Origin of the sequence: Bacteroides helcogenes P 36-108 (assembly GCF_000186225.1) — a bacterium.
Classification (GTDB): domain Bacteria; phylum Bacteroidota; class Bacteroidia; order Bacteroidales; family Bacteroidaceae; genus Bacteroides; species Bacteroides helcogenes.
In genome coordinates this window covers 1-57,671 of sequence record NC_014933.1, presented here as the reverse complement: position 1 = coordinate 57,671, position 57,671 = coordinate 1, and the positions used below count along the sequence as shown (strand labels likewise).

Below are 57,671 nucleotides of genomic sequence, written 5' to 3'. Positions count from 1 at the left end.
TCATACTCCAATCGTCTAATTGTAAATCGTCAAATCGTAATAACCATATGTTGACTAAAGTAATAGAGCAATCTAAGATAGAACACTTTGCGAAGTGGCTCGAACGTGCGGAGAAAATAGTAATTGTGTCTCATGTCGGTCCGGATGGCGATGCTATCGGTTCCTCTTTGGGGCTGTGGCATTTTCTCAATTCTCAGGATAAGACGGCAAATGTAATCGTGCCGAATGCTTTCCCTGATTTCCTGAAATGGATGCCGGGTAGTAAGGACGTACTTTTATATGACCGCTATAAGGAGTTTGCCGATCAACTGATTGCAGAAGCGGATGTTATCTGCTGCCTGGATTTCAACGCCATTCACCGCATCGATGCGATGGGAGATGCCGTGCTTGCTTCTCCGGCAAGAAAGATTCTGATAGACCATCACTTGCATCCTGAAGAATTTTGTAAGATTATCATCTCTCATCCCGAAATATCATCTACTTCGGAGTTGGTATTTCGGCTGATCTGCCGCATGGGCTATTTCGGCGACATCAGTAAGGAAGGCGCTGAATGCATCTATACCGGTATGATGACCGATACGGGTGGCTTTACCTATAATTCGAATAATCGTGAAATTTATTTTATCATCAGCGAGTTGCTTTCAAAAGGGATTGACAAAGATGATATTTACCGTAAAGTCTATAATACTTATTCCGAAAGCCGTCTTCGTTTGATGGGACATGTGCTGTCACAGATGAAAGTTTATCCCGACCACCATGCTGCCCTTATCTCCCTGACCAAGAAAGAGCAGGGACAGTTCGACTATATCCGTGGAGACAGCGAGGGCTTTGTGAATATACCTTTGAGCATAAAAGGGGTGATCTTCTCTTGTTTCTTGCGTGAGGATACGGAGAAACCTATGATTAAGATTTCTTTACGCTCCGTGGGTACATTCCCTTGCAACCGCTTGGCTGCCGAATTCTTTAATGGCGGCGGGCATCTGAATGCTTCCGGCGGAGAGTTCTATGGAACGATGGAAGAAGCCCGGAAGGTTTTTGAGCAGGCATTGGAAAAGTACAGACCATTGCTTAATGCCAAAGGATAACAAAAGTTCAGTGGCAAAGGTTAAAAGTTACGAACTTTCTATCTCCGGCTTTCAACTTTCAAGGAAATCAGATACTTTTGTACGAAATTACTAAATAACAGAGATGAAGAAACTTACTTTATTCTTTTTGACTTTAGTTGCATTGTGCTTGGGCTTTCAAGCTTGCAACAATACCAGGACGTATGCCGAAATGCTTGAGGATGAAAAAGACGGTATCAATGACTTTATTAATAAGAATCGCATAAAGGTTATTTCGCAGTCGGAATTTTATGAGCAGGACTCTACGACCGATGTCTCTAAAAATGAATATGTACAGCTTGCCAGCGGCGTTTATATGCAGATTGTAGATAAAGGTTCTGCGAACAAGGCTGACACGGTGAAGAATAATGACTTGATTTTGGTTCGTTTCCTGGAATACAGCATTCTCGATAAAGATACTACTTTGTCAAATCTGAATGCTTATGAAACTGTAGATGAGTTTAAATATACAGTAAGCAGTTCCTCCATTGCCGGTATTTTTACCCAAGGGTATATGCTTAGCAGTTACAGCTCTTCGGCAGTACCTGCCGGATGGCTGATTCCGCTGACGTATGTTCGTGACAGAGCGCATGTTAAGCTGATTGTTCCTTCTAAAATGGGACATCAGACCGCCATGCAGTCTGTTTATCCTTATTTTTATGATATTCAGAAATATCAGATCTATTAATGTATAATAGACAACTAACCAATATTTAAATTATCAACCTATGACTCTAATCAAATCTATCTCTGGCATTCGCGGTACTATTGGCGGAGGTGCAGGCGAGGGCTTGAATCCGCTTGACATCGTGAAGTTCACATCTGCTTATGCTACATTAATCCGCAAGACGTGTACTGTAAAAAATAATAAAATTGTAGTAGGCCGTGATGCCCGTATCTCCGGCGAAATGGTCAAGAATGTAGTGGTAGGAACCCTTATGGGAATGGGCTGGGATGTAGTTGATATTGATCTGGCTTCTACGCCTACCACCGAACTGGCAGTGACAATGGAAGGCGCCAGTGGAGGTATCATTCTGACGGCTTCACACAACCCCAAACAATGGAATGCTCTGAAGCTTCTGAACGAGAAAGGCGAATTCCTTAATGCCGCCGAGGGGCAGGAAGTGCTTCGGATTGCTGCCGCCGAGGAGTTTGACTTTGCCGATGTTGATCATCTCGGTTCTTATCGCAAGGATTTGACTTACAACCAGAAACATATAGAAAGTGTATTGGCGCTCGACCTTGTAGATGTGGAAGCCATCAGGAAAGCGAACTTCCGTGTTGCCATAGATTGTGTGAATTCTGTGGGTGGTATCATTCTGCCCGAATTGTTCAGACAATTAGGTGTCCAGCACGTAGAGAAGCTTTATTGTGAGCCCACAGGTGATTTCCAACATAATCCTGAACCTTTGGAAAAGAATCTGGGGGACATCATGAACTTGATGAAAGGTGGCAAGGCAGATGTGGCATTTGTGGTTGACCCCGATGTGGACCGCTTGGCCATGATCTGTGAAGACGGCAAGATGTATGGCGAGGAATATACTTTGGTGACTGTTGCCGACTATGTTTTGAAGCATACTCCGGGTAATACGGTTTCTAATCTGAGCTCTACCCGTGCGCTGCGTGATGTGACGCGCAAATACGGTCAGGAATATTCTGCTTCTGCCGTAGGCGAAGTGAATGTGACTACGAAGATGAAAGAAGTGGGTGCTGTGATTGGCGGTGAAGGAAACGGTGGAGTAATCTATCCTGCCAGCCATTACGGACGTGATGCTCTTGTAGGCATTGCTTTGTTCCTGAGCCATTTGGCACACGAGGGCAAGAAGGTGAGTGAACTGCGTGCCTCTTATCCTGCATACTTCATGGCTAAGAACCGTGTAGATCTGACTCCTGAAACGGATGTGGATGCTATCCTTGCCAAAGTGAAAGACCTTTATAAGAATGAAGAAATCAATGACATCGACGGTGTGAAAATAGACTTCCCGGACAAATGGGTACACCTGCGTAAGAGCAATACTGAACCGATTATACGTGTTTATAGTGAGGCTGCCACACCGGAAGCGGCAGAAGAAATCGGACAGCAGATTATGAGAGTGATTGAAGATCTGGCAAAATAAGTCCGGTTAAAATGATTGTTAATATATCCCGCTTTTCCGTGAAAGGAAAGCGGGATATATTATTTTTATGCTATTTGATTACTTTCTCTATCTCCCCTTCAAAGTTCGGAGTAAACACTCCTTTGCCGATGTTCTCTTTAATCTCTTCTATGCCCCAAAAGCGGCCGCCATCCAGTTCGTCACTGGGATGTATTTCGCCGTCATAGATTGTCTTGTGCACAAAGACAAGTTCCCGTTCGCGGGCAGACTCAAAGATGTAGTGTGTCATAGATTCCGGTGTAAAGCCGGTAATACCGAGTTCTTCGCGCGCTTCACGTTTCAGCGCCATTTCCACGCTTTCACCCAAATCCACATGTCCGCCTACGGAAGTATCCCATTTTCCCGGCTGTATGTCTTTCCAAAGCGGACGTTTCTGAAGATAGAGCTCGCCGTTGGAATTGAACACGTGGAGGTGGATTACCGGATGCAGCAGTTTGCTGCCATTGTGGCATTCGCCGCGTGTGGCGGCTCCTGTGATGTTGCCTTGTTCACCTACAAGGGGAAACATTTCCTGATTGTTATCACTATTCATCGTTTTTCTTTGTTTCTCAATCCTACTGTTGCGTTTCTGTTTCATAGTGCACTCTGATACAGCCTTATGTGTCAGGGTATCAGCAATGATGAATCTCCATAACTCAAAAATCTAAAGTTGTGCTCAAGTGCGTAATTGTAAACCTTTCTCCAGTCTCCGTGTACGAAAGCCGAGACAAGCAGCAGCAGTGTGCTTTGCGGTTGGTGGAAGTTGGTGACCATTGCTTTTACTATCCGGTATTCATATCCCGGAGCAATGATAATCTGTGTGCTGGTGTGCAGAGTTTCCATGTCATGCCGGTCAAGGTAGCGGATGATGGCCTGCAAGGCATCCGTGGCAAGGATGGGAGTGGCTTCGGCTGGTATTTCATAGGGCTGCCATTGCTTTACGTGCAGGTCTGTTTCCTTGGCGTCGGGATTGTTCAGCAGGGTAACCCCGATGTGATAAAGGCTTTCCAACGTACGTACTGAGGTTGTTCCTACGGCAATCGCTTTACCTTCGTGGGCTATCAGTCTCTTCAATGTGTTGCGTGAAACGGATATATATTCCGTATGCATTTCGTGCCCTTCAATTTCTTCACTTTTCACTGGTTTGAATGTACCTGCTCCCACATGGAGGGTCAGTTCTTCCGTCTCTATGCCTTTGTCGCGCAGTGCATCCAGCACTTGTGGCGTGAAGTGCAGTCCGGCCGTAGGGGCGGCCACCGAGCCTTTTATTTTGGAATATACGGTTTGGTAAGTTTCCTTATCGCTTTCCTGGGTTTCGCGGTTCAGATAGGGTGGTATGGGAAGTTCGCCGAATACTTCGAGGATATCGGCGAAAGTCACTTCTGGATTATCCCAGCGGAAATCCACCCAATGGCTGGTTCCATGACATTCGCCGCGCTCGGCCGTTAAGGTTATCATCTTCCCTTTTACTTCCATTTCACGTTTCAGCACCCCTTCTTTCCACTTCTTCAGGTTGCCTATCATGCAAAGCCAGGCGGCATGCTCTGTCTGCTGGAAGTTGAGGGCGTAGTCGTTGGGCTCTATCGGTTCAAGGCAGAATACCTCGATCAGTGCGCCCGTATCCTTGCGGAAGTGCAGGCGTGCCTGTATAACTTTGGTATTGTTGAATATCATCAGGCTGCCTGCGGTAAGATATTCCGGAAGTGAGGTAAATGTGTCTTCGGAAACGTTGCCATGACGATAAATCAATAGTTTGGACTGATCTCGCACGGATAGCGGGAATTTGGCGATGCGTTCGTCCGGTAGCGGATAGTTGAATTCGCTGATATGGATATGTTTCGGATTCTGTTCCATGACTTTACTTTTTTTATCGAAGGGCAAAGGTACGTATATTTATCGTCTTTTTTCTATCTTTTTTTGCTGAGTTACCGTATCTTTGCAGATTGTGAGGAGGAATGGCCGACAACTTATCTGCGGCCGATTGTTTAACAAGAAAAGAATGACGAGATGAAAATAGGAGATAAAGTTCGCTTCCTTAGTGAGGTAGGAGGCGGTGTAGTGACCGGCTTTCAAGGCAAAAACATCGTATTGGTGGAAGATGCCGATGGTTTTGATATTCCTATGCCCATGCACGAATGTGTGGTGATAGAGACGGATGATTATAACATACCCACTCCGGCATCCAAAGCCGCCGCCCAAAAGAAGAAAGAGGAAGAACAGTCTGTCCGTCCGGTTTCATCCGCAGCGAAGCGGAATGTGCCCGGCGGTATAAACTCCTTCTGCGATGAGCCGCAGCTCCGTGTGGAGAAACCGCAGGTATCGGCCTATCGCCAGCCGGAAGTCAGGGGCGGCGATACGTTGAACGTTTTCCTCGCTTTCGTGCCCGAAGATATCAAAGCGGTGAGCACCACTCCTTTCGAAACGTATCTGGTGAACGACAGTAACTATTATATGTATTATACATATCTCTGTGCCGAAGGCAAGGCTTGGACAGCCCTTTCGCACGGTTTGATAGAGCCGAACACGAAATTGATGCTGGAAGAATTTGAGAAGTCCGGGCTGAATGACCGTGAGCATGTGGCTCTGCAAATGGTAGCCTTCAAGGACAACCGTTCGTTCGTGATGAAACCCTCTGTCAGTGTAGAGCTCCGCATCGATACGGTGAAATTCTATAAGCTGCATACTTTCCGGAATACAGATTTCTTTGAGACTCCGGCATTGATTTATGACGTTGTGAGGGATGACCGCCCTGCCAAGCAGGTTTTTGTATCTGCCGAAGATATCCAGGAGGCTTTGCTACAGAAGCAGATGGCGGATGTTCCTGCCAAACCGCAGACGCTCATTAAGCGTGGCGGAAAGAATGAAATCGTAGAGATAGACTTGCATATCGGTGAGCTGCTGGATGATACTCGGGGCATGAGCAACAGTGAAATATTGAACTATCAGTTGGATAAGTTCCGCGAAGTGATGGAGCAGTACAAGAACAAGCGCGAACAGCGCATTGTCTTTATTCACGGAAAAGGCGACGGAGTGCTCCGCAAAGCTGTTCTTGATGAATTGAAACGAAGGTATTCGGCTTGCAAGACTCAGGACGCCTCATTTCAGGAATATGGTTTCGGGGCAACGATGGTGACGATAAAATAAGAATAGCCTTTTCTTTATTAATTCAAAGTTTTAATCATTATGAAGAGAAACATCGCGCTAATGATCCCCTTATTGGCCGCATCAGTACAAGCCGGAAACATCCGGAAGCCCAATATCATTTTCGTATTGGTGGACGATATGGGATATGGAGACGTATCCGCCCTCAATGAGCAATGTCCTTTCGGCACTCCACATTTAGACGGAATGGTGCGAAACGGAATCAGTTTCACCGATGCGCACTCCTGCTCCGCCGTAAGCACACCTTCACGCTACGGCATACTTACAGGCAGATATAACTGGCGTTCCAATTTGAAATCACAAGTATATTGGGGTGACGAAACCTGCCTGATTCCCGAAGGACGATCCACGATGGCCTCCATGCTTAAAGAAAAAGGTTACTCCACTGCTTGCATCGGCAAATGGCATCTGGGATGGGACTGGCCGGGCATAGAGAAAGGCAAAGACAGCATCGACTTCGAGAAGCCTATCGGAAGAGGACCTACTGCTGTGGGATTTGACTATTTTTATGGCATCTGCGGTTCCTTGGATATGGCTCCTTATGTCTATGTAGAAAACGAGCGCCCCACGGCTATTCCCGATCACTATACAGAAGGCACGGGACTGGGATTCTGGCGTAAAGGCCTGACGGCTCCCGACTTTGTTCACGAACAAGTTCTGCCCAATTTTACCCAACGCGCCGTAAACTACATACACCAACACGCGGCAGACCGGAATCCGTTCTTTCTCTATCTGCCCCTTCCTTCGCCCCATACCCCAATTCTCCCTACTAAAGATTGGGAAGGACGTTCGGGCGTAGGTGCTTACGGAGATTTTGTCATGATGACAGATGCCATGATGGGGCAGGTGTTACAGGCGTTGGCCGACTGCGGCATCGAAGAAAATACGCTGGTGGTGTTTACTTCGGACAATGGATGTTCGCCTGCGGCAGATTTCAAGACCCTAAAGGAAAAAGGACACAACCCCAGCTATATCTTCCGTGGCATGAAGTCCGACTTGTACGAGGGAGGACATCGCATTCCCTGCCTGTTGCAGTGGAAAGGACATACCAAGCCCGGAAAGGTGGAGCAGACTATCTGCCTTACCGACTTCTTTGCTACTTTTGCCGATTTGAACGGTATCAAGCTGAAAGACAACGAAGGAGAAGATAGTTATAGTCTGAAAACGCTGCTACGCCGCCCTGATTCAAAGAAGATAGTCCGCGAAGCCACTGTACATCATTCCTATGACGGTGATTTCTCCATCCGGCAAGGCAATTGGAAGCTCGTTGTCACCCCTACATCCGGTGGATGGAGCTATCCGATGGCAGAAGATGTGAAAAAAGGCGGTTTCCCCCTATTGCAACTGTATGATATCAAAAACGACATCGGAGAAAAGCAAAATGTCGTAGCCAAGCACAAAAGCGTCGCTTTGCAGTTGCTGAAACTGCTGCAAGTATATGTCACAGCAGGAAGAAGCACTCCGGGAACCAAGCAAGCCAATGACGGAGAAGGGAGATGGAAGGAATTAGAGAAGGTATTCAAGGATTATCCTGAATTGGCTGACGAGTAAGGTTTTGACAAGCATTTCGGCATTTCTCATTGACAGCTAACTATTATGCTGATTGATTGATGCTTATTTTGCCGGTCATTTTGCACGCATTGGCAAGATTCTGCCAACAGGAGGGCATAAGTTGCATCAATTGGCACTTTGTCCGGCAAGTTGTACACGGTGAAACAGTGAAAGTAATGAAACCAAAACCGAAAAGAAACGCCGCTAAAGATTGAGAGTCTTTAGCGGCGTTTCTTTTCCACCCAACCGGTGATTGCAAGTCATTATTCCTGCGATTTCTGTTTCTTTGAGAAAATCCGTTTGTACCACGGCTTCGATACATTGTATATTTTCATCTTCGGGGCAGAGCCTACCACTTCATGTTCATTATTTCTATTCTATTGCTTGGATTGAAGTGAAATATTCACCCCATTTACTTGTTCTATAGGTTTCTACAGATTCAGAAGGAACATATAGAATACAATTTTCGTTTATTTCCATAAATACATTGTATATTGAACCAAATGTGGGCGGGGTGATGGCATGACAGTATATTTCTGCTAAATTAGTGCAATAATGGAAACACTCAGGTCTCAAATTGGTTATGGTCTTGGGTAATGTCAATGATTTCATACCAACATAGCCACAGAAGCCGCCATCTTTTATTTCTGTAATGCCTTCTGGTATTTTAATGTGACTTTCTACTTTGCCGTTGATGTAAATATTGGTGCTATAGTACATGGGATTTCCTATCAGTTGATTAAATCCCCGTGGACACTGTACATTGCACCATTTCTCCATATCGCTTATATATAATGATGTAAGGACGCATCCATAAAATGCTCCTGAACCTATGTAAGTTAATGTGTTCGGCATTTCTATGCTATTCACTCTTTTGCAGTCTCTGAATGCTTCAGAACCAATTTCTGATAATTTACCGGGCAAACTTATTTTATTAAGATTTTCACAGCTACTAAATGCTCCGTCTCCAATTGTAGTCAAATTACTTGAGAGGGTAATCTCGGTAATACTTGAGCAGCCAGAAAATGCATCCTTTCCAATGCTTGTAACATCATTGGGCAATTTAATAGATGGCAAACTTATGCAATTGAGGAAGGCATAATCTTCAATAGTGGTTAGGCCACCATCACTCGGAGAGGTAACTTTTGTTGCCGGTCTATTAATGTATGGTAGTGTTACATCTTTTAACTTAGAGCAATAGGCAAATGTTCCATTTTGTATTTCGGTGATGAAATCGGGTATCGTTATAGATTCAATATTGGTGTTACTCAAGGCATAATCTCCAAGATAATGCAGATACATTGGCATATTGATGTAATTCAGACTTTTGCAACCACAAAAAGCATAATCTCCGATATAGGATATACTTAAAGGAATGGTAACAGAAGTAATGTTGCTCATGCCGTAGAAAACGTAATCATTGACTTTTGTTATCGATGACGGTATTTCTATTTCTGTAACAAGTTTTCCATTTAAATACAAATATCCTCCTGGAGTTCCTCCAGAATAGTTACCGGTACTGCAAAATGGGGTACTACAGTTTCCATATTTAGTTGTCTCTAAATATATCTCACACCAACTGGATAGATCACTGATATATAAATCTTTGAGAGAAAAACAGCCATTGAAAGCGCCATCTCTGATTACTTTCAGGGATTTAGGAAGTGTGATGGATGTCATATTCGGACATGAACTAAAAGCCCAAGCTTTTATTTCATCTACTCCTTCGGGAATAGTTAAGCTCGTTATAGGAAGACTGGCGAAGGAATAAGCGCCTATTCTTATTAAATTCTGAGGTAAAATAATGGATTTCAGTTTTGTACCATGAAACATGTAGTCTCCAATTATATTATCACTTGTCTTTTGATTGCTATAATAAGCTCCTCCACCACTGATAATTGATGCTCCTTTTAAATCCAAGTCAACCAATAGGGGCATTTCTCGGATAAACTTTATGTCATCTCCGTTGAGTTTTCCTGTTAAGATTAGTGAAGTTATATTTTCTTTTTCGTCACTGCTTAATAAAGTAGATAATGAACCAGCATTTTCGATGTTTATTGATTTCTCCACAGAATATGGTGCTTGTATGATGGTCAATGTATCGGAGATGGCGGTTGACATTGAGCCATAGGAATCTGTTCTTTTTCTGCAATATATTATTTGGGCAGTACGGCCTGAAATATCTGTGTTTTTATCTATGGTGAGGTAACGGGTGTGAGACTGTAGGGCACGGGTCATTGGAACTTCGTGAATCCATTCTACAGTGGGAGTTTGTAATTCAAAATCCGTATTGGCTTGTATATTTACGTCAATGACGCCTCCTTCATAGCCTACTTTAATAGTCTTTTGCGAGAGAATAATCTGAAGGATGAAATCCTCGCTGTTAGGATTGAGAGTGTAAATGCATCCGGCTTTGAATCCACCTTGTGGAGCTTTACGTGCAGTGATTAGTTTCCTCTGTTGATTACTATCCGTGGTGTACAATTCTATTTCTCCATCTCTTTCTGGTATAACAGGGATGTATTGGCTTGTCCATTCCTGTTCCAGTAAATCAATATTTTCAATAGTCTCGCTTATTGAGGTTTTGCTTCTTAATTTGAAAGTATTGCTTGTAAGATTGTAAATACCTGATGCAAATAATGAATCCCTTTCTGATTTTAGGTTGATACCCGTTGGGGTGAAGGACTTTAAAATCGGGAAAATTTCTTTGTTTAGTGTAATTCTTAAATAAGCCAATATAGGTTTGAAGGTGAGATTTAGTGCGTTGTTCTCGACAACTCCTTTGGCGAACATGGGGAAATGGCCGAGGGATGTGTCAAATTCTATACTATTGTCAGTGGATAAGGCTTTGGGATATGTGGCATATACAGTATTGCCTTCTTTATTTTCTAATTGGTTGCCTGAACTGTTTGCGGTGAAAGTGGCATTGGAACCATTAACGCTTTCTACTTGGTAGTACAAGTTTGATTGTGTGGGAGTCGTTAAGTAAATGCCGTCTGTTGATTCCCAATAGGCATGTGTCGCATTTTCTCCATCTGTAAAAGCAACACGTGTGGCTGGCATTTCTGCTGTGATTATAATATCTTCTTTATTTCTGTTTTGATAAACAGATTCATCGGCACAACTGATTATTAATGCTGCCGTCGAAACTACTGTTATTATTCTATTTATTTTCATGGCGTTTGTCTTTTACCAGTTTATATGGGGAAGATCATTGATGGATCCATTGTTGATGGTTGCACCGTTTTGAGTAACAAGGATTGTGGCTTTTGTGCTTTTTCCTTGTAAGGTGATAGTTCCTATGCGTTTCTTATCTGAATCATTTTTTGCGATATTGAATTTTAAATCCATATCCGATAACCAAACTAACCGTGTGTTTGCTTGTGTGATCCAATCATCAGAAATTAATATAGAATAATCTACATTGGCTTTTGCGTTAATCACTATGCTGGTAGCTCCACTTTCTATAATATAAGATGACTTTTCTAATATAATCCCATCATTCTGCTCTTGTGTGATGAGGGCTGAAGTTGAAATATTGTATGTTGTATTCCTGAAGAATATTTGGGCAGAACGCTTTTCATATGTGTCGTTGGCACTAATCGTGTATTCGTAACTTGAGTGCGCGGTGCTTTGTGCAACTGATTTAATCCAGCTAACATCGGGAAGGATTATGTCATAGTTTACATTACTTTGCACCTCTACATTTATAGTGGCTTCTTCGGCCGATACCATATATTCATTCTGTGTCAGCACGATGTTGGGTGTCATACCCTCCTGATAGATTGTCACTTCTTCGGACAGCTCTCCGTAGCTGATGGTGATGTGTCCTTCGCGTTTGTCCGTGCCGGTGTTCTCGTCGGTGGTGAAGAGTAGGGTGGAGGTAGTCAGCCCGCGTGTGTTGGTGTTTGGTTTGGATTTAATCCATTCTTTGTCTTTTTCTGCTATTTCGTAGTTGTACTGGACATTCGATTTCAGTTCTATGCTTATCTCACCGCCTTCGGCTTTCATTTCCACTTTAGAGGAAGTCAGCAATATGGCATCCTTTTGCTTTTGTGTTATGGTAATCTCTTTCTTTATAGTTCCGCAGGTGATGATAACTTTTGTGTTGCGTTCATCGTAATCCGTGTTGGCGCTGGCCGAGATTTGCAATGTGTAGCTGCCGGCTTCTCCCTGCGAGGGTGACACGCTGCACCAACTTTGGTCGGCTTGGGCAGTCCATGTTCCGTTCGCAGTGAAGCTGAGGGAAGCTGCGCCTCCGTTGTCGGATAGTACTTGTGGCAATTCGGGGGAGGTGATGTCAATTTGTGGTGTGACAGGAGTGTCTTCGCTGGAACTGCAAGCCCAAAGCAGGGCGGCGGATAGAAAGAGGCAGAGGTGTTTCATAATCAGTCTATGTTTGAATCAGTTGATATTTGCATGAAACAAATGTAGAGATAACTGCGAATATGGACAAATGAGGAAATCCCTCCAATTGCATAAGAAGATGCTTTACTTGAATATCATGGCGAAATAATTGATTATGACATCTGATTTTGTCCGGAGGAAAAACATAGTTGTAAATATTGTGCGAAATACTTTCATTATTTTATTATATTTCACAATAAAATCTTTATGTTTGCAGAAATCTTTAAAATCTGGTTAAATTTAGGAGATATGCTGAAGAAGGTAAGGCGGATTGCATGGCTTTATAGTGTGTGTATGGGAATAGGCGCGATGGCTTTGCATTCGTGTACTGCCGCAGACAGAAAGACGGAAGATTCTGAGTTAAAGGCATTCCATGCTTTCTATGCGGAGAAGGTGGATTCGATTTCCGTCAATCCGCGGAAAGTAAGAACGGAGGTGTTGCAGCGGATGTGTAATGTCAGAGACAGTTTGGTGCATTATAATTATCTGGCTCTGGTGCTGAAGACCTGTCTCGCCACTTCGGATATTGATTCTGCCGGAATGCTGATACGCCGGATAGGGGATTTTACGAAAAGACAACCTTTCTCGCCTCAGTTGGCTGACTTGCAGTCCGAAAATCTTAACATGGAGGGAAATATTTACGCACGGACCGGATATATGGATTCTGCCATCGTTTGTTTCCAAAAAGCTTACGAACTGCGGATGCATGGAGAAAAGAAGGATATGGTGGCTGACATTCTGATAAATTTGGCTGACGCCTGCAACCGTTCGGGAAAGTTGGATGTAGGGGCGTCCTGGTATAGAAGGGCACTGTTGCTGTGTGACTCGTTGGGAATATCTTCTGCAAAAAAAACTCCTGTCTATTACGGGCTGGCTCAGATATACGTGGCTCTGAGGGATTTTGAGCAATGTGATCATTATTATGATTTGGCGTCCCGGAGCTATTCGGATATGCTGCCTTTCGAAAAGCATTTTTATTTGAATAACAGAGGAACTTCTTATTATTATAGAGGTGATTATAATACTGCTGTCGGCTATTTCAGACAGGTCATCCGGCTGACCCAGGAATATCCTGACATGGTGTTTGAGGCGAATCTTGGCCGTTTGAATTTAGGAGATTGCTTTCTGCAATTGGATGAAGCGGATTCTGCCGCTTTCTATATCAATAAGTGCCGTCCTTTTTTCCAGAAGATAGGCATGACTACTGCCCTTTACTATATTGATACCCAGGACATAAAACTGGCTTTGCTGCGAAAGGACTTGCTACAGGCCCAGCATGTGCTTGCCGAAGGAATCACTCCGGCGGACATTGATCCGGATATGGTTCATATCCGTAATAAGTATTTGCAGCAGTTCAGTGAGGAAGCCGGAAACTATAAGCGTGCTTACTACTATCTGAAAGAGAACAATCATCTGGATGATTCCATCCGGAATGAACGGGTGAAAATGCGCACGGCGGATTTGGCTCTGCGTTATCAGCAGGACTCTACTGTGATGGCACAAAAAGTTTTTATTCAGGAAAAAGAGAATGAGGTGCTGGTGCTGAAACAGACACGGATTTTCTGGATAGCCGTATGCGCTATCACCCTGCTGGTGATAGGTTTTGTTTACATGTACAGCAAAAAGAAACGTGCCTTGCTGCTTGCACAGAATTATCGCACTGTGTCTATGCTCCGTCTGGAGAATATCCGTAACCGCCTGTCACCCCATTTTATATTTAATGTTCTGAATCAGGAGATGGCCGAACGGAAAGCGGAGGAGCAGCAAGGGCTGGCTTCTTTGGTGAAGCTGATGCGCCGCAATTTGGAACTGGCGGAGCAACTTTGCGTTACGCTGGCCGAAGAACTGGATTTTGTTAAAACATATATTGATTTGGAACGGCGTTCTTTGGGCACTGATTTTCATCCGGTAGTGGAGATTGGGGTGGATGTATATCCCGAAAAAGTATTGCTGCCTTCTATGCTGATACAGATTCCGGTGGAGAATGCCATAAAGCATGCTTTAAGGGGAAAAGAAGGAGAACGTAATCTGTGGATCTCTGCCTGTCGCCAAAAAGATGGTATCCGTATCAGAATAACAGACAATGGAGGCGGTTATCGCCTGAACAGCCGGAATCGGGGAACCGGAACAGGAATGAAGGTGGTGATGCAGACTATACAGATATTGAACCGGAAAAACAAGGAGGGAATAGATGTGGCTATACACAATGTGACGCTGCCAACCGGAGAAACCGGGTGTGAAGTTACCTTTTTGTTGCCCGAGAAGTATAATTATAATATCGAAAAATGACAGGATAGTCTCGTTTTTAGTACAGATAGGACTGATAACGGCTGATTAGTCTTTGCCGGAGGATTTCCTGTTTTGCGAGAGAATAAGATAAAATCTATCTTTGTAACAGAAAACATGAACAAAACATGGAGAAGTATAAAGTCATAATAGTGGACGACGACGAGATCTCTCTTGAAAATTTGGGTCTTGAACTAAGACGTGATGTCCGTTTCTCTCTGGAAGGTTGTGCGAGAAATGGCAGGCAAGGTAAGAAGTTGATAGCCAAAACACAGCCGGATTTGTTGTTTTTGGATGTGGAAATGCCTGACATGACAGGTATGGATTTGTTGCGGGAAATGCGCGAAAGCATTACATGGAACATGCGCATTGTATTCTATACGGCTTATGACAAATATATGATACAGGCTATCCGCGAAGCTGCCTTTGATTATCTGTTGAAGCCTTTTGAGAAGCAAGACCTGAAAGATATTCTCATGCGTTTTGTAAAACAGGCAGGAAGCGGACAGAGAACAGTTTTTCCGGCGGGAACAGCTTTGAATATAGGGCAGACTTTCATTGTATTTACTCCGACCAATGACATGCGTGCATTGCGTCCCGCAGAGATAGGTTTCTTCAGGTATTGCTCTGACCGGAAGCAGTGGGAAGTGATACTCAGTAACCAGCCTCCATTGGTATTGCGGCGTGGCATGACGGCCGAACAGATAACATCGTATTCATCTTGCTTCGTGCAGATACACCAATCGTACATCATTAATATTGATTACTTAATGCTTATCAAGGATAATAAGTGTGTCTTATATCCTCCTTTCGATAAAGTGACAGAATTAATTGTTTCAAAAAAATATAAGAAAGAATTGCAAGACCGCTTCTGCTTGTGAAAGTAGGGTGATTATATAACTGGTTAGGAAGTTGACAGAATAAGACACTGTTGACATAAAAAAGAAAGGCATCAGGAACTTGTCCGATGCCTTTCTTAATTTATTAATCAAATACGTCTTTCGTATTTTGCGGATGTGAATTTTACTTCACTTCAATGCCTTTGTTCTGCAATGTAACATTCAATACTCTGGTGTAGTCAGCATATTGTTTCTCGTTCAAGGTCTTCTTCATCAACTTCAGATTACCATAAACTGCATTGCGAAGTAACTTCTCTTGATTCTTTTTTGAAGTTGTTGCACGTTCCATCTGTTCGCTGAAGTATTCGCAGATGTTGGCTACTTCTTCGTGTTGGTTGGCAGACAAATTCAAATATCTGCCTAATTTGGTTACGTTGATGTTACCTTCCCATTTTGCAGTTGTAGGTTGATTTCCTGCTGCAAATACTGTAGCGGTCAGGCAGACTGCTACTGCTAATGTTAATCCTAAACGTTTCATAATACCTACTTTTTAATTGTTATTCCTAAAAACTAATCTATTCTAAACTAATACCTATTGAAAAACTTTCAAGCTTTAGCTTTTCTTTTTACCTATGCAAATATAGGAATATGTTTTATAACACAAAAAGGAAAGAGGAGAAAAGTGAGGTATATACCTTCATTTCTTGATTTAGATCAATTGTTTGATGTAAAAAAGATCGTCTTATGCTGATTATGTAATGCGAATGCAACAATATATGGGATGTTTATTGCTCATAATGATACTTTAAGTGCCTTATTAGGAGCAAAGAGATTTTGGGAGATTTTGGCGTGGAGTCTTTCTTATAGTTTCTTTTCCGGGAATTTTATGATTATTTTTGTTTCTGCACTGATTCCTACAAAGCCCAAACCGTTTTGAATATTTGATGGCAGTCTGACAGGCTCCATTAAAACGCTGTAGCCAAGGTCCTCCAAAGTATTCAGGGCTTTCAGATAGCGGTATTCCTCTTCAGTCAAGCTAAGCAGGCGGATAGTGATGGTTTGCGTACGATATAATTGTTTATAAGATATTCCTGTCGGATAAAGGTCGTCATAGTGTGGTGTATATACATTTAATGTAGCGGAAGAATTCCTGAAACGACTGTCGGTAAAGATATTGTATTTGTTATTAATGGTGGAAAGCATTCCGTTGTCTTCATCGTCATAGTTGGATGGATGCCCGTCTGTCAATATTACATCTTCGCAGTTGATGAGTTTATCCATCTGCTGAAAGATGATTCTTTCTTTATTGGCCTCGTTTAGATAACGGAATTTAAAGTCATTCAATATTTCGAGCCGGTAATGGTTTCTCTCGTCGGGACGATCTTGCAAGGTAATTTTGTATTGACGGCAGAGTTCTTGCTGGTTGTGTATTCGCAAATAGGCAAGGCAGGTATCTACTTTTATACTTTCCAATGCTTGTGGAACGGTTACTTCGGAACTGACCCGGTAAGTTTCATTTTCGGCTGTAGCTTCCAATCGTATATTGTCACCGGGATGCAGGACAGTGGTAAGGCGAAACTTTTTGAATAGAATGGGTGGATAATTGGATTTTTCGGGAAATTTACCATATATATCTTCCGGAGTCATGGCTTGCGGAGTTTCAACAACCCGGCCGTTGACAAAAAGAGTAAGAGTGGCTTCATTCAAGCGGCCGATATTGTTTCCTTCACTCAGATTCAGAATGACATAATTCTCTGTACTCCCGGCATTGAGCAGCGCATTCATGATTAGCATTGTTTTCTGTTTTCCCGGATTATAGGGAATTTCATTTTCGCAGGCTGCCAGCAGAGCAGTGATGGCTATGTATATGATGGCAATTGCTATATTTACGATGAGATGTAATTTTATTTGGGTTTTCATGGCAAATCTCTTTTATTCAGAATTTATAAGTGTAGGTGATAGAGGGGATACAAGGCAATATCGTGAGTTTCTTGATGATGGTTTTTCCATCCTGCCCGCACTTTATGAACCTTCCGTTTCCGTCTGGTTGGTAGTAGTGTTCTCCTAACTCATATTGGCTGTAAACGATATTCGGATTCATGGCGTTGTAGGCGTTATAGACGCTGATATTCCATGTACGCATACCGCGTTTGGTCTTTTTGCTGAAATTGATGCCTATGTTCAGGCGGTGGCTGACGGGTAAGCGATAGTTGTTGCGTTGCGAAATATATCCGGTATGTTCGGTAGTGCCGTCGGGCTTGATAATGACAGTTGCCCGTTCGGGGACAGTGATGCATCTTCCTGTATTAAATATCCATGAAGCTCCTAAATCTATGCGGTCACTGAATTTATGATTGACGCAGATGCCTATAGTGTGGCGGTGATCGTACTTGTAAGGAAACCATTCTCCTTGATTGATCGTGCCATTCTTAAAGCGGTAATCGGCCTTGGACAAGGTGTATGCCAGCCATCCGGTGGTTTTTCCCAAGTTCTTTTGGACCAGAATTTCCAGACCGAAAGAGCGTCCTTCACCCATTTCCACTTTTTCTTCCCAATTGGTGGAACTACCGAAAAAGGACACACCATCCTGGTACTCCAGTATATTGCGCATTTGTTTGTAATAGCTCTCTATGGAAAATTCCCAACCTGTCAGTCCGGAGTAGTAGCCACCGAGGGAGTATTGGTTGGCGTACATGGGGCGGATGTTTTTTGTAATGGGAACCCAAAGATCTGTCGGCATAGAGAAAGGGGTGGACGTAAGCATATGTACATATTGAGCCATACATGAATAGGAGACCTTGGCAGAAAAGCCCTGTCCGAAGATGTATCGGGCAGAGAGCCGGGGCTGTGCCGATACATAACTTTTTCCCTGGGTACTGAATAAAGACAGGCGCAATCCGGTATTCAGACTGAAGTGGCTGCTCAGTTCAAAGTTGTCTTCTCCGTATAGTGATATATCTTGCCCATGCAGAACTTCATTGCAGTTGGTACGATAGACAGTATCTTGCTTGCCTGTGGTTTCTGCTTTGGCTTGTATGCGTGAAGTGATGGTTTCAGGACGGAAAGTGTGATGAATATATTCTGCTCCGAATTTTATGTGATGCTTCGGCATGGGGATATAATCGAAATCCATGCGCGCGCTCCAGTCACAGATACCCGAACGGAATTCGGAGAGATAGGAGTATTGGTTTTCTGCGCGCCCATAAGTTTTCGTTTCCGTCATTTCCTGGTTCAATTTCATCTGATATCGGTTGAATGATACTGTGGCATTACTGAATAATTTGCTATTGAAAACATAGTTCCAACGAGTGTATGCGATTGTGTTTCCCCAATTCTGTCGAATCTCATCCTTGTAGGAATTGTTCTTTAAAGGGGAGTCCCGTTTTTCGTTTTCGTTATAGATATTGAAGTGGTAATGGTCTTTCCCATTATAAAATCCGAGAAAAAGACGGCTGCGATCATTGAATTTATGGTTTATTTTTGCATTAATGTCGTAAAAATAGTAATTGTATTTATCGGTCTGATAATCGTCTTTTTCTATAATAAGATTCTTGAGTAAGGCGGTATGCGTGATGCGCGTGCTGAGACTGAATGAAGTGCGGTCTCTCCAGATCGGGCCTTCCAGATGCAGTTTATCGGTAAGTGTGCCTATGCTGAGTGCACCATGATTTCGTTTCATATCTCCATTGTTGGTTCTTACATCTACTATGGATGAAAGACGCCCGCCGTAGCGGGCAGGAAAACTGCTTTTGAACAATGTCACATTTTTTACGGCTTCGGGTGTGAAGATGGAAAACACGCCCCAAAAATGATCGGCATTATATATAGGAATTCCGTCCAATAATACCAGATTCTGGTCGGAGCCTCCTCCGCGTACATACATACCGGAAAATCCTTCCATTCCGGATTGTACACCGGGCATCAATTGGATGGTTTTCAGTAAGTCACCTTCTCCAAGTATGGAGGGCGTATGCTGAATTTGCGCCTTTGGAATTTCATAGGCTCCCATCATGGTACTTTCTATACCGGCTTCCCTCTTGCTGGAAAGCACTACGACTTCGGCCAATTCGTTGTTGCTGTTCAGACATATGTTCAGTACGGTGTCTCTGTTTAAGTAGAAATTGCAATGAATTGTTTCGTAGCCCAAGTAAGAGAAGTTCAGGATGGTTTCTCCTTCGGGCAGAGTAAGAGTGTAGAAACCGAAAGGATTGGTGGCAGTACCTGTGGAACGACGACTCTCAAGGATATTGGCACCAATCAGCGTCTCGGAAGACGCCCCGTCCGTCACGTATCCGCTGATCGTGAATTTACGGCTTACGGTTTTCCGCGGTATAGGCCGCTTATGGAGTAAGATATGCTTTCCGGAGATTTCGAATTTTATCGTCTCATTCTGAAAAGCACGTTGCAGTATTTCTCTGATAGTTTGCTTTTTAGCTTCCAAAGTGATGCGACGGGTTAGTTTTACTTCTTCTCCATAAATAAAGGAGAATCCCGAAGCACTTTCCAATTGCTTCACAAAACTTTCCAAAGTGGCGTTGTGAATGTTCAAATTCAGCCTTATGTCTTTATTTTGTGCATGGATTGAACTGTTTAAAAGAACCACACACATCAGTAGTAAGACTCTGATGTGGTGGTGTGAACAGACAGTAGAATAGTTCATGATCAGTTAAGTTTGTAAGTAATGGTAATAGTGTCGTTAGTCTGTTTATATTTAAAATTACCGACAGCTTTTAATAGATCGAGCATTTCCGTCAGACTTTCGCCTTCGTGAAAAGTAGCTGTCATACGATAGTTTCTCAAATGAATATCCTCAATGAGGATTTCTGTGTGGAAAGTATTAGACAATTGGCGGGCAATCTCCTGCAATGGTAATTGATTGAAAAGGATGATGCCTCGGCTCCATAAAATTTCATCGGAGGCATTTGGAGTGGCTTCTTGCACCAATGTACCTTTCACCTTATTATATATTGCGTTTTGGTTGGGAGTAAGCACCACTCTTTGGCTTTCTCCTTCGATGCTGACGGCTACAGAGCCTTCGAGCAATGTGGTTCGTACTTCTTCGTCGTCGGGATAGGCTTCTACATTGAAGTGAGTGCCCAATACCTGTACCTTTACGGCTTCTGCCCGCACGATGAACGGGTGTTTAGCATCTTTGGCCACTTCAAAATAGGCTTCCCCTTGCAATTCTACTTTTCTACAATCTCCTTTGAAGTGTGCCGGATAAGTTAAGGTAGAGTAATGGTTCAGTGTGACTTCCGTTTGGTCGGGTAATATTACGGTACGCGTTTCGGCTAAGGTGGATATGGTTTGCATGGGTACAGGGCGTATGGCATTGTAAATGAGCCAACTTGCTATGCATAACAAGGCTATGGCAGCGGCACTTGTTATACGGAATTGGAGAATCCTTTTGCTTCTGCGCGTAAATAGTCGCTTCTCCAATAACTTCCAGCTATTTGCTGCAGAAAAGTGCTCGCGCGGTGAACGGGTGGAAGCAATCAGCACATTTAATACTTTGTCAAAATTCTCGTTCCTGATTCCCATTTTAATTATCTCTATTTATCCTTTATATATTGTAATGTTAACCGCATTTTAAATAAAGACAGGAACTCTTGAAGAATTCCCTATCTTTCTGTTGTAAAAGAACGTTAAAGGTAAGAGACGAAGATTCGACCGACAAATGTATAGGGGGTATTGCCGGAAGGATGTCGAAAATAATGATGGCCGGTAGCCGGAATTATTCGGAAAGCAGCATCTCCCTTAGCCTTGTGAGGGCTTTCTGAAGTTGTGCATCTACTGTCTTTACGCTTATATTCAGTTCTTTTGCTACTTGTGCATAGCTTTGTTTCTCTTCGCGGACACGGATGAAGACTTCACGGCAACGTTGGGGCAGACGGTCAAGAGCTTTGACGTAGCGGGCGAAAAGTTCTTCACTTATAAGGGTGTCTTCCGGAGAGTTAGCCCGGTCGGAGGGTTCGGGAAGTTGGTCAGAGGATTGTGTGGTATGTCTGCTTTCTTTGTCCAGATAGTTGAGGGAAGCATTCTTGGTCAGAATAAAGCAATAATCCTCTATATTGTTCACTTCGGGTAATTTGGCACGCTGCTCCCAAAGACGCATGAACACATCGAGCACTATTTCTTGTGCCCATTCTCCGTGTTTCACATAATAGTAGGCAATGCGGAACAGACGGTCATAGCAAAGATTGTAGAAACCATGGAAGGCTCTTTCTGAGTCTTCTTCCTTCATTTGGCGTAAATATCGTCTGACTTCTTGTTCGGTCATGCTATTCGTTTTTTATTCTTCTACATACATTAAGTCGCTCAGTATATCGTCTGAAACAAAAACTCCGTTTCGTGTAAAGTAAAGGTGGTTATTGTGGATGTTGAGTTTGCCGCTTTCCAAATGGGGGGCAGCCATATCCCGGCAATATTTCAGTAATTTGTTTCCAAATACCTGTCCTAAATGTTCCAAAGAAACTCCCCATTGAGTGCGCAAGCCGGTCATGATGTATTCGTTATAGCGGGCCGCTTCATCCAGTTTTTCTATTTCATAAGAACGGTGTCCTTCTTCTATGGAGCTTATATAAGTCGTTAAGGAAGAAACATTCCACTCTCTTGTTTCTCTGTTGAAAGAATGTGCAGAAGGTCCGCATCCCAAATATGGGATACCTCTCCAATAAGAAGTGTTATGGCGGGAGTACATGCCGGGTTTGCAGAAATTGGATATCTCATAATGCTCGTAACCGTTTTCTACGAGGGTTTCTGTCAGTGTGGTGAAAAAACGCACACTGCTTTCTTCATCGACCTCACGAATATGACAGGTTTGCAACATTTCATAAATAGGTGTTCCTTTTTCATAAGTCAGATGGTAGGCGGAGATATGCTCAACATTGAGGCCGACAGCTTGTTGGAGATCATGTTTCCATCGTTTGTCTGTTTCTCCGGGCAGGCCATAAATCAGGTCGATACTGATATTGTGGAAGTCTGCCTGCCGGCATCGTTCAATGGCTGTTGTAGCTTGCGCCGAGTTGTGACGCCGGTTCAGTAGTTTTAATGTTGGATCGTCAAAAGTCTGTATTCCCATGCTGATACGGTTGAATGGAAGGGTCTGAAGCATGCTGACATATTCCTCTGTCAAGTCATCGGGATTGGCTTCGAGTGTGATTTCTATCGCGTTTTCCAGTCCGCAGATTTCTTTGATGGTATTGAATATTTGGATAAAATCCTCTTCGGTAAGTTGTGAGGGGGTTCCTCCACCAAAATAGACAGTTTCAACAGCTTCACCTTTCAGATAGTCTTTCCGGTTTTGCAGCTCCTGGCATAAGGCATGGATATAGCGTTGTTTCAGTTCGCTGTGGGTTGTGGAATAGAAGTCGCAATAAATGCACCGGGTCTTGCAAAAAGGGATATGGATGTATATACCTGCCATAATTGAAAAGGTTGTTTGGGTGCAAAAGTAAGATTTTGGCAGGAGAAAGCCACCATTTTCGTTTTTTTTCTATAAATCACTGATATTTTATTCTTTTCGAAGCCCGGTTTTATGCTGTATAGAAGTTTTTCTCTTTATCTTTGTAACGGCATGCGAAAAGGAGTTGTGTGCCGTCACAAAGAATTTATTAAATTTAGTAGCATGAATAAACATTTCATTACCGGATTGTTCACCGTTATGGCTTTGACGGCAAATGCGCAGTCCTTCAACGAATGGCGTGATTCTGAAGTTAACGCCGTGAACCGTGCTCCGATGCACACTAACTATTTTGCTTACGAATCGGTTGACGCCGCGAGCCGTGGAGTAAAAGAGCAGTCATCCAACTTTATGACCTTGAACGGTACATGGAAATTTTTCTGGGTGAAGGATGCCGATGCCCGTCCTGTAGATTTTTGGAAGCAAGGGTTTAATGATAAGGGGTGGAGCAATATGCCCGTTCCCGGGGTATGGGAGCTGAACGGCTTTGGTGATCCTATCTATGTGAATGTGGGCTATGCCTGGCGTAATCAATTCAAGAATAATCCTCCCCAAGTGCCTGTGGAAAACAACCATGTCGGTTCTTATCGCCGTGAGATTGTAGTGCCTGCCGACTGGAAGGACAAAGATATCGTGGCACACTTCGGTTCTGTTACTTCCAATATGTATCTGTGGGTAAACGGTCGCTATGTGGGCTATAGTGAAGACAGCAAGCTGGAAGCGGAATTCGACCTGACTCCCTATTTGAAGCCCGGTCAGAAAAATCTGATTGCTTTTCAGGTATTCCGTTGGTGTGACGGTACTTATTTGGAAGATCAGGACTTTTTTCGTTACAGTGGTGTAGGGCGTAATTGCTACCTTTATGCCCGTGATAAGAAACGGATTGAAGATATCCGTGTGATTCCCGATCTGGATGCAGATTACAAGGACGGTTCTTTACGTGTAACACTTAATTTGAAGGGAAGCGGCAACGTCGGTATGGAATTGCTTGATGCAACAGGCAAGCAAGTTGCGGCAGAGACGATGCATGGCAGTGGCACGGTTGTGATGAATGTGGAGAATCCACATAAATGGACAGCGGAGACTCCTTATCTCTATACTTTGCGTGCCATTCTTCAGGGAAGTGGAGAAGTGATTCCCGTGAAAGTGGGCTTCCGCAAGATTGAACTGAAAGACTCTCAAATTCTGGTCAATGGGCAGCCTGTCCTGTTCAAAGGAGCCGACCGTCACGAGATGGATCCTGATGGGGGATATGTAGTTTCGCCCGAACGTATGATGCAGGACATCCAGATCATGAAACAGTTCAATCTCAATGCTGTGCGTACCTGCCATTATCCTGACGATAACCTCTGGTATGACCTTTGTGACAAGTACGGAATCTATGTAGTGGCTGAAGCCAATGTAGAATCGCATGGAATGGGTTATGGCGACAAGACGCTTGCCAAGAATCCGGCCTACAAAAAGGCGCATCTGGAGCGTAACCGACGCAATGTGCAACGCGGCTTTAATCATCCCAGCATCATCTTTTGGTCATTGGGCAATGAAGCCGGATATGGTGCTAACTTTGAGGCAGCCTATGATTGGGTGAAGGCGGAAGATCCGAGCCGGGCGGTGCAGTATGAACAGGCGGGCAGGAAGGGTAAAACTGATATTTTCTGCCCGATGTATTATAGCTATGACGCTTGCAGGAAATATTGTGAGGACGCTTCTGCCGACAAGCCTCTGATTCAATGTGAATATGCCCACGCCATGGGTAATTCTGAAGGCGGCTTCAAGGAATATTGGGACTTGGTTCGCAAATATCCCAAGTATCAGGGGGGATTCATTTGGGATTTTGTGGATCAGTCTGTACGCTGGACAGGTAAGAATGGTAAGATGATTTATGCTTATGGCGGTGATTTCAACCGTTTTGATGCCAGCGATGGAAACTTCTGTGACAATGGACTTATAAGCCCCGACCGTGTGCCCAATCCTCACATGTATGAGGTGGGGCGTATCTATCAAAACATCTGGACCACTCCCTCCGATCTGAAAAACGGTGAAATCAATGTATTCAACGAATATTTCTTCCGTGATCTTTCTGCCTATTATCTGGAATGGGAAGTGCTGAAAGGCGGCAAGGTGATACGTACCGGTCGTGTGGATGATTTGAATATTGCTCCGCGACAGACATCCAAAATTAAACTGGATTTGGGCAAAATCTGCCAATGTGAGGAATGGCTGCTCAACATCTCCTATAAATTGAAGAACCGTGAAGGATTGCTGCCTGCCGGACATGCTGTGGCAAAGGATCAATTGACTCTGAATCCTTATAAAGCTTCCGCAATGGAACTGAAGAATATGGAAATTCCCAATATTCCTGTCATGGCTCCGCAAGTACAGGATAGCGACTGGGCCTATCTCATTGTCTCTAATGATGCCTTCCGCGTCGAGATCAGCAAACGTAGCGGTTATCTGACAAAATATGAAGTGGATGGTGTGGATATGATTAAAGAAGGAGAGGCTCTGACTCCCAACTTCTGGCGTGCTCCTACGGACAATGATTTCGGCGCCGGTTTGCAGCGCAGATATGCTGCCTGGAAAAAGCCGGAGATGAAGTTGATTTCTTTCAATCATCGTACGGAAAATGATCTGGTTGTCGCAGAAGCGGTCTATGACATGCCGTCTGTATCGGCTGCGCTGAGCTTGACTTATGTCATTAATAATGCCGGTGCTATCAAGGTCACTCAGAAGATGACGACAGACAAGAATGCAAAAATATCCAATATGTTCCGTTTTGGTATGCAGATGCCGATGCCGCGTAGCTTTGAAACCGTGGAATATTACGGTCGTGGCCCCGTAGAGAATTACATCGATCGCAACCATGCGGCCGATCTCGGCATTTATCGTCAAAGCGTATCCGAACAGTTCTATTCTTACATCCGTCCACAGGAGAACGGTACGAAAACCGACATACGTTGGTGGAAGATGCTGAATGCCGCCGGTAGAGGCATTCAGGTGACGGCTGGCGCTCCGTTCTCCGCATCTGCCCTGCACTATACTATCGAGTCGCTGGATGAAGGTTTGGAAAAGCGGCAATGGCACTCCCCCGAAGTGGAAGAATCTGATCTTACCAACTTCTGCATTGATAAAGTGCAGATGGGATTGGGTTGCGAAGACAGTTGGGGACGAATTGCCCGCCCGGAATATTTGTTGCCTTATGGCGATTATGAATTTACGTTCCTCCTTTCTCCGGTGAAGAATGCCATAGATCTGGAATAAGCGGATTGTATTGACATAGGCGGACTGCATCTTGAAGACTTGACCATTTTCAAGGTGCAGCTCCGCTTTTTTTTTAGAAGGAAACGTGCCGGCATTGCATTATGAAGACTTGCCGTCGGCACTCTTGAATATCTGCCTGTTGACTTTTATCTTTTGTGCCTTGCTACAAACTACTTCCGGAGGGAGAAAAACTTTTAGTAAAACTTTGGGGGATTTTTACTAAAAATCCCCCAAAGTTTTACTAAAAATCTCAAGAGGTTTTAGTAGAACGGGCTTAGGATTTACTGTAATTAATGTCTGGTTGGTGAAAAAAGTAAAATAAAATCTTTAGATAAAGGGTGGTGTGTTGTATAACATGCTGCCCTTTGTTGCTTTTCTTTTAATTAATGTCTAATTTGCGCTCCACTTAAAATCAAGGTATGTGAAGGCATATCAAATTATTCACTAATAACCTTATAATGTCATGAAAGTATATCAGACGAATGAAATTAAGAACATTGCCCTTCTTGGCAATGACGGCTCGGGTAAAACCACTCTCACAGAAGCACTGCTCTTTGAGGGTGGTATTATAAAACGTAGAGGCAGGATTACTGCCAAGAATACAGTCAGTGATTACTTTCCGGTGGAACAGGAATATGGCTATTCTGTGTTTTCCACCGTTTTCCATGTGGAATGGAACGGTAAGAAGTTGAATATCATAGACTGCCCGGGTAGTGATGACTTTGTGGGAGCTGCAATGACAGCATTGAACGTAACTGATACTGCTATCCTGTTACTGAACGGGCAATATGGTCCGGAGGTTGGGACACAAAACCATTTTCGCTATACGGAGAAGCTGGGTAAGCCGGTCATTTTCCTCGTAAATCAACTTGACAATGAAAAGTGTGATTATGATATGGTATTGGAGCAGTTGCAGTCCATATATGGTTCAAAGGTAGTGCCCGTGCAATATCCGTTGGCTACCGGACCGAATTTCAATTCGCTGATTGATGTACTTTTGATGAAGAAATATTCGTGGGGACCCGAAGGAGGAGCTCCCACGATTGAGGATGTTCCGGCCGAAGAAATGGAAAAAGCGAACGCATTGCACAAAGCATTGGTAGAAGCCGCTGCCGAACACGATGAAAGTTTGATGGAAAAGTTCTTTGAACAAGACTCCTTGAGTGAGGATGAAATGCGTGAGGGAATCCGTAAAGGCCTGGCTTCTCGCGGCATGTTTCCGGTGTTCTGTGTCTGTGCCGGAAAAGATATGGGAGTACGCCGCCTGATGGAATTCTTGGGTAATGTAGTTCCGTTTGTAGATGAAATGCCTCCGGTGCACAACACACGCGGAGAAGTGGTGAAACCGGAGGCGGACGGTCCGGCTTCATTGTATTTCTTTAAGACCGCTGTTGAGCCACATATTGGTGATGTGCAATACTTTAAAGTAATGAGTGGCAAAGTACATGAAGGTGATGACTTTACGAATGCGGACCGTGGATCTAAGGAACGCATCGCGCAGATTTATGCTTGTGCAGGTTCCAACCGTATTAAAGTAGAAGAGATGGTGGCAGGTGACATTGGCTGTACTGTAAAGCTGAAAGACGTGCACACCGGTAATACGTTGAATGGAAAGGGGGCTGAAAATCGGTTCAACTTCATCAAATATCCTAATTCCAAATATTCACGGGCCATCAAGCCTTTGAATGAAGCTGATACCGAGAAAATGATGGTGGCTCTGAACCGCATGCGTGAGGAAGATCCGACATGGATAATAGACCAGTCCAAAGAATTGCGTCAGACCATTATACATGGGCAAGGTGAGTTTCATTTGCGTACGTTGAAGTGGCGTTTGGAAAATAATGAAAAACTGCAAGTAAAGTTTGAAGAACCGAGGATTCCATATCGCGAAACCATAACGAAAGCCGCCCGTGCCGATTATCGTCATAAAAAACAATCTGGCGGCGCCGGTCAGTTTGGCGAAGTTCACTTGATTGTAGAACCTTATTACGAAGGTATGCCCATGCCTGATACTTATAGGTTTGGCGGCCAGGAGTTCAAGATAAATGTGAAAGGCTCTGAAGAGATTCCATTGGAATGGGGAGGCAAGGTGGTATTCGTTAACAGCATTGTGGGCGGTTCCATTGATGCTCGCTTTATGCCCGCTATCCTTAAAGGTATTATGTCTCGTATGGAACAGGGGCCGTTGACCGGTTCGTATGCCCGTGACGTGCGTGTCATTGTATATGACGGCAAAATGCATCCGGTTGACTCTAATGAAATATCTTTCATGCTGGCGGGGCGTAATGCTTTCAGTGAGGCGTTTAAGAATGCAGGTCCGAAGATTCTTGAACCGATTTATGATGTGGAGGTATTTGTGCCTTCCGACAAGATGGGTGATGTAATGGGCGATCTGCAAGGAAGACGTGCCATGATTATGGGAATGAGCAGCGAAGCCGGCTATGAAAAACTAAGTGCAAAGGTTCCTCTCAAAGAAATGTCTTCTTATTCAACGGCTTTGAGCTCATTGACAGGCGGTCGTGCTTCGTTTATTATGAAGTTTGCCAGTTATGAACTTGTGCCGAGTGATGTGCAAGATAAGTTGATTAAGGAGTTTGAAGCCAAACAGGCTGAAGATTGATTTCTCAGTGGTAGCAGGCTGGTAGTAAGTAATTGCTAACAGCTTATTATAACAATAGTTAAAGCCGTTATTGCCTTATTGTAGGAAATAACGGCTTTTTTATTAATGCAGATTAATAATATGGAGAAATGTGAATGTGAATGATTAATTTTTTATTAAATTTGCAAACCAAAGGCTTCGTTTTTTGTTATAATGCTCATAACATAATCTAAAAAATGACATTCGGTTAATTTACGAGAATGTCCGGTTAAATCAGGTTAATCAGTTAGGAGTGTTAATTAGGGAGTGTTAATTTTGTGACTATGAAAAAGTCAACAATATGGATATTAGGTATCGTGATGGGTTTTTCCTTTCTCAGTTTGCTGTATCTGCAGATCAGCTACATTGAGGAAATGGTGAAGATGCGTAACGAGCAATTTGATGAATCGGTAAAACGTGCATTGATGACCGCGTCAAAGGGGGTGGAATCCGAGGAAGTTGAACGTTGGTTGAGAGAAGATATCTCGGATGCGGAAAAGAAGGCGTGGGAACAATCGCAAAGCGTGAGTGGAATGGTACAGCGGTTTGTGATAGCTCCGGATGGCAGTGTTCAATCCTCCATGGAATTGAAAACTTTCAGTAATGGAGCCTCCCAACTTCCCAGAGCAATGATTTCACGCAAACATGGGGTAAAAACGATCCCCAAGACATCACGTTCGCAGATGGAGATGCTTAAAGAACGCTATCTTTATCAGCGTGCATTGGTGGACGAGGTGGTTTTGCAAATGGTGTATAATGCCAAAGATAAACCGATTGGAGAGCGTGTCAATTTTAAGAATTTGGATCAGTATCTGAAGTCGGGGTTGATTGATAATGGCATTGATTTGGATTATCATTTCAGAGTGGTGGATAAAGATGGCAGAGAGGTTTACCGTTGCTCGGATTATACTGACGAGGGTAGTGAAAGCTCTTATTCACAGCCGTTGTTTCTGAATGATCCGCCCGCCCGTATGAGTATTGTGAAGATTCATTTTCCGGGTAAAAGGGATTATATTTTCGACTCGGTAAGCTTTATGATACCATCTATGATATTCACCTTTGTACTGTTGATTACATTTATTTTCACAATCTATATCGTATTCCGTCAGAAGCGGTTGACAGAGATGAAGAATGATTTTATCAACAATATGACCCACGAATTCAAAACGCCGATTTCAACGATTTCATTGGCGGCACAGATGCTCAAGGATCCGGCTGTTGGCAAGTCTCCGGCCATGTTTCAGCATATATCGGGCGTTATCAATGATGAGACGAAGCGGTTGAGGTTTCAGGTTGAGAAAGTGCTTCAGATGTCAATGTTCGACCGTCAGAAGGCTACATTGAAGATGAAGGAACTGGATGCTAATGAGTTGATAGCCGGTGTTATCAATACGTTTGCGTTGAAAGTGGAACGTTATAACGGCAAGATTGAGTCGGAACTCAATGCTACCGATCCGGTTATCTTTGCAGACGAGATGCATATCACCAACGTGATTTTCAACCTTATGGACAATGCTGTGAAGTATAAGCGTCCGGATGAGGAGTTGCTGTTGGTTGTGAAGACTTGGAATGAACCGGGTAAGCTGATGATTTCAGTTCAGGATAACGGTATTGGTATCAAGAAAGAGAATTTGAAGAAGATATTTGAAAAGTTCTATCGTGTACATACAGGTAATCTGCACGATGTTAAAGGCTTTGGCTTGGGGTTGGCTTATGTAAAGAAGATTATTGTGGATCATAAGGGAACCATTCGGGCGGAAAGCGAACTTAACGTAGGGACTAAATTTATTATTGCATTACCTTTATTAAAAATTGATTGATATGGACGAGAAACTGCGTATTTTATTATGCGAAGATGATGAGAATCTTGGCATGCTTTTAAGAGAATATTTACAGGCAAAAGGTTACGCTGCCGAGTTATATCCCGATGGAGAAGCAGGATACAAAGCTTTCCTGAAGAATAAATACGACTTGTGTGTATTTGACGTGATGATGCCTAAAAAAGACGGTTTTACTTTAGCTCAGGAGGTACGTGCCGCAAATGCCGAAATTCCTATTATCTTCCTGACGGCAAAAACTTTGAAAGAAGATATTCTGGAAGGTTTTAAAATTGGTGCTGATGATTATATCACTAAGCCGTTCAGTATGGAAGAACTGACTTTCAGAATTGAGGCTATCTTGAGACGTGTGCGTGGCAAGAAAAATAAGGAGAGCAATATTTATAAGATCGGTAAGTTTACGTTTGACACGCAAAAGCAGATTTTATCGACTCCCGAACAGCAGACCAAGCTGACTACCAAAGAGTCTGAACTGCTGGGCTTGCTTTGTGCACATGCAAATGAGATTTTACAACGAGACTTTGCGTTGAAGACTATCTGGATTGATGACAACTACTTCAATGCACGCAGCATGGATGTGTATATCACGAAATTGCGCAAGCATCTGAAAGAGGATGATTCTATTGAAATCATCAATATCCATGGAAAGGGCTATAAACTAATTACTCCAGAGGTTGAAGCCTGAGAAGATTGGCTCATTCGGCAAGAAGAGAATAAAAAGGGCGGTTGCATTTACAACCGCCCTTTTTATTTTCTTCTTCTGATATTAATCTGCAATTTTCTTATTGATTGCAATGTAAGAGATTAACCCTACAACTACCAAAACTACTGATGTACCCAGAATGGTATTGTTGTTAACATTGCCGGTAAAAGAACATGCAATGAGAACCACTGCTCCAATCAAGATTAATATCAATCCCAGATTTTTTAATAAGCCTTTCATGTGTGTGTATTTTAATAGATTATTATATTCTTTCGTATTCTTGTCACAAAGAAAAGCATAATTCTTTAACAAGCGAAATTATTTTTGCAAAAAAACTATTATTCAACTTAAATAGTTGGTTTATCACCTTCTTGTCTTGCCGTTTAAGCTAATCTTTAGTATTGAAGAAAATTTTTCTCAAAACCTCTTGGCTTATGCTTAGGTCTTCAATGTTAATACCATGCAAGGCTTCTTTCAGAGTTTGGTTGGCGATGATGCGTGCCTGTTCTTCCAATTCCCTTCCATCTTTGGTAAGGTGGATCAGATTGGTACGGCGATCTCTTTTATCAGATATGCGCACCACAAGATGCTGGCGTTCCATGTTGTCAATGAGACGCGTCATGCTGGGCTTGTCTTTGAAGGTTGCATTGCACAACTCTTGCTGCGTTACACCATCTTTTTCCCATAAAAAAATCAATACTGTCCATTGTTCCGGAGTGATTTCCAAACCATTTTGGCGGAAGTTGCGGGATAACTTGCGGTTGATGGCAGCCGATACCTTGCCATTTAAAATGGCAAATATAAGTCGGATGTCAAAGTTGAATTGCTCTATCATGAAATTATTGTTTAAACAACTTTGCAAAGATAATGTAAGCCGGAGACAATACAAAATAAGCAGGCTTATTTTTACTTTAGAGATGAGGATTGTCCTGTTTGGAGGTATTTTGCTTTTGCGATGATTCCTGTGCTGAGATACAAAAAAACATTTAAATCTTTGTAGTTCAAAATAAAATCTCTACCTTTGCACCCGCAATTTTATAAACGAATAATTTATTTAATTAATTAAATGAGTATGAATCAATACGAAACCGTTTTCATTTTGACTCCCGTTTTGTCTGATGTTCAGATGAAGGAAGCGGTAGAAAAATTCAAAGGCATCCTCACTTCTGAAGGTGCTGAGATTGTAAATGAAGAAAACTGGGGACTGAAAAAGCTGGCTTATCCAATCCAGAAAAAGTCAACCGGTTTTTATCAACTGATTGAGTTCAATGCAGAACCTACTGTTATTGAGAAATTGGAAATAAACTTCCGTCGTGACGAGCGCGTTATCCGCTTCTTGACTTTCAAGCAAGATAAATACGCTGCCGAATATGCTGCGAAGAGAAGAAGTGTTAAATCAACTAAAAAGGAGGATTAATCATGGCACAACAAGTTCAATCAGAAATCAGATATTTAACTCCGCCCTCAGTAGATGTAAAAAAGAAAAAATACTGCCGTTTCAAAAAAAGTGGTATTAAGTACATCGATTACAAAGACCCTGAATTCTTGAAGAAATTCTTGAATGAGCAAGGCAAGATTCTTCCGCGTCGTATTACAGGTACTTCTTTGAAGTTCCAGCGTCGTGTAGCTCAAGCTGTGAAAAGAGCACGTCATTTGGCGTTGCTTCCTTATGTAACTGACATGATGAAATAATAGGAGGAGGAAAGTATGGAAATTATATTAAAAGAAGACGTAGTAAACTTGGGTTATAAGAATGACATCGTAACTGTTAAGTCCGGTTATGGTCGTAACTTCCTTATCCCGACTGGAAAAGCTGTCATCGCTTCTCCTTCTGCAAAGAAAATGCTGGCTGAAGATTTGAAGCAACGTGCTCACAAGCTGGAAAAAATCAAAAAGGATGCTGAAGAATTGGCTGCTAAGTTAGAGGGTGTATCTTTGAAAATCGCTACTAAAGTTAGCTCTACCGGTACTATCTTTGGTTCTGTTGGTAATATTCAGATTGCTGAAGAATTGGCTAAACTGGGACACAGCATTGATCGTAAGATCATCGTTGTAAAAGACGCAGTAAAAGAAGTTGGTAGCTATAAGGCTATCGTTAAATTGCATAAGGAGGTTTCTGTAGAGATTCCTTTTGAAGTAGTTGCTGAAGAAGCATAATTCAACTTTATATATGGAAAAGCCCGGTTGCTCTTTGAGTAATCGGGCTTTTTTGTATATGTCCCATTGGGGTTAAGTGATAATTCATTTTGCAATGAATTGAAAGGGCATAAAAAAAAGTCTGGTGTGCTTTCGCACGTCAGACTTTCAATTCTCTCAAGTGTTGTACTGAAAATTATTCAGCTACAACTGCTACGCTATCTCCTGATACAGTATCTGCTGCTGCAGCGGCTGCTGCTTCGGCTGCGGCTGCTTCTACAGCTGCGATTGAATCAGCGATACGGATTGAATCGGCTGTTGCTTGTTCAGCGTTAGCTGCTTTGTTGCCACAAGATGCGAAAGATACTGCTACGATAGCTGCTGCCATCAAAACTAATTTTTTCATTTTCTTTACTTTTTAAAAACGTAATACAATCAATTGCTTTATTAAAACGTTGCAAAGGTATGTACTTTTTAAATATGTTGTTCTCCAAACCCCAACTTTTTTTTAGCTTTTTTTCGAGCTTGGAATGTAACTTTTTGTAATATAGTGATATTCAATGGAATATGTATATGGTTTATACAATTTCATTTTCAGCAATGCTGTTGTATAAGTATCTTTTGATACTTCTTTTGGGTGTTTTCTCGAACTCGGTAGGATAAAGTTGTATCTGGCTTACTTTTTCGTAAGCAGCTACACTGTTGTTCAGGTTTTTGAGATTTTCATCCATAATGGTTTTAAGATTGTCCGATTGGTTCAGTCCTAATGAGTCCAACGCTTCATAGTCGGCATAGACCAGAGCAATCAGCTTTTTATTACGCTCAATCACGAGGCTCTCTAAGACAAAAGGCAAGTTGTTGAGACGCGCTTCAATTTCTTCGGGAAATATGTTTTGCCCACTGGAACTGAGAATCATGGTTTTACTACGTCCACGGATATAGAGATTGCTGTTTTCATCCAAAGTTCCCAAGTCTCCTGTACGTAACCAGCCGTCTTTGGTGAATACCTCTTGGGTAGCTTCGGGATTCTTGTAATAGCCTACCATTACATTTTCACCGCGTACTTGTATTTCACCGAGTTTGTCATTGGGATTTTCTTTATGGATACGTGCTTCCATAATATCGAGCACGCGTCCCGAAGAGGTTGGCACAAATTCATTCCATGGAGCGTAGCTGATAAGTGGAGCGCATTCGGTCATACCATAACCGATTGTGAATGGAAATTTGATACGGTGGAAAAACTCTTCTACTTCAGGATTCATGGCGGCTCCACCTATAATCACCTCTTTGAAACGTCCGCCGAGGGCATCGATCAGTTTCTTACGTATTTGCCCGTAGATTTGTCCGTCCAATAAGGGAATGCTGAGTGCCCATTTCATTGCTTTTTTGTTGATGATGGGCTGGATAACATTTTTGTATATCTTTTCGATGACAAGAGGGACGGTTATAATCAGATTGGGTTTAACCTCTTCAAAAGCTTTCATCAGGATTTTGGGTGAAGGCACTTTCCCTAACAGGGTGACATGTGTGCCCACGGCAGTTGCCGTAAGAAAATCGAATGCGCAACCATAAGCATGAGCCAATGGAAGGAAAGACAGAACTTTATCTCCTTTCTTCAATAATCCGGTGCGTATTCCAAAGGTGACGTTGCCTGCCAGGTTGTTTCCGGTCAGCATAACTCCTTTGCTGAATCCTGTTGTCCCTGAAGTATAGTTAAGCAGCATTACTTTGTCGTTGGAAAGGTCGGTGTAAGTAACGTTTTCTTTATGAAAACCTTTCGGGTAGTTTCTGTCCATTTCTCCACTCAAATGTTTGAGGAAACGCTGAATTGTTTCTCCGTCACGCTGATATAGGCAGCGGAAGTCGCTTAAAGAGAACACGCCCCGTAAGCCGGTGAGGCGGTCTTCTTCCAAATGTTCCCAGATGACATCGCTGGTAAAGAGGAATACAGATTCCGAATGATTTACGATGTGGTGTACATCATTTGGATTGAAGTCTTGCAAGATAGGAACTACAATACCGCCGTAAGTGACTGTGGCCATATAAGCAATGCACCAACGTGCGTTGTTCTTACCGATAATGGCAATTTTATCACCGCGGCGAAGCTGGCAATGCTTGAAAAGCAGATGCAGTTTGGCAATCTCTTGCGCTACCTGTCCGTAGGTATAACTTTCATTTTCTCCATAATCTGTATAGCAGGGAAGGTCCCAATTCTCACGAAAACTATGCTCGTATAGTTTGATGAAATTTTCTTGTATCATTGCACATTTTATTGTTGAGTGTGCAAAAGTAGGAAAAATAGATTAATAATGTATATCTTTGCAACGAAAATGTGTTTATAAGCTCATGATAGATACCAATGTATTTCAAGATAAGACGGCAGTTTACTATACATTAGGGTGTAAACTGAACTTTTCGGAAACTTCTACTATCGGTAAGATTTTGCGGGAAGCCGGCGTGCGTACGGTGCGTAAGGGGGAAAAAGCGGATATTTGTGTGGTGAATACCTGTTCGGTGACGGAAGTGGCAGACAAGAAATGCCGCCAGGCTATTCATCGATTGGTGAAACAGCATCCGGGAGCTTTTGTGGTGGTGACAGGTTGTTATGCCCAATTGAAGCCTGAAGCTGTGGCCAAGATAGAAGGAGTGGATGTTGTTTTGGGTGCTGAACAAAAAAAGGATCTCTTGCAGTACTTGGGAAATTTACAGAAACATGAAACGGGTGAGGCATATACATCGGTTCTCAAGGATATTCATTCGTTTGCTCCTTCATGCTCACGTGGTGACAGGACACGCTTTTTCCTGAAAGTTCAAGATGGCTGCGATTATTATTGCTCATATTGCACTATTCCCTTTGCCCGTGGTCGTAGCCGCAACGGTACTGTTGCATCAATGGTGGAGCAAGCCCGGCAGGCAGTGGCCGATGGCGGAAAGGAAATAGTGCTTACAGGTGTCAATATAGGTGATTTCGGTAAAAGTACGGGAGAAACTTTTTTTGATTTGGTAAAGGCGCTGGATGGAGTGGAAGGTATTGAACGCTATCGTATTTCTTCCATTGAACCTAATTTGCTGACAGATGAAATTATAGAATATGTGGCTGGTTCGCGGCGTTTTATGCCCCATTTTCATATTCCTTTGCAATCGGGTAGCGACGAGGTGTTGAAACTGATGCGCCGTCGTTATGATACTGCCTTGTTTGCATCTAAGATAAGGAGGATAAAAGAGGTGATGCCCGATGCTTTTATCGGTGTAGATGTTATTGTAGGGACGCGGGGTGAAACGGAAGAGTATTTTGAACAAGCATATCAGTTTATCGGAAGTATGGATGTGACGCAACTTCATGTGTTCAGCTATTCGGAACGTCCCGGCACACAGGCCTTGAAAATAGACCATGTAGTGTCTCCTGCAGAAAAACATGAACGGAGCCGACGTCTGTTGGAGCTTTCGGAGGAGAAAACCCGTGCGTTCTACGCCCGTCATATCGGCAGCGTAATGCCGGTTTTGTTGGAACGTTCCAAACAGGGAGCTCCGATGCATGGTTTCACTGCCAATTATATTCGTGTGGAAGTGCCTCATGATGATTCTTTGGATAATCAGGTGATGCCGGTTCGTCTTGGAGATTTCAATGAAGATAGTACCGCTTTGTCCGGTGAAGTCTTGAGGTGAGACCTGAAATATATGGATAAGATAGCTGTTGTCATATTGAATTGGAACGGATGCGATATGCTCCGTTCGTTTTTGCCTTCTGTAGTGCGTTTTTCCAAAGCGGACGGGGTAGCAGTTTACGTCGCGGATAATGGATCGACGGATGCTTCCGTGGAAATGCTTCGTTGTGAATTTCCTTCCGTGCGCCAGATATTGTTAGGTGAGAATCATGGCTTTGCTGATGGATATAATCTGGCATTGAGCCAGGTGGATGCAGCGGAGTATGTTGTATTGCTAAACTCCGATGTGGAGGTGACTGAGAATTGGCTTATGCCGTTGCAGGAATATATGGACACTCATACGGATGTGGCTGCATGCCAGCCGAAGATACGCAGTTGGCGAAAAAGAGAGGAGTTCGAATATGCCGGAGCAGCAGGTGGCTTTATCGACCGTTATGGATATCCTTTCTGCCGGGGACGAGTCATGGGCATGGTAGAGGCGGACAGGGGACAGTATGACACGGTGCTTCCCGTATTCTGGGCTACAGGGGCGGCTTTGTTTATCCGTTTAAAAGATTATCTGGAAGCAGGCGGGTTGGACGGGCGTTTCTTTGCCCATATGGAAGAAATTGATTTATGCTGGCGACTTCGCGCCCGTGGACGTGGATTGGTCTGTGTTCCTCAAAGTGTGGTGTTCCATGTGGGTGGTGCTACCCTGAAAAAAGAGAATCCCTGTAAGACTTTCCTTAATTTCCGTAACAATCTTGTTATGCTGTATAAGAATTTGCCGCAGGAAGATTTAACTTCCGTGATGCGTGTGCGTGCTGTATTGGACTATGTGGCAGCGTTGAACTTCTTCTTGCGCGGGCAGTTTCCCAATGCTTGGGCCGTGGTTCGTGCACGTCGTGCCTATGTCTCGCTTCGTTCCTCATTCGCTGCATCTCGTGAGGAAAATCTAAGGAAAACGTGCCTTTCTGTGATACCGGAACGGACAAAAAACAGTATATTAGTGCAGTTTTATTTGCATGGGAAGAAATTCTTTTCTCAATTGTAAGAACTGTTATCGGTTTCTGATTGTTTAATCTTCAAAGACATTGCCTTATGGAAAAATTAATTAGAAAAATTGGATTGGTGGCACACGATGCTATGAAGAAAGATCTCATAGAATGGGTGCTCTGGAATTCGGAATTGCTGATGGGACATAAGTTTTATTGTACGGGAACTACCGGTACTCTTATTCTTGAGGCACTGAAAGAAAAGCATCCTGATGTAGAGTGGGATTTTACAATTCTCAAATCTGGTCCTTTAGGTGGTGATCAGCAGATGGGGTCGCGCATTGTGGACGGAGAAATTGATTACTTGTTTTTTTTCACAGATCCGATGACTCTCCAACCGCATGATACGGATGTGAAGGCGTTGACGCGTCTCGCAAGTGTAGAGAATATTGTTTTCTGTTGTAATCGAAGCACGGCAGATCATATCATTTCCAGCCCGCTGTTCCTTGATCCAATATATGAACGTACTGTCCCTGATTATACTAATTATACCAAACGTTTTGAGAATAAACCTGTGGTTGCCGAGGCAGTAGAGCAGGAAAAGAAGCGAAAACGAAAACGAAGTTCATGACATGGACATTCTTTGGTAATTAAGCGAACTGATCAAAAAACATCATAGGTTGCACACTTTTTTCTTTAGATAAATCTTTAGAGATGGGGAAGCAGTGTCAGCAATAGTGGTAGATAATCTTTTAACTCTGTACGCAGTATCTTTAGAACCTGTCCGATGCGGTAGTTCACGGTTTGTGGAGAGATATTCAACTGTCGGGCTATCTCTTTGTGGGTAAGGTGTTCTTTGCGATTCATTTCAAAGACAAGTCGGAACTCGGGTGGCAGTTTGGCAAGTGCCGTGCGATAAAGCAGAAATAACTCATTGTTGAGGTAGAAGTCGGGAGATTCGAATTCCTCTTGATATTTCTTGGCAATGGATTGATGTACTTTGCGCCGAATCTCTTCGTGGGTGAGGTGGTTTAAAGCCTTGTTCTTTACTATGGTGAATAAAAAACTCTTTAAGGAGAGGGAAGTGTCGAGACTTTCGCGGTTTTCCCATATCCACAGCATGGTGTCTTGTACAATTTCCTCAGCTTCAACCAAAGGAATATACTGAGAAGCAAAGGCACATAACCCTTTGTAATAGAAACGATAAAAAACTTCAAAGGCAGTCCGGTCACCGCATTTTATCGCTTGGGTAGTTAGGGCATTATTCTCCATAAATTCTTTGTTGAATATCGTATCTATAGTTAGGTGAAAGAGGTATCCTTCAATTCTGATTTATGACAAAAATATGTTATTATTCTGAATGTCGCAATAACTAAATCTTTTTTATTTCCTTTTAAACAGCTATAAAAGGATTTAGTTCCCTATTTATGTTTTTTATAATATTTGCTTTAGTATATTTGCATTCTTAGTTGTATTATTATCAACATAAATAGTTTTCGCAGAAAAAGGTATTAAACTGAGATGTATGGAAGAAACTATATTACTTTCCTATTTAAATGGTGAACTTTCAGATCAGGAGAGTGAAGAGGTGGAAGAATGGGTGGATCGGTCAGATGAGAATCATCGGCTATTGGAGCAGGTGTATTATACGCTGACTCTGGCTCAACGCTCTGAAGCATATGAAGCGGCTGATGTGGAGGCTGCTTTGAATACATTCCGTAGTCGGGTAGATAAAAAGAATATGGTAGCCTCTGTGAAACGGACTTCATCGGAACGGATGCGTCTGTTGTGGCAACGCTATGGTGGTACTGCCGCAGCTTTTCTCGGCGGATTGATATTGGCTGTCGGGGTGTTGATGGGTGTATATGGTGAAGATTCACATTATGAAGTTAGCACAGCCATGGGGCAGCGTGCACGGGTAATTTTGCCTGATGGAACATCTGTCTGGCTCAATTCATCCACGCAATTGTCGTATGAGTCAGGTTGGTTGAGCAGAGAGCGAAAGGCTTATCTGAAGGGTGAGGCTTACTTCGAGGTGAAGCGGAATGTGCTCAAGCCTTTTGTGGTGAGTAGTCAGGGTGTTCGTACACAGGTATTGGGTACAAAATTCAATGTACGTGCGCGTGAGAGTGAACATAAGGTAGCCACTACCCTGTTAAGTGGGTCAGTGCAGATGTATTGTGGGGGACAGACTGATGCAAGGCAAGTGTTGAAACCTGGAGAGACAATGGTGGTGGATACAGAGAAGGGTATTTCCGAACTTTATGCTTATAATTGTCCGGAAGAGGTACTGCTTTGGATCAAGGGGGATCTGTGCTTTACCGCTTGCCCATTGGGGAAAATTGCAGAAAGTCTGTCTAAAGTTTATAACGTGAAGTTTACGTTCAGTGATTCTCAATTGAAGGAAAAACGTTTTACTTGTCTGTTTAAGACCGATTCCTCACTGGAGGAGATATTGAGTACCCTTGCTTTGACCCAACATTTTAGTTATAGTATATCAGATACATCTATCCGGATATTTTCATTTCAAAAGGAGTAACTTTTTGTATTGATACTGTTTATTTCTACGTAGCGTGGAGTTTTTTGTTCAACAAGAAGCTTTCACGCTTTTTTTATAATCTATTGTGAATCAGATCTAATGATGTGTATTGAGAAGCATGATGGTTTGTCTTGTTTCCCAAATGATTCAAATATAAAAAAAAGTATTCTTCTGGTTTAGTATATTGGATTTCTCATTTGTATTATTATCGTGAAACAACGAAAATGCATTTTATTGTTAACTGAATGTAGTACTTAATTTTTAATTCTAACTAAAGAAATGGAGAAATCACTGAAAAACAAATGCCTTTGTTTTCTATTCTTAATGTTAGCTGTGCCGATGGCTACCATAGCTTCTGCCCAGGAACAAAAGGTTAGTTTGGAGTTTACTAATGCTCCTTTGGCTAAGGTTTTGGAGGAAATCGGACGACAAACATCCATGTCCGTAGTGTATAACGTAGAAGATGTATCTGGGGTGGATCATGTAACCGTGACTGCTAAAGATGAGAATGTATCAAAAGTTCTTTCTCAAGTGTTGAAAGGTGTAACAGTTACTTATTCGATTGTAAATAATCACATTATTTTGTCGAAGTCGGAACGGATTGCTCATGTTCAATCAGATCAGAATGTGAAAGTTAAAGGGAATGTAAAAGACGTTAACGGAGAGCCTTTGATTGGTGTAAGTATCTTGGTGAGGGGTACTGCCAATGGTACTGTAACCGATATCAATGGTAATTTCAGTTTGCAAGTACCTAAAGGTTCTGTGCTTGAAATTAGTTATGTAGGTTATGTTACACAGACGGTTACCATTACGGGAACTACTCCTGTGAATATCTTGATGAAAGAGGATAGTGAGCAACTAGATGAGGTTGTTGTAACGGCGTTGGGTATAAAACGTTCAGAGAAAGCACTTTCTTATAATATTCAGAAAGTGGGAGGTGATGAACTGACTACCATTAAAGATGCCAACTTTATGAATAGCTTGAATGGTAAGGTAGCCGGTGTAAACATTCAGCGTAGTGCTTCAGGGATCGGTGGTAGCACGCGTGTCGTAATGCGGGGTAACAAATCCATCGCCGGTGATAATAACGTTCTTTATGTGGTAGATGGTGTACCCATCGGAAATCAAGCCAACCGTGAAGGAGATGGTAGCACTTTTGACAGCAAGGCATCCAGTGAAGGCATTGCCAATTTTAATCCGGATGATATTGAAAGCATTTCTGTATTGACCGGCCCATCGGCCGCTGCTCTTTATGGTGCCAGTGCTGCAAACGGTGTTATCTTGATTAATACGAAAAAAGGTAAAGAAGGGGTATTGCGCGTGAATGTGGCTTCTTCAATAGAGCTTTCTAATCCTTTTGTGTTGCCTAAGTTTCAGAATATATATGGAAATGTAGATGGAAGCTATTTTTCTTGGGGAAATAGATTGGAGAATCCGGCTACTTGGGAGCCGAAAGATTTCTATCAAACAGGAACAATGTTTACCAATTCGTTCAATCTTTCTGTTGGTTCAGAGAAAAACCAGACTTATGTGTCCGGTGCTGCTGTCAACTCAAATGGGATAGTGGAAAACAATAAGTATAACCGTTATAATATTACTTTTCGTAATACGGCTAAGTTCTTGAAAGATAAACTGACTGTGGATTTTTCTGCCAGCTATGTACGAGAGTATTACAACAATATGATTTCCTCAGGTGTCTATTTCAATCCTATTGTAGGTATTTATCTTTATCCACGTGGTATGAATTTTGAAGGAGAAAAGTATTTTGAACGATATGATAAGGAATTGGGCTATAATGTACAGAACTGGTCTCCGGGATCTATGGGGGTAGAAGCACAAAATCCATATTGGATAGCCTATCGCAATGTACGCCCTGAAACAAAAGACCGCTATATGTTTTATGGTAATTTAAAATACGATATTACCGACTATCTAAATGTTTCTGGCCGTTTCCGCTTGGATAATACTTATTCAGAGAAAGAAGACAAACGTTATGCTTCTACAACCAGCACTTTTGCCAAGACAAATGGTCGTTATGCTTATTCCAATGAATCTTTTCGTCAGAAGTATGCGGATATTATGGTGAATTTTGACAAGCAATTTGCTGAAATTTATCATGCTACAGTCAATGTAGGCGCCTCTTTTGAAGAATATGACACAAAAGGCCATGGCTATGGAGGAGACCTTCTGTTGATACCCAATAAGTTTACTTATGGAAATGTGAATCCCGCTGTTGCTACTGTATCTGAAACTGGTGGGGATAGCCGTAAGCGTAATTTTGCTACTTTTGCTTCCGCAGAGCTTTCTTGGAAGTCTGCCGTTTATCTTACTCTTACAGGACGTGCTGATCGACCTTCACAGTTGGTTAATAGCAAGAATGAGTGGATCTTCTATCCCTCTGTAGGTGTATCAGCCATTTTGACAGAATTGATTTCTCCGGAACTTCGCGAAAGCATATCTCCGGTGTTGGGGTTCTTAAAGTTAAGAGCTTCTTTTACAGAAGTTGGTTCTCCGATTTCGTTTACGGGTCTTACACCAGGAACCATTACCCATAAATTGGAAAATGGTACAGTAGCTCCATTCGAGTATTATCCACTCTCGGACTTTAAAGCAGAACGTACCCGTTCTTATGAAATAGGTATTGATAGCCGTTGGTTCAACAATACTTTGACTTTGGGCTTTACATATTATCATTCTAATACATATAATCAGTTGTTGAAGGCAGATTTGCCGGGTACCAGTGGGTATAAATATTTGTATGTACAAGCCGGTGATGTACAAAATAGAGGTTTGGAGTTGACATTGGGTTATGATCAGACATTTGGCGATTTTAATTACAATACTACATTTACTGCCACAACAAATAAGAATAAACTGAAGAAGTTGCCGACTGATGCGGTCAATCCGCTTACGGGGCAGCCTTTGGATTTGAGTGATATTAAGATAGGCCGTTTTCGTTTGCGTGAAGACGGAGAGATTGGAACTTTGTACGCCGATCGCCGTGTGGAAAGAAATGAAGAAGGATATGTTGCTTATACACCCGGACAAGCTATTACTACCGAAACAACAACACCATATAAATTAGGTACGGTAAATCCGAAGTGGAACTTGGGGTGGAGACATGGTTTGGGTTATAAAGGATTTAATGCCAATGTATTATTCACGGCTCGTATTGGTGGAAACGTGATTTCTAAGACACAAGCTTATCTGGATAGATTCGGTGTGTCTGAAGCATCTGCCCTTGCGCGTGAACAAGGTTATATGATGTTGGGAAATATTAAGATGCAGCCGGAAGATTATTATACCACCATTCAGGATTTGGATGCTTATTATGTATATTCTGCTACCAATGTTCGCTTGCGGGAAGCAAGTATTGGTTATACATTCCCTGATAAATGGTTTGGTAACGTAGTGAAAGGTGTTAATCTCTCTGTTTATGCTACGAACCTTTGGATGATTTATAATAAGGCTCCGTTCGATCCGGAACTGACAGCTTCAACAGGGACATTTGGTCAAGGATATGACTACTTTATGTTGCCGAGTAATCGTACTTACGGATTTAGTTTGAAGTTCGCTTTCTAATTATCGATAAAAATGAAGATTATGAAAATAAAGAAATATTTATTATTGCTTGCCTCTTGCGGAATCTTGACTGCGGGTTGTGATGATTATGTAAATATCAATAAAAGTACTACCGGAGTAACAGATGAAGAATTGGAAGCCGGTGGTCTTATCTATGGCACTCAGTTAATGGAAATGCAGCAACGTGTTGTTCCTATCGGTTCACCTACCAGTACAACAGGACCGGGTAATGACTTAGCTGTGACAGATGTGATGTCATCCGGACAATATGTAGGTTACTTCGGCATGAACAATAATTGGAAGATGAGTACGGAAGCCACTTGGGATTTCACAGACAACCGGATGCACTATGCTTACGAACAGCTTTACATGAAAGTATATCAGCCTTGGGTGCAGATCTATCAAAAGATCGGAACTAGTGAAGATATGGAAAAGCAGGAAATTATGTCAATATTCAACATTGTGCGCGTTGCGGGTTGGCTACGTGCTACCGACTGCTTCGGACCTATTGTTTATTCTAATGCCGGGAAGGGCTCATTGGCTCCGAATCCGGATAAGCAGGAAGATGTGTATAAGTATATGTTAAAGGATTTGGAGGCTTGTGTCAACACATTGAATAAATCCGCTTCGAAAATTATGCCGAAGTACGACTTGATATATAATGGAGAACCTGCCAAGTGGGTGAAGTTTGCCAACTCACTGATGCTCCGAATGGCTATACGTATGCGTTATGTAGCACCGGATTTGGCTAAAGAATATGCAATCAAAGCATTGGATTCACGCAATGGTGGTGTAATTGAAACGAAAGCTGATGAAGCTAAGATTGGTAGTTCCCCAAAACTTCCTTTGCTAAACTCTTTGATTGCCACCATCGATTATAAAGAGAATCGCATGGGTGCTACTGCATGGGCTTATTTGAAGGGCTATAAAGACCCTCGTATTGAGAAGTATTATACCAAAGGAAGGGCTTATGGTGAAGAGGACTATTTTGCTATTGCTCCGGGAAATGCGGAAACTAAGGGTGAAGGGGAAAATACGGCGGAGTTTGCCTCTGCTCCGAAAGTTACCAACAGTGATCCTCTTTATTGGTTTAGAGCTTCTGAGGTGTTCTTTTTGAAAGCAGAGGCAGCTTTGTTCAAGCTGATTGAAGGAGATGCACAGGCATTGTATGAAGCTGGTGTAAAAATGTCGATGGATGAGTGGGGGATCAATTCAGATGCCGCTTCGGCTTATTTGAATAATGGAGATGGGCTTCCTGCTGAGATAACTGTTTATAACTATTATTATGCTACTTGGGGGAATTCGTATTCTTCCAATATTCAAGAAGGCAATGTTTCTCCGAAGTGGGATGCTGCTGCCGGAACCGAGAAAAAACTACAACAGATTATAACTCAAAAGTACATTGCTTTGTATCCCAATGGAGTGGAAGCTTGGACGGAATATCGTCGTACGGGCTATCCTTACCTGATGAGATTGTATGATACAACCTTCCCCAATAAGATTGGTGCGGAAGCTACTGCCCGTACTCCGGAGCGCTTTAAATTTTCAGCCGATGAATATAAAGGAAATGAAGAAGGTATGCGACAGACTACTACCTTGCTGGGAGGACCGGATAAAGGTAGTACCAAACTCTGGTGGGTACGTTCCGATAGACCTGTGCAAAGATAATAATGAACTTAGAATGGAGATAATATGAAAAGTATGAAATTGACGTTTTTAGTATATATATATTGGTTCGCTTTGATTTTTACCAGTTGCTCGGCCTGGACAGATACCGAACGCGAAGTATTTCCTGAACAGGAAACTATTGACCGGATTATTCCTTTTTTAGAAGCACAGTCAGAGGAAGACCTGATGCCTTCTGAACGTGCTTATTATCGTAAACTGAGAGAAGAGTATCGCCCGTCTCCTCATGTGAAAGGATTCGGATGGTTCGGAAACTGGACTGGTAAAGGAACCAATGAACAGAATTATTTGAAATGCCTGCCAGATAGTGTTGATTTTGTTTCCTTATGGGGAGCTCGTGGAAACTTTTCTCCCGAGCAGAAAGCCGATTTAAAGTTTTTTCAAAACGTGAAAGGAGGTAAGGCTTTATTATGCTGGATTATTCAGGATATTGGCTCAGCCATTACTCCGGAAGGAAAAAATCCTACTCAATATTGGGTACAGGAATTGGGAGGTGGTGACCGCTTGAAAGGTGTCGAAGCTTATGCGAATGCCATTGCCGATACCATTATCAAATTCAACTTAGATGGTTTCGATATTGATTATGAACCAGGATACGGACATAGTGGAACTTTGGCAGATAATCAGTCTATTGGCGAGACATCAGGTAATATTGCTATGTATCGCTTCATTAAAACACTTTATGACCGCTTCAAAGTTCATAAAAAAGAAACTGGTAAAGACATGTTGCTGGTAATGGATGGACAGCCGGATAAATGTAACATGGAAACTTCAAAGATGATAGATCACTATATCTATCAGGCTTATTGGGAATCTTCAACAAACCAAGTTATAAGTAAGATTACGAAACCACACCTTACAGATTGGGAACGTAAGACAATCATTACTGTAGAGTTTGAACGAGGTTGGAGGACAGGAGGAATTTCTCACTTCCGTAGTGTGCGCCCGGATTTGAATGGGGAAGAAGGAACGCAGATTTTGGATTATGCAACATTGGATTTACTCAGTGGTTTGCGTATCGGTGGTATCGGAACTTACCATATGGAATATGATTACAAGAATGATCCTCCCTATAAGTGGTTGCGCAAAGCTTTATATTATGGAAATCAAAAATATCCGGGGAAATATCAATAACAATTAATAAAAACCTAAGAACATGAAGAATATATTAAAAATATTGGTAAGTGTACTTGCTCTGACAAGTTGCCAAAATGAATTGTATGTTGATTCATTGAAAGAGTTTGGCAGTCAGCAGGGGGCATACATTGCTGCTAAGGGGCCTGTTCAGATTTTTGCAGAAGAAGGAAAAGACTACTTTATCAAAGATGTGAGAGTAGGTCTGACTGTAAAAGAGGAAAAGAATAACAATGTGACTTTGACAACAGGTGACCAAGCACAATTGGATGCATATAATAAAAAGAACTTTACCTCTTATTTGCTGCTTCCCAAAGAAATGTACGAAGTACCTTCAACATTGGATTTTGAAAAAGATGTGACCATGCAAATTTTACCGGTTAATTTGAAAAACATTCAATTTTCGATAGAAGGAGATTATGCTTTGCCTATCCGAATTAATAGAGGAAGTACCAATATTGTACCCGGAGAAGATGAAGCTATAGTCATTTTAGAGAAACTGACACGCACTAAGGTCTTGAAAATGGCGGGCAGTGAAATTGGAAGTGATAAAATGTTTCCACAAGATTTTAAGGTGAATCAGTGGACTATGGAGGTAATGATCAAGCGTTCGGCTTACAAGTCAAATAACAAAGCAATTGCCGGGACAAAGCTAATTCAGAATTCAGGTCCGATGGACGAAATATATACTCGTTTTGGTGATGTAACTATTGAACCGAATCAGTTACAGATTAAGACGGGTGCTTCGCAAATTGATGTGGATAAGAGTAAATTTGCGGCCAAACCTAATGAGTGGTATATGCTCACTTTTGTTTATGACGGTAAAAATACACTGATTTATGTAAATGGTGATTTGGTAGCTGAACAGCAAATTAGAGAGGGAGCCTATGGCTTGATTGGATTCTGGCTTTCAGGAGCTAATGAATTTGTACGTGAGGTACGTTTTTGGGATGTTGCTCGCAACGCCAAGCAGGTGAAGGAGTTTGTTTGGAAAATGGTTAATCCTACTGAAAAAGGACTTTTACTTTATTATCCTTGTAATGGTAAAAAGCGTAACCATGAAACAGGTCAAATCTCTGACGATGAAACGAAGTTATGGAATTGGGCCACTTATTATACTGGCGACAAGTCATTGCTTGATTTACCTTTAAAAGGCTCTAAATTTGATAATAATAATGGTGAACTTTATACCTTCCCTCTTCAGAATTAATTGGTGTTTTTAATGTTATCTGAACTATTCTGGTAATTTTATAAATCATTGAGGCTGTGTTAAAACAATGACACAGCCTCTTACATTTTGTTTATGGTATATAGTTGGGTGTTTTTTGTTCTTAAAAGGTCTATATAGGTGGCAGGTGGGTTAAGGAAAGTATCTGCCATAATAGAAATAAGTAAGAAACTTGCATCTTTATTTTTTGTCTGCCAATTAGTAAATTTGTACCTTTGCAGCCGTTTCCTAAATAACAGTTTGTCATGAAGCGTCATTTTTTTCTGCCCGTTATCGGAACTCTCGTTTTTCTCTTTTCGCAAACGGTCTTTTCGCAAGAGCCCGATTCGCTGCCCTGCATGGCACAGCCCAATCTGCCCGCCGACTATTACATTATGGAAGTGGATTCTTGCCCGTCGGGATATACATTGGATGATGAGAATATTCTGGATTTCTGCGGTCAGATAATAGACTTGAGTACTCATGAGAGAAAGCGAAAATTGCAACGGGAACTGTCGTCACTCTCAGGACTTTCATCTTTATTGGTACAGCGTGCCAATTTTTATTTTCCGGTGGTAGAACCTATCCTGAGTGCCAACAATATCCCCGATGATTTCAAGTATCTGATGGTGGTGGAGAGTGGAATGAATCCTTATGTCTGTTCTGGAAAGGGGGCTGCCGGATTGTGGCAGTTTATGGCAGGAACAGCGGATGACTATGGACTGACGGTTAACAACCGGGTAGATGAGCGCTTTCACTTGCGAAAGTCCACTGACGCAGCTTGCCGTTATTTGCATGACGCTTATGCTAAGTTTAAGGATTGGGTAGCTGTGGCGCAAAGCTACAACATAGGGCAGGCACGTATTCGTGCCGAACTGGAACGGCAACAAGTGGATGAAGCATTGGAACTCCGTTTGGTAGAGGAAACCAACCGCTACATCTATCGTATCTTTGCTGCTAAAATCATTTTTACACATCCCAAGAATTTCGGAATAAATGAAAAATTGCTTTATTATAAAAAGATACGTCGCTATTCGCCGCGCCGTTGACTTATCTCTATGCCTGCATTTTCGATGTCAGCTCCCATAGGTGGATTGCGTTTTGCCAGTTTCAGTTCTATTTCTTCTATTTGGGAAAACTCACTGAACAGCCGGGAGATGATTCGTTCACAGACATGTTCCAGCAGTTTGGACGGAATTATCATCTCTGCCTTTACCGCCTCATAGACATCGGCATAGCTGACGGTATCAGCTACATTGTCTGTCTTTGCAGCACGTTGTATATCGACTTTTAAGCGGAGACTGACAGTAAATTCATTGCCGACCAGTGTTTCTTGTTCGCCTACCCCGTGGTAGGCGAAGAAACGAATATTTTCTAAAAAAATGTGACTGTTCATATTGGGATAATTTCTCTCTGAGTATTGCCTATCAGACTTTTGATTTTTTCATTCAGACTCTCGGCGTTCATTAACTGTTCCAGTGTCAAATGCATGCGCCAACGCCAGTAGTGGCGTGGGTTGGCAGGGATGTTGATACGCTCCTCCTGTACATTTGGATTGCGCCATTTGCCGTCTATTGACATCCAATCTTGCAGAGATAGGATGCAGAGGATAGAGTTGCTGTACAGGTGGTTGCGAATCACTTCTTCACAAAGTTCAGGCGTAGCTATGGCGGGGGCAGCACCGTAATGCCCCAATATAGTGTTATAATATCGTTGCGTCTGTTGGAAATCTTCTTCCCACCAGCCACGTAGGGTGGACATGTCGTGTGTGGAAATAGTGCAGACTGAGCGATACGGATATTGGTCTGGATACCCGAACTCCTGAGATGGGTCTTTGGGCATACGCTGTATTTCCAGAGAAAGGATGCGTAAATCATTCATTACCCATGCCACACAGTCGGGAATCATTCCGAGGTCTTCTCCACATACCAGCATACGTGTGGATTGTGTGAGCTGGGGCAGTTTCTTCATGGCCTGTTGCCCCCAGAAATCATTGTGGCGGTGATAATAGTATTGGTCATATAGGCGGTTGAATGCAGCCTTTTCCCAATCGTTCAAGGCACGGTAGATGTAATCGTGTTGTACACCGATACGGGGATGGTATTTGTTGGCGTCGCTCCGGTCAGGAACAAACAACACATCACTGATAAGTGCATACAGACCGTCTCGAATCCAAATGCTGTCTTCATCAGTTTTTCCGGCAAAGTATGCTTCAACCTTGCGCTGGGTGTCGAACTCCGGACGCATACGGTAAATTTCCCATGTGTCTGTTGGCTCGATAAATATCTGTTTTACCGTTTCTGTATGGGGACCGAATACTTGTTTGAGGAAGTGTTCGTGGATATAAGGTTTCAGATACTCGTATCGGAATGTCAGACCGTACCCTTCAATTTCTTCACGTGTCATAGGTAAGGCCGGTACAAATTGTCCCAACAACCCATGTACGGCATCCATCGGTATTTCCCAAATACGGAAGAAGCCGAGGATGTGGTCTATACGATAGGCATCAAAGTATTCCGACATCTTGCGGAAGCGCTTCATCCACCAGGCATAACCATCTTTTTCCATTATGTCCCAGTTGTAAGTAGGAAAACCCCAGTTCTGTCCGTTTACAGAGAAGTCATCGGGTGGAGCACCGGCCTGACCGTTTAAGTTGAAATAATGGGGCTCTGTCCATGCATCTACGCTATTACGGCTTATGCCTATGGGAATGTCACCTTTCAGTACCACACCATTGGCACGTGCATGTTCTGTGGCGGCAAGTAGTTGTAGATGGAGGTTGAATTGGATATAATAGTAAATGGCAATATGAGGGTAATCGGCGGATGTCGGTTCGCAAAGTTTTTCAGTCTCCCGAATATTGTATATGCTGTATTTGGGCCATTCACGAAAGTTTGGAGTTTTATAGGCATCCCGTAAGTAACTGAATACAGCGTATGGTTGCAGCCATTCCTTATTGGTCTTATAAAATGTTTTGAAAGCTTCCGATGCCAAAACTTTTTCGCCCTCTTGTTTGTAAATCAAATGGAAATACTCCCATTTCGTCCGGTTTACGGCTTCATAATCTACAGTAGGAAAGGTGTTCAATTCTTTCTGTCGTCTGTTGAATTCTGTCATTAGACTCTTGTCTTTCAACTTTCCCAATTGTTGTAAATCCATGTACATCGGATGGAAAGCATAGATAGAAATGCTGTTGTAGGGATAAGAGTCTGTCCATGTATGTGTCATGGTAGTGTCATTGATAGGCAGAATTTGTACAGCTTTTTGATGAGTAGCTACTGCCCAGTCGATTATGCGTATCAAATCACCGAAATCGCCCACTCCAAAACTTTTTTCAGAACGTAGAGAGAATACCGGTACGGCTACACCAGCACCTTTCCAGGGAGGAAGGCTGAAGTAAACATAACGGTCACCTATTGCCAATGTTTCGTCGGTTCCTATTTGCGGGTTGGCTATATAGCGATTGGGATTATTTTCCCAAGCTACGGCGCGGTGTTCTTTTTTGTTGAAAAGAATAAACTTGTATTCTAAAGGGAAACTGATTTTACTGGCATCTACCTCTACTTGCCATTCTGGAAAAGCAGTATCGCTCATTAGTATGGCTTTATCCGGATTCCAGTCTCCCAGTACTTTTTGGTTACCGCAAATAGCCAAACAGTGGTCACTGTTAATGCACGGAGCATATGCTTTAATCAGCACTCCTCTTTTATAGCTTTTGGGAGCTGCACTGCGCTCGTGGTGTGCCAACAAAGATTCTGTGAATGCGGAGGAATAGAAATACTGTTGTTCCGGTAAATTTTTCCAGTTATCCTCTATGCGATAGATCTTCTTTGGAGTGCCTTCCACATGGAGAGTGCGGGAAAAACTGTTCCATTCCGTACGTATGACCTTTCCGTCACGATAAATATGGTAACAGTACCGGATAATACTGTGTTCCGGTGACTGTATATCTACTTTGGCATTCCAATGAATGCCGTCTATGGTACTTAGAGGAATGGCGTCGTTTGAACGATCGTTGCCAAGTTCGGGAATGGAGCCAGAAACTCTGACTTCTTCACCCCAACTGGTGCGGTATTCAATATTAAATGATAGTATCATATATATTAGATTTAGAAATAACAATAGCTGCAATGATTATGCAAGTATAGAAAATATTCCTCATAACCATGCAGCTATCATTGTCTAAGTCATTTAAATTCCTATGCAAACGTTTGTGCTTGTCATAACCTTATCCGCAACGGGAAGCGCCACAGGTCTTACAGATAAGGCAGCCTTCCTGATAGACCAGTGTTTCATTGCCACAGTTAGGACATTTCTTGCCTTTGGCTTCTGTACCATCTTGGATATATTTTTTTAGAGCGCGTTCTACACCATTTTTCCAAGTATTGATATTTTCGCTATCCAGTTGCAGAGAACCTACTAACTTGATAACCTGCTCAATAGGCATACGGTAACGTAATACTCCAGAAATCAGTTTGGCGTAGTTCCAATATTCTTTATTGAACTTTTCGGACAGCCCTTCAATGGTGACTTTATATCCGCGCTTATTTTCAAACTGAAAGTCATAACGCTTGTTCCCATTTTCGTCTATATTTTTGATAATATGACCAGATGTCACATTTTTTGGCAGAATGATACCCTCGTCATCATCAAGCACACCGGTGAAGATTTCGTATGGGTGGTTGTCCAGTAAACCGACGAATGCTACCCATTTTTCTTTGTTGTTCTGGAAACGTACAACATCTGCATCCAGAATTTTAGGACGAGTTTCAACCACCGTAGGTGGTTTGCATGGGGGTAATCCTTCTTTTTTGTCACTTTTGGTCGATATAAGTACACCAGAACGGGAACCGTCGCGATAAACGGTACATCCTTTGCATCCCGACTTCCATGCTTCCACATACAAACGGTTCACCAGTTCTTCATCTACATCGTTTGGCAGGTTGATTGTAACGCTGATAGAGTGGTCCACCCACTTTTGGATACGTCCTTGCATCTTAACTTTCATCAGCCAGTCCACATCATTGGAAGTTGCTTTGTAATATGGTGACTTTTCCACCATGGTATCAATTTCTTCTTGGGTATATCGTTTGGCAGGATTGTAACCTTGAGCTTCCATCCAAGTCACGAATTTAGGATGAAATACGATATACTCTTCAAAAGCATCACCGGTTTCGTCTATAAAGTCAACATGGACGTTTGTATCATTCGGATTTACTTTACGGCGTCGCTTATATACGGGCAAAAATACAGGTTCTATGCCGGAAGTGGTCTGTGTCATTAGACTGGTAGTCCCGGTGGGAGCAATGGTGAGGCAAGCAATATTACGGCGTCCGTATTTTTTCATTTCTTCATAGAGTTCCGGATCAGCTTCACGAAGACGGTTGATGAACGGATTGTCCTTTTCGCGCTCTGTATTGTAAATTTCAAAAGCACCGCGTTCCTTTGCCATTTCTATTGAAGAACGGTAAGCATTGAGAGCAACGGTTTTGTGTACTTTTTCAGAAAATTCAGTCGCTTCTTCAGTCCCGTAACGTAGGCCTAAGGCTGCAAGCATATCGCCTTCTGCCGTAATTCCGACTCCTGTACGACGACCTTGTCTGCTTTTTTTATATATTTTCTGCCATAAACTAAGTTCTGTCCGTTTTACTTCTTCATCTTCTGGGTCAGAATCTATCTTTTTCATGATTCGCTCAATCTTTTCCAATTCCAGGTCAATAATGTCGTCCATGATGCGCTGGGCCAATGCAACGTGCTTTTTGAACAAATCAAAATCAAAATATGCATCCGACTTGAATGGATTGATTACATAAGAGTATAGGTTGATTGCAAGCAGACGGCATGAATCATACGGACATAAAGGAATCTCACCGCAGGGGTTGGTGGATATGGTGCGATAGCCCAAATCTTCATAACAATCAGGCACGGACTCTCTCAAGATGGTATCCCAGAAAAGTACGCCGGGCTCTGCCGATTTCCAGGCATTGTGCACAATCTTTTTCCATAAGGCAGAAGCATCTATTTCCTTTTTGAAAATAGGTTCTGCAGCATCAATCGGATATTGTTGCGTGTATGGTTTTCCTTCAATGGCAGCTTGCATGAAAGAATCTGTAAGTTTTACGGAGACATTGGCTCCTGTGACTTTGCCTTCTGTCATTTTTGCATCAATGAATGCCTCAGAATCTGGATGCTTGATGGACACACTTAACATCAATGCACCGCGACGACCGTCTTGTGCTACTTCACGGGTTGAATTTGAATAGCGTTCCATGAAGGGAACTAATCCGGTAGAAGTTAATGCGGAATTTTTAACCGGTGATCCTTTGGGACGGATATGCGAGAGGTCATGTCCCACACCACCGCGGCGCTTCATTAGCTGCACTTGTTCCTCATCTATTTTAAAAATCGCACCATAAGAGTCAGCTTCACCATCTACACCGATTACAAAACAGTTGGACAGGGATGCTACTTGATAATTATTACCGATTCCAGTCATTGGGCTTCCCTGCGGAACAATATACTTGAAGTGGTTTAACAAGTTGAACAATTCTTCCGAACTTAATGCGTTGGGGTACTTGGCTTCAATCCTCGCTATTTCATTGGCTATTCTCCAATGCATATCTTCCGGAGACTTTTCGTAAATATTTCCGAAAGAATCTTTGACCGCATATTTGTTTACCCAAACTCTGGCAGCCAATTCGTCACCTTGGAAGTATCGTAAGGATTCTTCGTAGGATTCGTCATAAGAATAAATTTTTTTTTCCACGATGCTGTATCTCTTAGATTTAGTTGTAAATAAGTAAATTTGTAGAAGTCTTACTTACTGTTAACAAATGATTTTGCAAAGCTATGAATGTTTTTCTACTTGGCAAAACAAAAAAGAATGTTTTTATTAACTAATTGAATGTTTCCTATTTGTAATGAACAAATTGTTGATAACTAAATGATTGGATAATTAAATTAACTAAATAGTTCTCTAAAAAAGAAATAATGAATCGGGTATCAGGTCGGGATACTTATTCTTTTTTAGAAAGTCTGTTAAAGTTTTATGGCAGGATTAAATGACAGTTTGTGATTCTTTTTATATCTTTGCAAAAAAAGAAAGAATGGAAAGCTTGAAAGAAAGGAGAACGATCCGACATTATCAGAAGAAAGATCTTTCTTCTGATTTGTTAAACGATTTGCTTAAAGTATCTTCTCGCGCTTCTACAGTGGGGAATATGCAGATTTATAGTGTAATTGTGACGCGTGATGCTGAGCGTAAAGCTAAGTTGTCTCCCGCACACTTTAATCAGCCTATGATACAAACAGCTCCGGTAGTTCTTACTTTTTGCATAGACTTGCGGCGTTTCAGTAAGTGGTGTGAACATCGGAAGGCTGAACCGGGTTATGACAATTTTGAATGGTTTGTGACCGGTGCTGTAGATGCATTGTTGTTTGCTCAGACTTTTTGTGTTGCTGCTGAAGAAAAGGGATTGGGAATTTGCTATTTAGGAACTACTACATATAACCCCCAAATGATCATTGAAGCTTTGGAATTGCCTGAACTGGTATTTCCTATAACTACGGTGACTGTGGGATGGCCTGCTGAGATACCAGCTCAAGTAGATCGTCTTCCTTTGGAGGCAATAGTACATGATGAAACTTACCATGATTATACTTCCGAAGATATAGACCGATTGTATTGTTATAAAGAAGCACTTCCGGAAAACATACAGTTTATTCGGGACAATAACAAGGAAACGTTAGCTCAGGTTTTTACAGATGTACGCTATACAAAGAAAGACGGTGAAATGATGTCTGAGAATCTTTGGAACGCGATGAAGAAACAAGGATTTTGAATGTAAATATTGATTATTGGATGTCCCATAATCAATATTTCATTTTATCCCTTCTTTAATACAGACTGAATTTCGTCGATTTCAGCCCGGAATGATTTATCCACTTCCTTTAACTCTTTGATGGTTTTGCAGGCATGCAGTACAGTGGCGTGATCTTTGTGACCTATTAAAGCTCCAATCTTGGCTGTGGAGAAGTCTGTATAATTTTTGGCTAAAAACATGGCTATCTGACGTGCCTGAACTACTTCTCGTTTTCTTGATTTAGTATGAATAGTTGCGGTGTCCAAACCGAAATGCTTACATACGGTATTGATAATGTCATCAACGGTGATTGATTTGCTTTCGCTGTTGACTACTTTTCGTACGATGCGTTGAGTCAACTCCAAATCTATTTCTTTGTTATAGATCGTAGAATGTGCCATGATTGAAATAACGATGCCTTCCAAATCACGTACACTGTCTCCTACGTTTTCTGCAATATAATCAATTACTTCCGGTGGAAACTGCAGCCCGTCACGATGTATTTTGTTGCGCAGAATATTTTTACGAAGTTCTACTGTCGGTTTCTCCAATTCGGCTACCATTCCCCATTTGAAGCGGGTAATGAGGCGTTCTTCCATTCCTTGTAATAGTACGGGAGCGCGGTCTGAAGTGAGAATGAGTTGCTTTCCGTTCTGATGCAAATGATTAAAGATGTGGAAGAATGTATTTTGCGTCTTTGTAACGCCTGCAAATTCTTGGATATCATCAATAATCAGTATGTCAATTGTCTGGTAGAAGTTGATAAAGTCGTTAGTGGTGTTGTTACGTACAGAATCAGTGTACTGTACCTGAAATAGATGTGCAGATACGTATAACACCCGCTTTTCTGGATATAATTCCTTTATTTTGGTCCCGATAGCATTGGCAAGGTGTGTTTTGCCTACACCGGAAGCACCATATAGAAATAGTGGGTTGAATATCGTTTTGGCAGGATTGAGGGCAACGGCTTCTGCGACACTGCGGGACAGCTTGTTGCTATAGCCTTCGATGAAAGTTTCAAAATTGTATTCCGGATTCAAGTGAGGATCGAGTTCCGGAACGATTATTTGTGGAATCTGTTTGTCAATTACCGTCTTTTGTGGAATGATGGTGCGGTTGGTGGATTCGTAATTGACCGTCTTTTCTGGACGGGAACTTTTATCTACCATTACGTTATACATTAATTTCGTCCCTTCACCAATTACTTTATAAAGAGTTTTACGCAACAAGTCCACAAACTTGTCCTCCAAAAATTCATAAAAGAACTGGCTGGGCACTTGTACGACCAGTGTTTTGTCCTCATATTTTAAAGGAATAATGGGGAGAAACCATGTTTTATATGTCTGTTCGGGAACATTGTCTCTTATAATTTCAAGACAACGATTCCACAACCCGACATGATTTATTTCACTCATAACGGCTATAAATACATTTATTAATTAAGCAAAACTTCTACGCATGCAAAATTGGCAATCTTATTTGAGAAAAACAAATGTTTTTT

Annotated in this window: 43 protein-coding genes; 24 read left to right on the top strand and 19 right to left on the bottom strand. The window is 42.3% G+C overall.

The annotated features are described in order from the left end of the window. The first annotated feature begins 47 nt into the window (after positions 1-47). From BACHE_RS00220 to glmM, 3 genes are all read left to right on the top strand, one after another. Entirely contained in the window at positions 48-1,085 is a 1,038-nt protein-coding gene (locus tag BACHE_RS00220; RefSeq protein ID WP_013545711.1) for a DHH family phosphoesterase, read from the top strand. Positions 1,086-1,188: 103 nt separating this feature from the next. Then, the gene (bamK, locus tag BACHE_RS00215; protein WP_013545710.1) at positions 1,189-1,791 is read left to right on the top strand and encodes a BamK family beta-barrel-assembly machinery protein; all 603 of its coding nucleotides are present in this window, start codon (positions 1,189-1,191) and stop codon (positions 1,789-1,791) included. A gap of 40 nt (positions 1,792-1,831) precedes the next feature. Then, positions 1,832-3,220: a phosphoglucosamine mutase gene (gene glmM / locus BACHE_RS00210; protein ID WP_013545709.1), complete on the top strand. Its 1,389-nt coding sequence runs from the start codon at positions 1,832-1,834 to the stop codon at positions 3,218-3,220. Positions 3,221-3,290: 70 nt separating this feature from the next. Here the strand turns inward: glmM and BACHE_RS00205 are convergent, their stop codons facing one another. Continuing rightward, positions 3,291-3,791, bottom strand: coding sequence for an NUDIX hydrolase (locus tag BACHE_RS00205; RefSeq protein ID WP_013545708.1), 501 nt, complete (start codon positions 3,789-3,791; stop codon positions 3,291-3,293). Between the two features lie 71 nt (positions 3,792-3,862). After that, positions 3,863-5,092 carry an S-adenosylmethionine:tRNA ribosyltransferase-isomerase gene (locus tag BACHE_RS00200; protein WP_013545707.1) on the bottom strand — a complete coding sequence of 410 codons (1,230 nt, stop codon included), beginning with the start codon at positions 5,090-5,092 and terminating at the stop codon, positions 3,863-3,865. A gap of 153 nt (positions 5,093-5,245) precedes the next feature. Between BACHE_RS00200 and BACHE_RS00195 the strand changes: the two genes are divergently transcribed. After that, on the top strand, positions 5,246-6,382 hold the full coding sequence (locus tag BACHE_RS00195) for a DUF2027 domain-containing protein (protein WP_013545706.1): 1,137 nt from the start codon (positions 5,246-5,248) through the stop codon (positions 6,380-6,382). Between the two features lie 39 nt (positions 6,383-6,421). After that, on the top strand, positions 6,422-7,951 hold the full coding sequence (locus BACHE_RS00190) for a sulfatase family protein (RefSeq protein WP_013545705.1): 1,530 nt from the start codon (positions 6,422-6,424) through the stop codon (positions 7,949-7,951). A gap of 372 nt (positions 7,952-8,323) precedes the next feature. On the opposite strand, the gene BACHE_RS00185 is transcribed toward BACHE_RS00190, so the two are convergent. Continuing rightward, a complete protein-coding gene (locus BACHE_RS00185; protein ID WP_013545704.1) occupies positions 8,324-11,128 on the bottom strand; it encodes a leucine-rich repeat protein in 2,805 nt (934 codons plus the stop codon). Positions 11,129-11,140: 12 nt separating this feature from the next. Next, entirely contained in the window at positions 11,141-12,337 is a 1,197-nt protein-coding gene (locus BACHE_RS00180; RefSeq protein ID WP_013545703.1) for a BACON domain-containing protein, read from the bottom strand. 270 nt (positions 12,338-12,607) lie between these two features. Here BACHE_RS00180 and BACHE_RS00175 point away from each other — a divergent pair, with 270 nt between their 5' ends. Both BACHE_RS00175 and BACHE_RS00170 read left to right on the top strand, forming a co-directional pair. Further along, on the top strand, positions 12,608-14,647 hold the full coding sequence (locus tag BACHE_RS00175; protein ID WP_041579509.1) for a tetratricopeptide repeat-containing sensor histidine kinase: 2,040 nt from the start codon (positions 12,608-12,610) through the stop codon (positions 14,645-14,647). 125 nt (positions 14,648-14,772) lie between these two features. Continuing rightward, complete coding sequence (locus tag BACHE_RS00170; protein ID WP_013545701.1) at positions 14,773-15,525, top strand: LytR/AlgR family response regulator transcription factor; 753 nt, start codon at positions 14,773-14,775, stop codon at positions 15,523-15,525. A 142-nt stretch (positions 15,526-15,667) separates the two neighbouring features. Here BACHE_RS00170 and BACHE_RS00165 read toward each other — a convergent pair whose 3' ends face one another. The 6 genes from BACHE_RS00165 to hemW all read right to left on the bottom strand — a co-directional run bounded on the left by BACHE_RS00165 (position 15,668) and on the right by hemW (position 22,909). Continuing rightward, entirely contained in the window at positions 15,668-16,021 is a 354-nt protein-coding gene (locus BACHE_RS00165) for a hypothetical protein (protein WP_013545700.1), read from the bottom strand. A gap of 323 nt (positions 16,022-16,344) precedes the next feature. After that, the gene (locus tag BACHE_RS00160) at positions 16,345-17,403 is read right to left on the bottom strand and encodes a DUF4249 domain-containing protein (RefSeq protein ID WP_013545699.1); all 1,059 of its coding nucleotides are present in this window, start codon (positions 17,401-17,403) and stop codon (positions 16,345-16,347) included. A 16-nt stretch (positions 17,404-17,419) separates the two neighbouring features. Beyond that, positions 17,420-20,143: a TonB-dependent receptor gene (locus tag BACHE_RS00155; protein ID WP_013545698.1), complete on the bottom strand. Its 2,724-nt coding sequence runs from the start codon at positions 20,141-20,143 to the stop codon at positions 17,420-17,422. 2 nt (positions 20,144-20,145) lie between these two features. Next, positions 20,146-21,024, bottom strand: coding sequence for a FecR family protein (locus BACHE_RS00150; RefSeq protein WP_013545697.1), 879 nt, complete (start codon positions 21,022-21,024; stop codon positions 20,146-20,148). Positions 21,025-21,217: 193 nt separating this feature from the next. Next, positions 21,218-21,763: an RNA polymerase sigma-70 factor gene (locus BACHE_RS00145; protein ID WP_013545696.1), complete on the bottom strand. Its 546-nt coding sequence runs from the start codon at positions 21,761-21,763 to the stop codon at positions 21,218-21,220. Positions 21,764-21,775: 12 nt separating this feature from the next. After that, the gene (gene hemW / locus BACHE_RS00140; protein WP_013545695.1) at positions 21,776-22,909 is read right to left on the bottom strand and encodes a radical SAM family heme chaperone HemW; all 1,134 of its coding nucleotides are present in this window, start codon (positions 22,907-22,909) and stop codon (positions 21,776-21,778) included. A gap of 201 nt (positions 22,910-23,110) precedes the next feature. On the opposite strand from hemW, the gene BACHE_RS00135 reads away from it, so the two are divergent. The 4 genes from BACHE_RS00135 (at position 23,111) to rprY (ending at position 31,367) form a co-directional block, all read left to right on the top strand. Beyond that, positions 23,111-26,206 (top strand): glycoside hydrolase family 2 TIM barrel-domain containing protein, encoded by a 3,096-nt coding sequence (locus BACHE_RS00135; protein ID WP_041579070.1) that lies wholly within the window; start codon positions 23,111-23,113, stop codon positions 26,204-26,206. A 463-nt stretch (positions 26,207-26,669) separates the two neighbouring features. After that, on the top strand, positions 26,670-28,826 hold the full coding sequence (locus tag BACHE_RS00130; protein WP_013545693.1) for an elongation factor G: 2,157 nt from the start codon (positions 26,670-26,672) through the stop codon (positions 28,824-28,826). A gap of 302 nt (positions 28,827-29,128) precedes the next feature. After that, entirely contained in the window at positions 29,129-30,664 is a 1,536-nt protein-coding gene (locus BACHE_RS00125; RefSeq protein WP_013545692.1) for a sensor histidine kinase, read from the top strand. Between the two features lies 1 nt (position 30,665). Continuing rightward, positions 30,666-31,367 (top strand): response regulator transcription factor RprY, encoded by a 702-nt coding sequence (gene rprY / locus BACHE_RS00120; RefSeq protein WP_013545691.1) that lies wholly within the window; start codon positions 30,666-30,668, stop codon positions 31,365-31,367. Between the two features lie 81 nt (positions 31,368-31,448). Here the strand turns inward: rprY and BACHE_RS17455 are convergent, their stop codons facing one another. Both BACHE_RS17455 and BACHE_RS00110 read right to left on the bottom strand, forming a co-directional pair. Then, complete coding sequence (locus tag BACHE_RS17455) at positions 31,449-31,625, bottom strand: hypothetical protein (RefSeq protein ID WP_013545690.1); 177 nt, start codon at positions 31,623-31,625, stop codon at positions 31,449-31,451. Between the two features lie 148 nt (positions 31,626-31,773). Next, complete coding sequence (locus tag BACHE_RS00110; RefSeq protein ID WP_013545689.1) at positions 31,774-32,220, bottom strand: MarR family winged helix-turn-helix transcriptional regulator; 447 nt, start codon at positions 32,218-32,220, stop codon at positions 31,774-31,776. A gap of 237 nt (positions 32,221-32,457) precedes the next feature. Here BACHE_RS00110 and rpsF point away from each other — a divergent pair, with 237 nt between their 5' ends. Genes rpsF through rplI form a run of 3 tightly spaced genes read left to right on the top strand, consistent with a single transcriptional unit; the run spans position 32,458 to position 33,542 of the window. Next, positions 32,458-32,802: a 30S ribosomal protein S6 gene (gene rpsF, locus BACHE_RS00105; RefSeq protein WP_013545688.1), complete on the top strand. Its 345-nt coding sequence runs from the start codon at positions 32,458-32,460 to the stop codon at positions 32,800-32,802. Positions 32,803-32,804: 2 nt separating this feature from the next. After that, positions 32,805-33,077: a 30S ribosomal protein S18 gene (rpsR, locus tag BACHE_RS00100; protein ID WP_004288442.1), complete on the top strand. Its 273-nt coding sequence runs from the start codon at positions 32,805-32,807 to the stop codon at positions 33,075-33,077. Between the two features lie 15 nt (positions 33,078-33,092). Further along, complete coding sequence (rplI, locus tag BACHE_RS00095; protein ID WP_013545687.1) at positions 33,093-33,542, top strand: 50S ribosomal protein L9; 450 nt, start codon at positions 33,093-33,095, stop codon at positions 33,540-33,542. A 175-nt stretch (positions 33,543-33,717) separates the two neighbouring features. Here the strand turns inward: rplI and BACHE_RS00090 are convergent, their stop codons facing one another. Then, positions 33,718-33,927: a hypothetical protein gene (locus BACHE_RS00090; RefSeq protein WP_013545686.1), complete on the bottom strand. Its 210-nt coding sequence runs from the start codon at positions 33,925-33,927 to the stop codon at positions 33,718-33,720. 172 nt (positions 33,928-34,099) lie between these two features. Continuing rightward, positions 34,100-35,782 (bottom strand): long-chain fatty acid--CoA ligase, encoded by a 1,683-nt coding sequence (locus BACHE_RS00085; RefSeq protein ID WP_013545685.1) that lies wholly within the window; start codon positions 35,780-35,782, stop codon positions 34,100-34,102. Positions 35,783-35,867: 85 nt separating this feature from the next. Between BACHE_RS00085 and mtaB the strand changes: the two genes are divergently transcribed. From mtaB to BACHE_RS00070, 3 genes are read left to right on the top strand one after another with little or no spacing between them, the layout of a single operon-like run. Beyond that, the gene (gene mtaB, locus BACHE_RS00080; protein ID WP_013545684.1) at positions 35,868-37,187 is read left to right on the top strand and encodes a tRNA (N(6)-L-threonylcarbamoyladenosine(37)-C(2))-methylthiotransferase MtaB; all 1,320 of its coding nucleotides are present in this window, start codon (positions 35,868-35,870) and stop codon (positions 37,185-37,187) included. A 12-nt stretch (positions 37,188-37,199) separates the two neighbouring features. After that, the gene (locus BACHE_RS00075; RefSeq protein WP_013545683.1) at positions 37,200-38,219 is read left to right on the top strand and encodes a glycosyltransferase family 2 protein; all 1,020 of its coding nucleotides are present in this window, start codon (positions 37,200-37,202) and stop codon (positions 38,217-38,219) included. A gap of 47 nt (positions 38,220-38,266) precedes the next feature. Then, the gene (locus tag BACHE_RS00070; protein ID WP_013545682.1) at positions 38,267-38,791 is read left to right on the top strand and encodes a methylglyoxal synthase; all 525 of its coding nucleotides are present in this window, start codon (positions 38,267-38,269) and stop codon (positions 38,789-38,791) included. A 77-nt stretch (positions 38,792-38,868) separates the two neighbouring features. On the opposite strand, the gene BACHE_RS00065 is transcribed toward BACHE_RS00070, so the two are convergent. Next, on the bottom strand, positions 38,869-39,432 hold the full coding sequence (locus tag BACHE_RS00065; protein WP_013545681.1) for an RNA polymerase sigma-70 factor: 564 nt from the start codon (positions 39,430-39,432) through the stop codon (positions 38,869-38,871). 253 nt (positions 39,433-39,685) lie between these two features. Between BACHE_RS00065 and BACHE_RS00060 the strand changes: the two genes are divergently transcribed. The 6 genes from BACHE_RS00060 to BACHE_RS00030 all read left to right on the top strand — a co-directional run bounded on the left by BACHE_RS00060 (position 39,686) and on the right by BACHE_RS00030 (position 49,357). Then, entirely contained in the window at positions 39,686-40,699 is a 1,014-nt protein-coding gene (locus BACHE_RS00060; protein ID WP_013545680.1) for a FecR domain-containing protein, read from the top strand. A gap of 279 nt (positions 40,700-40,978) precedes the next feature. Next, positions 40,979-44,281: a SusC/RagA family TonB-linked outer membrane protein gene (locus BACHE_RS00055; RefSeq protein ID WP_013545679.1), complete on the top strand. Its 3,303-nt coding sequence runs from the start codon at positions 40,979-40,981 to the stop codon at positions 44,279-44,281. A 21-nt stretch (positions 44,282-44,302) separates the two neighbouring features. Beyond that, positions 44,303-45,949 (top strand): SusD/RagB family nutrient-binding outer membrane lipoprotein, encoded by a 1,647-nt coding sequence (locus tag BACHE_RS00050; protein ID WP_013545678.1) that lies wholly within the window; start codon positions 44,303-44,305, stop codon positions 45,947-45,949. Between the two features lie 33 nt (positions 45,950-45,982). Continuing rightward, positions 45,983-47,101: a glycoside hydrolase family 18 gene (locus BACHE_RS00045; protein ID WP_013545677.1), complete on the top strand. Its 1,119-nt coding sequence runs from the start codon at positions 45,983-45,985 to the stop codon at positions 47,099-47,101. A gap of 22 nt (positions 47,102-47,123) precedes the next feature. Further along, positions 47,124-48,311, top strand: a complete 1,188-nt coding sequence (locus BACHE_RS00040; protein ID WP_013545676.1) for a BT_3987 domain-containing protein — start codon at positions 47,124-47,126, stop codon at positions 48,309-48,311. A 263-nt stretch (positions 48,312-48,574) separates the two neighbouring features. Beyond that, positions 48,575-49,357, top strand: a complete 783-nt coding sequence (locus tag BACHE_RS00030) for a lytic transglycosylase domain-containing protein (protein WP_013545675.1) — start codon at positions 48,575-48,577, stop codon at positions 49,355-49,357. Here BACHE_RS00030 and folB read toward each other — a convergent pair. From folB to BACHE_RS00015, 3 genes are all read right to left on the bottom strand, one after another. Then, complete coding sequence (gene folB, locus BACHE_RS00025) at positions 49,339-49,704, bottom strand: dihydroneopterin aldolase (protein WP_013545674.1); 366 nt, start codon at positions 49,702-49,704, stop codon at positions 49,339-49,341. The two genes, BACHE_RS00030 and folB, sit on opposite strands and share 19 nt — an antisense overlap. Continuing rightward, positions 49,701-52,406 (bottom strand): 4-alpha-glucanotransferase, encoded by a 2,706-nt coding sequence (locus BACHE_RS00020; RefSeq protein WP_013545673.1) that lies wholly within the window; start codon positions 52,404-52,406, stop codon positions 49,701-49,703. The genes folB and BACHE_RS00020 overlap by 4 nt, the downstream gene beginning before the upstream one ends. 130 nt (positions 52,407-52,536) lie before the next feature. Further along, entirely contained in the window at positions 52,537-55,074 is a 2,538-nt protein-coding gene (locus BACHE_RS00015) for an adenosylcobalamin-dependent ribonucleoside-diphosphate reductase (protein ID WP_013545672.1), read from the bottom strand. Between the two features lie 340 nt (positions 55,075-55,414). Here BACHE_RS00015 and BACHE_RS00010 point away from each other — a divergent pair, with 340 nt between their 5' ends. Next, entirely contained in the window at positions 55,415-56,149 is a 735-nt protein-coding gene (locus BACHE_RS00010; RefSeq protein ID WP_013545671.1) for an NADPH-dependent oxidoreductase, read from the top strand. 44 nt (positions 56,150-56,193) lie between these two features. On the opposite strand, the gene dnaA is transcribed toward BACHE_RS00010, so the two are convergent. Continuing rightward, positions 56,194-57,585: a chromosomal replication initiator protein DnaA gene (gene dnaA, locus BACHE_RS00005; protein ID WP_013545670.1), complete on the bottom strand. Its 1,392-nt coding sequence runs from the start codon at positions 57,583-57,585 to the stop codon at positions 56,194-56,196. Positions 57,586-57,671: the final 86 nt, after the last annotated feature.

Excerpts from the sequence above, each read along its gene's own strand:
- rplI (WP_013545687.1), top strand. The coding sequence starts at position 33,093 with ATGGAAATTATATTAAAAGAAGACGTAGTAAACTTGGGTTATAAGAAT.
- BACHE_RS00195 (WP_013545706.1), top strand. The coding sequence starts at position 5,246 with ATGAAAATAGGAGATAAAGTTCGCTTCCTTAGTGAGGTAGGAGGCGGT.
- BACHE_RS00110 (WP_013545689.1), bottom strand. The coding sequence starts at position 32,220 with ATGATAGAGCAATTCAACTTTGACATCCGACTTATATTTGCCATTTTA.
- BACHE_RS00180 (WP_013545703.1), bottom strand. The coding sequence starts at position 12,337 with ATGAAACACCTCTGCCTCTTTCTATCCGCCGCCCTGCTTTGGGCTTGC.
- BACHE_RS00220 (WP_013545711.1), top strand. The coding sequence starts at position 48 with ATGTTGACTAAAGTAATAGAGCAATCTAAGATAGAACACTTTGCGAAG.
- BACHE_RS00205 (WP_013545708.1), bottom strand. The coding sequence starts at position 3,791 with ATGAATAGTGATAACAATCAGGAAATGTTTCCCCTTGTAGGTGAACAA.
- BACHE_RS17455 (WP_013545690.1), bottom strand. The coding sequence starts at position 31,625 with ATGAAAGGCTTATTAAAAAATCTGGGATTGATATTAATCTTGATTGGA.
- rpsF (WP_013545688.1), top strand. The coding sequence starts at position 32,458 with ATGAATCAATACGAAACCGTTTTCATTTTGACTCCCGTTTTGTCTGAT.
- BACHE_RS00090 (WP_013545686.1), bottom strand. The coding sequence starts at position 33,927 with ATGAAAAAATTAGTTTTGATGGCAGCAGCTATCGTAGCAGTATCTTTC.
- BACHE_RS00020 (WP_013545673.1), bottom strand. The coding sequence starts at position 52,406 with ATGATACTATCATTTAATATTGAATACCGCACCAGTTGGGGTGAAGAA.
- dnaA (WP_013545670.1), bottom strand. The coding sequence starts at position 57,585 with ATGAGTGAAATAAATCATGTCGGGTTGTGGAATCGTTGTCTTGAAATT.
- BACHE_RS00045 (WP_013545677.1), top strand. The coding sequence starts at position 45,983 with ATGAAATTGACGTTTTTAGTATATATATATTGGTTCGCTTTGATTTTT.
- folB (WP_013545674.1), bottom strand. The coding sequence starts at position 49,704 with ATGAACAGTCACATTTTTTTAGAAAATATTCGTTTCTTCGCCTACCAC.
- BACHE_RS00010 (WP_013545671.1), top strand. The coding sequence starts at position 55,415 with ATGGAAAGCTTGAAAGAAAGGAGAACGATCCGACATTATCAGAAGAAA.
- BACHE_RS00200 (WP_013545707.1), bottom strand. The coding sequence starts at position 5,092 with ATGGAACAGAATCCGAAACATATCCATATCAGCGAATTCAACTATCCG.
- glmM (WP_013545709.1), top strand. The coding sequence starts at position 1,832 with ATGACTCTAATCAAATCTATCTCTGGCATTCGCGGTACTATTGGCGGA.
- rprY (WP_013545691.1), top strand. The coding sequence starts at position 30,666 with ATGGACGAGAAACTGCGTATTTTATTATGCGAAGATGATGAGAATCTT.
- BACHE_RS00185 (WP_013545704.1), bottom strand. The coding sequence starts at position 11,128 with ATGAAAATAAATAGAATAATAACAGTAGTTTCGACGGCAGCATTAATA.
- hemW (WP_013545695.1), bottom strand. The coding sequence starts at position 22,909 with ATGGCAGGTATATACATCCATATCCCTTTTTGCAAGACCCGGTGCATT.
- BACHE_RS00060 (WP_013545680.1), top strand. The coding sequence starts at position 39,686 with ATGGAAGAAACTATATTACTTTCCTATTTAAATGGTGAACTTTCAGAT.
- BACHE_RS00175 (WP_041579509.1), top strand. The coding sequence starts at position 12,608 with ATGCTGAAGAAGGTAAGGCGGATTGCATGGCTTTATAGTGTGTGTATG.
- rpsR (WP_004288442.1), top strand. The coding sequence starts at position 32,805 with ATGGCACAACAAGTTCAATCAGAAATCAGATATTTAACTCCGCCCTCA.
- BACHE_RS00075 (WP_013545683.1), top strand. The coding sequence starts at position 37,200 with ATGGATAAGATAGCTGTTGTCATATTGAATTGGAACGGATGCGATATG.
- BACHE_RS00065 (WP_013545681.1), bottom strand. The coding sequence starts at position 39,432 with ATGGAGAATAATGCCCTAACTACCCAAGCGATAAAATGCGGTGACCGG.
- BACHE_RS00070 (WP_013545682.1), top strand. The coding sequence starts at position 38,267 with ATGGAAAAATTAATTAGAAAAATTGGATTGGTGGCACACGATGCTATG.
- BACHE_RS00190 (WP_013545705.1), top strand. The coding sequence starts at position 6,422 with ATGAAGAGAAACATCGCGCTAATGATCCCCTTATTGGCCGCATCAGTA.
- BACHE_RS00030 (WP_013545675.1), top strand. The coding sequence starts at position 48,575 with ATGAAGCGTCATTTTTTTCTGCCCGTTATCGGAACTCTCGTTTTTCTC.
- BACHE_RS00055 (WP_013545679.1), top strand. The coding sequence starts at position 40,979 with ATGGAGAAATCACTGAAAAACAAATGCCTTTGTTTTCTATTCTTAATG.
- BACHE_RS00085 (WP_013545685.1), bottom strand. The coding sequence starts at position 35,782 with ATGATACAAGAAAATTTCATCAAACTATACGAGCATAGTTTTCGTGAG.
- BACHE_RS00125 (WP_013545692.1), top strand. The coding sequence starts at position 29,129 with ATGAAAAAGTCAACAATATGGATATTAGGTATCGTGATGGGTTTTTCC.
- bamK (WP_013545710.1), top strand. The coding sequence starts at position 1,189 with ATGAAGAAACTTACTTTATTCTTTTTGACTTTAGTTGCATTGTGCTTG.
- BACHE_RS00170 (WP_013545701.1), top strand. The coding sequence starts at position 14,773 with ATGGAGAAGTATAAAGTCATAATAGTGGACGACGACGAGATCTCTCTT.
- BACHE_RS00050 (WP_013545678.1), top strand. The coding sequence starts at position 44,303 with ATGAAAATAAAGAAATATTTATTATTGCTTGCCTCTTGCGGAATCTTG.
- BACHE_RS00130 (WP_013545693.1), top strand. The coding sequence starts at position 26,670 with ATGAAAGTATATCAGACGAATGAAATTAAGAACATTGCCCTTCTTGGC.
- BACHE_RS00040 (WP_013545676.1), top strand. The coding sequence starts at position 47,124 with ATGAAGAATATATTAAAAATATTGGTAAGTGTACTTGCTCTGACAAGT.
- BACHE_RS00165 (WP_013545700.1), bottom strand. The coding sequence starts at position 16,021 with ATGAAACGTTTAGGATTAACATTAGCAGTAGCAGTCTGCCTGACCGCT.
- BACHE_RS00145 (WP_013545696.1), bottom strand. The coding sequence starts at position 21,763 with ATGACCGAACAAGAAGTCAGACGATATTTACGCCAAATGAAGGAAGAA.
- BACHE_RS00150 (WP_013545697.1), bottom strand. The coding sequence starts at position 21,024 with ATGGGAATCAGGAACGAGAATTTTGACAAAGTATTAAATGTGCTGATT.
- BACHE_RS00160 (WP_013545699.1), bottom strand. The coding sequence starts at position 17,403 with ATGAAAACCCAAATAAAATTACATCTCATCGTAAATATAGCAATTGCC.
- BACHE_RS00155 (WP_013545698.1), bottom strand. The coding sequence starts at position 20,143 with ATGAACTATTCTACTGTCTGTTCACACCACCACATCAGAGTCTTACTA.
- mtaB (WP_013545684.1), top strand. The coding sequence starts at position 35,868 with ATGATAGATACCAATGTATTTCAAGATAAGACGGCAGTTTACTATACA.
- BACHE_RS00135 (WP_041579070.1), top strand. The coding sequence starts at position 23,111 with ATGAATAAACATTTCATTACCGGATTGTTCACCGTTATGGCTTTGACG.